This window comes from Enterobacter sp. K16B (assembly GCF_020216105.1).
Classification (GTDB): domain Bacteria; phylum Pseudomonadota; class Gammaproteobacteria; order Enterobacterales; family Enterobacteriaceae; genus Enterobacter; species Enterobacter sichuanensis.
Map to the genome: position 1 here is coordinate 1 of NZ_JAIWJZ010000083.1, position 43,652 is coordinate 43,652.

Genomic DNA, 43,652 nt, shown 5'->3' on the forward strand with positions numbered 1-43,652 from the left:
GTGTTTTGACCCCGCAATAAAAAAACCACGCCAGGGCGTGGTTTTTTTTCATTCAAGACGACTCAGACGTTGAACAGGAAGTTCATCACATCGCCATCTTTAACGATGTATTCTTTCCCTTCCGCACGCATCTTGCCGGCTTCTTTCGCGCCTTGCTCACCCTTGTAGGTGATGAAATCTTCAAACGCGATAGTCTGCGCACGAATAAAGCCTTTCTCGAAGTCGGTGTGGATTTTACCCGCAGCCTGAGGCGCAGTCGCACCCACAGGGATGGTCCAGGCACGCACTTCTTTCACGCCAGCGGTGAAGTAGGTCTGCAGGTTGAGCAGGGCATAACCAGCACGGATAACGCGATTCAGCCCAGGCTCTTCCAGGCCCAGTTCTGCCATAAACTCGTCACGCTCTTCGTCATCCAGTTCGGCGATATCGGCTTCTACCGCGGCACAAACCGGAACCACGACAGAACCTTCTTTCTCGGCGATAGCACGCACCTGATCGAGGTACGGGTTATTTTCAAAACCGTCTTCGTTCACATTGGCAATGTACATGGTTGGCTTCAGCGTCAGGAAGCTCAGGTAACGGATAAGCTCTTTCTCGTCTTTGCTCAGATCCAGAGAACGCAGCATGCCCGCGTTTTCCAGCTGTGGAAGACATTTTTCCAGCACCGCCAACTCGGCTTTGGCATCTTTATCGCCACCTTTGGCTTTCTTGGAGATACGGTGGATCGCACGCTCGCAGGTATCAAGATCCGACAGCGCCAGCTCGGTGTTGATGACATCAATATCTTCAGCCGGGTTTACTTTACCCGCAACGTGAATGATGTTGTCGTTCTCGAAGCAGCGCACAACGTGGCCGATCGCTTCGGTTTCACGGATGTTGGTCAGGAACTGGTTGCCCAGACCTTCACCTTTGGATGCGCCTTTTACCAGGCCCGCGATGTCCACGAACTCCATGGTGGTCGGCAGAATACGCTGCGGCTTCACGATTTCCGCGAGCTGGTCCAGGCGCGGGTCAGGCATTGGCACCACGCCAGTGTTAGGTTCGATGGTACAGAACGGGAAGTTCGCCGCTTCGATACCCGCTTTGGTAAGCGCGTTAAACAGGGTGGATTTGCCCACGTTTGGCAGACCGACGATACCGCATTTGAATCCCATTTCTAAATCACCTTAATATCTTGATAATCAATCCGTTAACGATAACCGATTGATGAAAAGTAAATAACTACGCCTATTATACACGTAACCCGCATCACGCGCGGTAAAAAAGCCGTACTGGATGGATTATTGCGCTTTAAAAGCGTGTAAGCGGTTTGTCGCTTTGGTTAAGCCATCTTTCAGCCAGATTTCGGTGCAGCGCGCCGCTTCGTCTACCGCCTCGTCTATCAGTTTCTGCTCTGAAACCGGGGGCTTACCTAGCACAAAACCGACAACTTTGTTTTTATCGCCCGGATGGCCGATTCCCACGCGTAAACGGTGGAAATTCGGGTTATTGCCCAGCTTGCTGATGATGTCTTTTAGACCGTTATGACCGCCGTGCCCGCCGCCCAGCTTGAATTTCGCTACGCCTGGCGGAAGGTCCAGCTCATCGTGGGCCACCAGAATCTCATCCGGATTAATACGATAAAACGTTGCCATCGCCGCCACCGCTTTACCGCTCAGGTTCATAAAGGTGGTGGGCACCAGTAAGCGAACATCCGCGCCTGCGAGGTTGATACGTGAGGTATACCCGAAGAATTTAGGTTCTTCACGCAGGGGAGCACGTAACCGCTCGGCCAGCATATCGACATACCATGCTCCGGCATTGTGGCGGGTGGCCGCATACTCTGCGCCGGGGTTGGCGAGGCCGACAATCAGTTTAATCGTCACGATTTAATTCCTAATGGGTTCCAGATCTGGCGCGTAGTTTACTGTCTGGCGCGCCGCTTGACAAAATTCTGCGATCGTCTCAGCGAAATACGAATAATTTCTTATTTGAACAATTAGAAATTCAAGCTGTTCAAAGCCTTATTTGTAAACTTTTGTTTGGGAGTTATCTGTAATTGTGATCATTCACGCAACTCATAAAAGGGGCGTTGTCTATACTTTACACACAAGGATTAGGGGCTTTTCCCCTGACAACCCAAAGTTCCGGAGGTGACATATGAAACGCAAAAATGCTTCGCTACTCGGTAACGTGCTGATGGGTTTGGGGCTGTTTGTGATGGTTGTCGGCGTAGGTTATTCAATATTAAACCAGCTGCCGCAGCTTGATCTCCCGCAATACTTCGCGCATGGCGCGGTTCTGAGCATCTTCCTCGGTGCGGTATTGTGGCTCGCCGGGGCACGCGTGAGCGGCCATGAGGAAGTGTGCGATAAATACTGGTGGGTGCGCCATTACGATAAACGCTGCCGTCGCGACCAGCATAAGCACAGCTAGCACCAGGACGAAAGAATATCGAAACGACTCCCCAGGGAGTCTTTTTTTTTGCATCAAGGGTTGACCCTCACGTAACGTAAGGCACCAGAGTGGCGGCACTGGCAAAGAAAAGGAGCAGTTATGTTGATTCAGGTGGGTGAGCTGGCGAAGCGGGCCGGCATCACCGTGCGAACATTGCATCACTATGAGCAAACAGGGGTGTTGCTGCCTTCTGCCAGAAGCGCGGCAGGTTACCGGCTTTATAACCTGGCGGATGTCCAGCGTCTGCACATGATTCAGGCGCTGGCAAAAGCGGGGCTGGAACTTGCTGAAATCAGGGATTTTCTGGAACAAAAGTCGCTGTCGTTAACGGAACTCCTCGATGCGCAAATCAGCCTGCTGGATAAGCAGTTGCGCAGCATACACACGCTGCGTGACAGGCTGGTGGATTTGCGTACCGGGCTTACCGCCGATGAGACGCCCGATCTGGAATCCTGGCTACAGACTCTGGAGTTAATGAATATGTACGATCGCTGGTTTACGAAAGAAGAGTTACAGCAGCTGCCGTTTGCGCTGCAGAAGGATGCGCTGGCGGCTATCTGGTCGGGGCTGGTTGCAGAGATCAATACCCTGCTGGAACAGCACGTACCCGTTACAGACCCGCGGGCGATGGATCTGGCCACGCGCTGGATGGAACGCCTGGAGCAGGACACGGCAGGGAAGCCGGAGTTTCTGACCCGGCTGAACGAAATGCACAGCGCGGAGCCGCAGATGCAGGCGCAAACCGGCATCACGCCGGAGATGACCGACTATATTACGCGGGCGTTTGCCGAGTCGAAGCTCATTATCTGGGAGAACTATCTCTCTGCCGAAGAGATGGCGTTTACCCGGGCACATTACTTTGACCGCATGATGGAGTGGCCGCCGCTGGTGGCGAAACTGCATCAGGCGCAGCAGGAAAACCTCGACCCCGCCTCTGACGATGCGCAAAAGCTTGCCGAAAACTGGCTGGCGCTGTTCCAGTCGTACGCGGGCACGAACCCGGAGACGCAGCAAAAGTTTCGCGTGGCCATGCAGCAGGAGCCGCATCTGATGAAGGGAACATGGATGACGCCTGCCGTGCTTGAATGGCTCCAGCAGGCGATTGGGGTGATGATGCAGAGACGCTTCTCTGCATCAGGGGGCTCACAGATCCGCTAACGCGGCATCACGATTAGGGTAGAAGGCAAGGCGGCCAGGGATCGGCTGTACCCCCGCCCGCGCCATGGTGCGCAGAGGCTGGAACTCAAGATTACTTACCCGCAGTTCACAGCCTTCCGGCAGACGTTTCACAAAACGCTGGAAGGCGTCCAGCCCGCCCGCATCCAGCACCGGCACGGCATCCCATTTCAGGACCACTATCCGCTTGCCCGCAATGCGGGACTCCAGATCGCTGAACAGACCTTCTGCCGCGGCGAAGAACAACGGCCCAATCACGCGCAGAACCAGCACATCATCTGGCACCTCCACGTTAACCGGGGAGAGGCGCGTCATCTGCGCAATACGGCGCATAAACAGCAGGGAAGCGAGCACGATCCCGACGCTGATGGCAATGACCATATCGAACAGCACGGTCAGCGACATGCAGATCAGCATGACGATGATGTCGTCTTTCGGGGCGCGGCGCAGCAGGTTTACCACCTTATGCGCCTCACTCATGTTCCAGGCCACCATCAGCAGCAGGGCGGCCATTGCGGAAAGCGGCAGCCAGGAGAGCAGCGGAGCGAGGATCAGCAGGGCTAAGATCACCAGCACAGAGTGGATTACCGCTGAAACCGGCGAGGTGGCCCCGGCGCGCACGTTGGCCGCAGAACGGGCGATGGCCGCCGTGGCCGTAATGCCGCCAAAGAACGGTGCGATGAGGTTGCCTAACCCCTGGCCGACCAGCTCGCTGTTGGCTTTGTGCTTGGTGCCGGTCATGCCGTCGAGCACAACGGCGCAGAGCAGAGATTCAATCGCCCCGAGCATTGCCATGGAGAAGGCCGCAGGAAGCAGCGCGCGCAGGGAATCCCAGCTTAAGGTAAAGCTGGAGCCGGGCATATCCCACGGCAGCACCAGCTGCGGTAACAGTTGCGGTATGCCGCTACCCTGTGAACCGTCCGCCAGAACATAGTGGAACTGCGAGCCAATGGTGGCGACATGGCCGCCGAACATATTCACGACAGCCATTACCGCGCAGCCCAGCAGCAGCGCGGGCAGATGGCCCGGCAGACGAATACCCAGACGAGGCCAGACGATCAGCGTCCCCAGCGTCACAATCCCGATGGCGGCGTCGCCCAGGTTGGCAGTTGGCAGCGCCATAAACAGCGCCCCCACTTTTTGCAGGTAGTGTTCAGGAACGTGAGCCATCTGCAGGCCCAGGAAATCCTTGATTTGCATCGTTCCGATGGTGATACCGATCCCGGAGGTGAACCCCAGCGTAACGGAAAGGGGAATGTACTCTATCAGGCGGCCAAAGCGGGCCAGGCCAAACAGAATTAAAAAGAGCCCGGACATCAGGGTGGCGACAAGCAGGCCTGCCAGACCAAACTGCTGTGAAACGGGGTAGAGGATCACCACAAAAGCGGCAGTCGGGCCGGAAACGCTGAAACGTGAACCGCCGGTCAGAGCAATGACGATCCCGGCAACGGCTGAGGTGTACAGACCGTACTGCGGCGCAACGCCGCTACCAATCGCCAGCGCCATCGCCAGCGGGATGGCGATAATGCCGACGGTGATCCCGGCAATCAGGTCACGCACAAAACGTGATGAGGTGTACTTCTCTTTCCAGCAGGCGTCGATGAGGGCGCGAAAGGGCAGAACATGTGAGGAAGTTACGTTTTTCACAATTATCTATCATCCGTATGCGCATCATCTGTCATGTTAATGGCAGGTGAAGGAGGCATTAATCATACAAATAAAACCCAGAGACAAAAAAACCCGCCGCAGCGGGTTTTTTGGCCGTGTCCGATTAGTGTTCGAACATTGCAGAGATGGATTCTTCGTTGCTGATACGACGAATCGCTTCGGCCAGCATCCCGGACAGGGTCAGGGTACGCACGTTTGGCAGTGCCTTGATCTCGTCGCTCAGTGGGATGGTATCGCATACCACCACTTCGTCAATAACGGAGTTGCGCAGGTTGTTCACCGCATTGCCGGAGAAGATCGGGTGGGTCGCGTAAGCGAACACGCGCTTGGCACCACGCTCTTTCAGCGCTTCAGCAGCTTTACACAGCGTACCGCCGGTATCGATCATGTCGTCAACCAGTACGCAGTCACGGCCAGCCACGTCACCGATGATGTGCATCACCTGAGAAACGTTAGCGCGCGGACGGCGTTTGTCGATGATCGCCATGTCGGTATCGTTCAGCAGCTTAGCGATAGCACGAGCGCGTACCACGCCGCCGATGTCCGGAGAAACCACGATTGGGTTGTCCAGGTTCAGCTGCAGCATGTCTTCCAGCAGAATTGGGCTGCCGAATACGTTATCAACCGGGACGTCGAAGAAGCCCTGGATCTGCTCTGCGTGCAGGTCAACGGTCAGTACGCGGTCAACGCCGACGCTGGACAGGAAGTCAGCGACAACTTTAGCGGTGATTGGCACACGCGCAGAACGAACGCGACGGTCCTGACGGGCATAGCCGAAGTAAGGGATTACAGCAGTGATACGGCCTGCTGAAGCACGACGCAGGGCGTCGACCATAACAACCAGTTCCATCAGGTTGTCGTTTGTTGGAGCACAGGTGGACTGGATGATGAAAATATCACCACCGCGTACATTTTCGTTGATTTGTACGCTGACTTCGCCGTCGCTAAAGCGACCTACGGCGGCGTCGCCGAGGGAAGTGTACAGGCGGTTGGCAATACGTTGTGCTAGTTCCGGGGTGGCGTTACCAGCAAAAAGCTTCATATCAGGCACGAGAAGAACCTCAGGCATGCGTCCAGTGGTGGATAGCGTTCGCCGTAAACTGTGCGGGCCAGGCAAAGGCTATCCAGGCGGTGTATTAAAGAGCGCGATGCAACGTCTGGAACAGGGTGACGTTGTCACCGAAACTCAGTCTGCGCCAGAATGGCGTGCTGTAGGGGGGAGGTGTTCATCCCGCGCGCTACAAAACCATGCAGCCAAACCGGCGCTTGCTCAAGCACCTGACGAGCGGCGGATTCGGTGTCAAATTCAGCAAAGACACAGGCCCCTGTACCAGTCAGGCGCGACGGCGCGTATTCTAACAGCCAGGAAAGCACCGCATCAACCTCGCGAAAACGTTTTCTTGCGATATCCTCGCAATCGTTGCTGAATTCACAATTTAATAACGTTTCTATTGACCGCACCGGGGTATTTCTTTTCAGGTCAGGATCTTTAAATATGACCGGGGTCGGAATGCTCACCCCAGGGTGGGCAACCAGGTACCATTTTTCCGGCGGTTCAACCGGAGAGAGGATCTCACCCACGCCCTCGGCAAACGCCGCATGCCCGCGCACAAACACCGGGACATCTGCGCCCAGCGTCAAACCTAAGGCCGCCAGTTCGTCCTGCGACAGCCCGCAACCCCAGAGATGGTTCAGCGCAACCAGCATGGTGGCAGCGTTAGAGGAGCCTCCGCCCAGCCCGCCGCCCATTGGCAGACGCTTCTCGATACGGATGTCCGCACCGCTACCCGCCGGCAGGCGACCGGATTGCGCCGCGGCGTTCATCAGCAGACGCGCAGCGCGCACAATCAGGTTGTCCTCATGTGCCACGCCGTCGACCGGCGTCAGGAGGCAAATTTGTCCGTCCTGGCGCAGTTCAATGGAGATCGTGTCGCCATAGTCAATGAACTGAAACAGCGTCTGCAGGGTGTGATACCCGTCAGCGCGCTGGCCGGTAATGTATAAAAACAGGTTCAGTTTTGCCGGAGAGGGCCAGTGGGTCATCATTTAACGATCCAGTTATCCATCTTCAGCTTGATGCGCTGGCTGCCCTGAGTCAGCTCCATGTTGGATGGCAGCGCCGGTTTACTCTTACTGTCATAGTCGTTGTACACCACTTTCCAGGTTTTGCCGTTCTGGGTGTAATTGACCTGGCTCAGACGGTATTGATCGTCAAGCGTGTAGTCGGTCGCCTCACCCGGCAGGCCAAGGATCCACTGGCGCAGGCTGTTGAGCGGAATAGGCATTCCCGTCAGCTTGCCAATCATCTCTTCGGCATCGGTCGCGGTGTAGTGCTGGCCTTTGTTATCGGTGATCTGCGCTTCGCCCGGTTTGGCGATAAGCTCCAGTTCGGTACTGCCCAGCGGGTTCAGCAGCAGAAGGCGATAGTTGTCCTGGCCGGTCTGCTGCCAGAAGAAGCGCGCATAAACTTTTTGTTCGTCAGAGAGATAAGCGAAGGCGCCGCGGGTCTGGTACTGGCTCAAATTACGGACATCCTGCTGGTGCTGACGCCACTGCGGTGAATCAGGGCTTTTGCCCGGGCCTTTTGGTTGGGTGACGGTACATGCGGTCAGAACCAGTGCCGCCAGCGGCAGCAGGCGAATCAGTCGGGTCATAATGAGGACAAATCCTTGAGATACGTTGCAGTTATAACTGTTAATGCTAGCGTTGATGGTCCCCACCGTCTACGTTCAAATTATCTCAAAGCGTTGTGTAACCTATTACTCCGAAAGGGGGCAGTCCCTTTTATTGATCTCGCGCATCCTGTATGATGCGTTCTGCTAACCTTATTAACGCTGGTACTACTCCCGCTCAACATGACCCTATTAGCACTCGGTATCAACCACAAAACAGCCCCGGTTTCGCTGCGAGAACGCGTTACGTTTTCGCCGGATACGCTTGACCTGGCGCTGGACAGCCTGCTTGCCCAGCCGATGGTGCAGGGTGGCGTGGTGCTCTCGACGTGCAACCGTACCGAGCTCTATTTAAGCGTGGAAGAGCAGGATAACCTGCACGAAGCGCTGATCCGCTGGTTATGCGACTACCACAACCTCAATGAAGACGAGCTGCGCAACAGCCTGTACTGGCATCAGGATAACGATGCCGTCAGCCATCTGATGCGCGTCGCCAGCGGGCTGGATTCGCTGGTGCTGGGCGAGCCGCAAATTCTGGGTCAGGTGAAAAAAGCCTTTGCGGATTCGCAAAAAGGGCATCTGAAGGCCAGCGAGCTGGAGCGCATGTTCCAGAAGTCATTCTCCGTGGCAAAGCGTGTGCGAACCGAAACCGACATTGGTGCCAGTGCGGTTTCTGTTGCTTTCGCGGCCTGCACCCTTGCACGCCAAATCTTTGAATCCCTGTCAACCGTCACCGTGATGCTGGTGGGCGCGGGCGAAACCATCGAACTTGTGGCGCGCCATCTGCGCGAGCATAAAGTGAAAAAGATGATTATCGCTAACCGCACCCGCGAACGCGCGCAGGTGCTGGCGGATGAAGTGGGGGCAGAGGTGGTTGCCCTGAGCGACATCGATGAACGCCTGAAAGAGGCGGATATTATTATCAGCTCGACCGCCAGCCCGCTGCCGATCATCGGTAAAGGGATGGTGGAGCGCGCGCTCAAATCCCGTCGTAATCAGCCGATGCTGCTGGTGGACATCGCCGTTCCGCGCGATGTAGAGCCAGAAGTTGGCAAGCTGGCTAACGCCTACCTTTACAGCGTGGATGACCTGCAAAGCATCATTTCGCATAACCTCGCTCAGCGTAAAGCGGCGGCGGTGCAGGCGGAAACCATTGTCGAGCAGGAAACCAGTGAGTTTATGGCCTGGCTGCGCGCGCAAAGCGTCAGCGAGACCATCCGCGAGTACCGCGGACAGGCGGAACAGGTGCGTGATGACCTGACTGCAAAAGCGTTAGCGGCCCTTGACCAGGGCGGCGACGCACACGCGATTATGCAGGATCTGGCATGGAAACTGACCAACCGCCTGATCCATGCACCAACCAAATCTCTTCAGCAGGCTGCCCGTGACGGGGATGATGAACGCCTGACTATTCTGCGCAACAGCCTCGGGCTGGAATAGCGCCCTATACCCATTTTCTAAGACAAGGTGCACTTACGCCTATGAAGCCTTCTATCGTCGCTAAACTGGAAGCTCTGCACGAGCGCCATGAAGAAGTCCAGGCGCTGCTCGGCGATGCCGGGACCATTGCGGACCAGGAACGTTTTCGCGCGCTCTCACGTGAATACGCGCAGTTAAGTGATGTTTCTAAATGCTATACCGACTGGCGACAGGTTCAGGAAGATATCGAAACCGCGCAGATGATGCTCGACGATCCTGAAATGCGCGAGATGGCGCAGGAAGAGTTGCAGGATGCGAAAGCGCGTTCTGAAGAGATGGAGCAGCAGCTTCAGGTGCTTCTGCTGCCGAAAGATCCGGACGATGAGCGTAACGCCTTTGTGGAAGTCCGCGCCGGTACCGGCGGTGACGAAGCGGCCCTGTTTGCCGGGGACCTGTTCCGCATGTACAGCCGCTACGCCGAGTCACGCCGCTGGCGCGTGGAGATCATGAGCGCCAACGAAGGCGAACACGGTGGCTACAAAGAGGTTATCGCCAAGATCAGCGGCGACGGCGTGTACGGTCGTCTCAAGTTTGAATCTGGCGGTCACCGCGTACAGCGCGTGCCGGCTACCGAATCTCAGGGTCGCATTCATACCTCCGCCTGTACGGTGGCGGTGATGCCGGAGCTGCCGGAAGCGGAACTGCCGGACATCAACCCGGCCGATCTGCGCATCGACACTTTCCGCTCCTCCGGGGCGGGCGGTCAGCACGTTAACACCACCGACTCCGCCATCCGTATTACCCACCTGCCAACCGGCATTGTGGTGGAGTGCCAGGACGAACGTTCCCAGCACAAAAACAAAGCCAAAGCGCTTTCCGTGCTGGGGGCGCGTATTCACGCGGCAGAAATGGCGAAACGCCAGCAGGCGGAAGCGTCAACCCGTCGTAATCTGCTGGGCAGCGGCGATCGCAGTGACCGCAACCGCACCTACAACTTCCCGCAGGGTCGCGTGACGGACCACCGCATCAACCTGACGCTCTACCGTCTGGACGAGGTGATGGAAGGGAAACTGGACATGCTGATTGAGCCTATCGTCCAGGAATACCAGGCCGACCAGCTGGCGGCACTGTCCGAGCAGGAATAATGGATTTTCAGCACTGGTTACGCCATGCCACCGGTGAGCTTTCCGGGAGTGAAAGCCCGAAGCGTGATGCCGAAATTTTGCTGGAGTACGTGACGGGCAAAGCTCGTACGTTTCTGCTGGCGTTCGGCGAAACCGAACTGACCGCTGAACAGGAAGCGCAGCTCGCCGCGCTGCTTGCCCGCCGTAAAACCGGTGAGCCGGTGGCGCATCTCGTCGGAGAGCGTGAGTTCTGGTCGTTACCCTTGTTCGTCTCTGCGGCGACGCTGATCCCGCGTCCTGACACCGAGTGTCTGGTGGAGCAGGCGCTGGCGCGTTTACCCGCAGAGGCCTGCCGCATTCTCGATCTCGGTACGGGGACCGGGGCCATCGCCCTGGCGCTCGCCAGCGAACGGCCCGATTGCGCGGTCACGGCGGTGGATGTGATGCCCGACGCGGTGGCACTGGCGCAGCGTAACGTGGAACGTCTTGGTCTGGTTAACGTGACCGTCCTGCAAAGCAGCTGGTTTAGCGCACTGGAGAAGCAGACGTTCGGGATGATTGTCAGTAACCCGCCCTATATCGACGAGCATGACCCGCACCTCTCGCAGGGGGATGTGCGCTTCGAACCGCTGTCGGCGCTGGTTGCCGCCAGGGAGGGATTAGCCGATCTCGATCACATTGTGACAACGTCACGACAGCATTTACTTCCCGGTGGCTGGCTGCTGGTGGAGCATGGCTGGACGCAGGGGGACGCCGTGCGGGCGCTGTTTACACAGGCAGGCTACACGGCGGTTGAAACCTGCCGCGACTACGGCGGTAACGAGCGTCTGACGCTGGGGCAATGGGCATGAAGCCTGGCTATCTGCCATTTACTGATAAAGGCGCAGGGCTGACTGAAAAGCCGTTTGGCGTTATCATTGACATCGTTTTGGGTTTTATCGCGTCTGGACGTCATTGTACGCGCAGTCGTTACTGGGGTAAGTCATGAGGTCCTTAGCCGATTTCGAATTTAATAAAGTGCCGCTCTGCGATGGCATGATCCTGATTTCGGAGATGATTCGCGACGATTTTACGTCGCAGTATGTCTACGATGAGCTGGAGAGTCTGGTCAGCCTGGCGCGCGAAGAGATCAATCAGGCGCGTCCGCAGGACTGGCAGCTGGAGAAGCTGCTTGAGCTTTTCTACGGCGAATGGGGTTTCTGCGACACGCGGGGCGTGTATCGCCTGTCTGACGCATTATGGCTGGACCAGGTGTTAAAAAATCGTCAGGGCAGCGCGGTCGCCCTGGGCTCTATTTTGCTGTGGATCGCGCACCGTCTGGATATTCCACTGGTGCCGGTCATTTTCCCGACGCAGATGATCCTGCGTGCCGAGTGGCTGGACGGTGAAATGTGGCTGATTAATCCGTTTAACGGCGACACGCTGGACGAACATACGCTGGACGTCTGGCTGAAAGGCAATATCAGCCCGGTGGCCGAGCTCTTTAATGAAGATCTCGACGAAGCCGACAACGCCGAAGTTATCCGTAAACTGCTGGATACGCTGAAATCGGCGCTGATGGAAGAGCGTCAGATGGAGCTGGCCCTGCGTGCCAGCGAAGTGTTGCTGCAGTTTAATCCGGAAGATCCGTACGAAATTCGCGACCGCGGGCTTATTTATGCCCAGCTCGACTGCGAGCACGTGGCGCTGAACGATTTAAGCTATTTCGTCGAACAATGTCCGGAAGATCCGATCAGCGAAATGATTCGGGCGCAGATCAACGCGATCTCGCACAAACAAATTACACTGCATTAATCTTAATTCCGATTCACACCTGAATAAGGCGATCCTATGAAACAAAAAGTGGTTAGCATTGGTGATATCAACGTGGCAAACGACCTGCCGTTCGTGCTGTTTGGCGGTATGAACGTGCTGGAATCCCGCGATCTCGCCATGCGTATCTGCGAGCACTACGTGACCGTGACCCAGAAGCTGGGCATCCCGTACGTGTTTAAGGCCTCTTTTGACAAAGCCAACCGCTCCTCAATTCGCTCTTACCGTGGCCCGGGCCTGGAAGAGGGGATGAAAATTTTCCAGGAGCTGAAACAGACGTTTGGCGTGAAAGTGATCACCGACGTGCATGAAGCTTCTCAGGCGCAGCCAGTGGCTGACGTGGTAGACGTGATCCAGCTCCCGGCGTTTCTGGCTCGCCAGACTGACCTGGTGGAAGCGATGGCGAAAACCGGTGCGGTCATTAACGTGAAAAAACCGCAGTTCGTGAGCCCGGGCCAGATGGGCAACATCGTCGATAAATTTATCGAAGGTGGCAACGACAAAGTTATCCTGTGCGACCGTGGCGCTAACTTCGGCTACGACAACCTGGTGGTGGACATGCTGGGCTTCAGCGTGATGAAGAACGTCTCTAACCAGTCGCCGGTGATCTTCGACGTAACCCACGCGCTGCAGTGCCGTGACCCGTTTGGCGCGGCGTCGGGTGGCCGTCGTGCGCAGGTGACCGAGCTGGCGCGTGCCGGGATGGCGACCGGCCTGGCGGGTCTGTTCATTGAAGCGCACCCGGATCCGGATAACGCGAAATGCGACGGTCCTTCCGCGCTGCCGCTGGATAAACTGGAGCCGTTCCTGAAGCAGATCAAAGCGATTGACGATCTGGTGAAAAGCTTCGACGAGCTGGATACCAGCAAATAATAAAAAAACCCGCTTCGGCGGGTTTTTTTATGTTTTCTCCCTCTCCCTGTGGGAGAGGGTTGGAGTGAGGGCATCAGGCCGCACCGGACCACTCTTACGCAAAAATCGTCATCAGATACGCAACAAACAAAGCCATATGCGCTGCCCCGTTCAGCACATTGGTGCGTCCGGTGGAGAACGAAATCTGGCACAGCAGCAATGATGCCACCATCACAATCATCTCCGGCGCGCCCAGCGCAAACTGCAGTTCGTTGCCGGTCATAAAGGCAATCAGCGTCACTACCGGTACGGTGAGTGAAATGGTTGCCAGTACCGAGCCGAAGAACAGGTTCATCGCGCGCTGCACCTGATTGTTCAGCACCGCTTTCAGCGCCCCCAGTCCTTCAGGGGACAGAATCAACAGCGCCACCAGGAAACCGGTAAACGCCACTGGCGCGTTCAGCTCAGTCAGCAGTGTCTCCAGCGGGTTGGCATTCATCTTGGTGACGGCAATCACCGCAATCAGATGTACGATCAGCCAAACCGTATGCCACGCGCTGCTGTGGGCCGACGGCTTGCCGTGGTGCGGGTCATCGTCGTCGCTGTCATCTTCATGCTCATACACAAACAGGCTCTGGTGCGTTTTGGTCTGAATCAGCAGAAACACGCCGTACATGGCTGCGGAAATGAGCGCGACCAACAACGCCTGACCGGTAGAAAAATTGGCGCCCGGCAGCGCCATCGGGAAGACCAGCACAATAATCGCCAGCGGGAAGAGCGCAATCAGATACTGTTTAATGCCGAACAGGTTCATATACTGGGTCGCGAATTTGCCTCCGCCCAGTAACAGAGAGAAGCCCACCAGACCACCCGTGACAATCATGATGATCGAATAGAGCGTGTCGCGCATCAGCGTCGGCGCGGCGTCACCGGTCGCCATGAGTGCGGAAATCAGACTGACTTCAAGAATAACAACGGAAAGGCTGAGAATTAACGATCCGTAAGGCTCACCCAGACGGTGGGCTAATACGTCCGCATGGCGAACGACGCTAAATGCGCTGGTTAAGATACCGACCAGGGCCAGAATATTGATACCAACCACCACTGGCAGTGACTGACTGCTTCCCCAGAAGAGCAGCACAGCCAGTGCCAGAACCGGGAAAATGAGTGACGTCTCCTTGTGGCGGGTCTTCACCGCCTCGTGTGCTGCTGTCATGTGCTTCTCCATCAATGCAGGTGCTTGTCATTATAGATAGATTTTTGAGGCCGTTACATTAACAGTTCTCTGTTAAATACCCTTTATTTTTTACTCAAATTTACCCTTTGTGATGATATTGCATCATGATGCGCATAATGCGTTATCTTTATTTTATATGCCTTAAATAACAGTAGATTATCATTATAATTTACGCATAAATTATTCCTGACTGGCACCATGGCGTATCGTCGTCCACACTTATCTCTTTAAGCAAAAGAGAGGTTAGTGATGCCCTATAAAACGAAACGCGAATTACCGGATAACGTACAAAACGTACTCCCCGATCACGCGCAGGAGATCTACAAAGAGGCGTTTAACAGCGCCTGGGATCAATACAAAGATAAGGACGATCGCCGGGATGATGCCAGCCGTGAAGAGACGGCGCACAAAGTCGCCTGGGCCGCAGTCAAACATGATTATGAGAAAGGAGACGATGATAAATGGCATAAAAAGAAATAGCCGTGAAATCATTCGCTGCCTTCATTTTGACTTTTCAGGCGGTTGAACTGCTGTTGTATTGCAACGGGTCCGCTAATTGCTTATCGTTATTTTACCGCTGGTAAAATGACCAGCACATAATGCCGGGAAGGCGAATTACAGATGTCGCAAGGAAGCATGCAGTGGCGGAGGTGTAAAGTGTTAACGCGTGATTTCTTAATGAAGGCAGATTGTAAGACGGCATTTGGTGCTATTGAGGAATCGCTTCTCTGGTCAGCTGAACAACGTGCGGCGTCGCTCGCTGCCACGCTTGCCTGCCGCCCGGATGATGGCCCGGTATGGATTTTTGGCTACGGTTCACTGATGTGGAACCCGGCTCTGGAATTTGTCGAATCGGCGACGGGTACGCTCCCCGGATGGCATCGCGCATTTTGCCTGCGATTAACCGCCGGACGTGGCAGCGCGTGTCAGCCGGGACGCATGCTTGCACTGAAAGAGGGCGGTCGCACCACGGGAGTGGCCTATCGCCTTCCTGATGCCACGCTGGAAGAGGAGCTGACGCTGCTCTGGAAGCGTGAGATGATCACCGGCTGTTATATGCCGAGCTGGTGCAAGCTGGACCTCGACGACGGACGCACCGTCAATGCGCTGGTCTTTATTATGGATCCGCGTCATCCGCTGTACGAAGCGGACACCCGCACGCAGGTGATTGCGCCGTTAATTGCCGCCGCCAGCGGGCCGCTGGGCACCAACGCGCAGTATCTTTTCTCCCTCGATCAGGAACTGACCCGCCTCGGCATGAAGGACGATTGTCTGAATGAGCTGGTGGTGAAGGTGAAGGCGCTGCTGGAAGGAAACGCGGTCAACAGCACGCTGCGACCGGGCTTTGCCTGATAATACGCCCGGCTTGCCGGGCGTGTGACGTTATGCTGCCACGTAGCTGACGGAATGCTCCAGTGACTGACTGTGGCTGTCGATCAGCACATCCCATGTGCCGGTATAGGGCACGGTAAGCCAGGCCTTGTCATCCTGCACGGTCAGAATATCCGCCTGGGACTGTTTCTGTGCCTTTGAACTCATCAGATGAATACGACAGCGCTCTGAGCAGCGCACCACGACCGTATCCCCGCCAAACAGTTTCAAACTTGTTTTTACCAGTGCCATTTTTTACCCCGTAGTCTTAAACAACGCTCTCCCTGCAGCCATATCCGAGCGTGATGTTGTTCACAATTCACTCATGGCATAACACCAAAGGGGAGGGGGTGGGATGCTGATTTTGATCAAAAAATGGCATAACGATTAAACAAAAATGACAATATTCCTCAAAATGTCAGCTGGCGCGCGTTTTAGCCGCTAAACGCGCGCCGGATTAACATTAAATGCGGAAATGGCCGGCGGTTTCAGCAAGGTCGCCCGCCTGGCTCTGCAGGGCACCAGCCGCGGCGGCAGATTGCACCACCAGTTCGGCGTTCTGCTGTACCATGCGGTCGAGATGGGTCACCGCGTGGTTAATCTCGTGAATGCCTTTCATCTGCTCGCTGGTGGCGATGGAGATTTCGCGCATGATGCCGGAGACGCTGCCGATGCTGGAGCGGATCTCATCCATGCTTTCCCCGGCCAGATGTACGTAGCGAGAACCGGTCGCCACGCTGTCGGTAGTGGAATCAATCAGTGATTTAATCTCCTTCGCCGCCTGGGCGCTACGGCTGGCCAGGTTGCGCACTTCGCCCGCCACCACGGCAAACCCGCGACCCTGCTCGCCGGCGCGGGCCGCTTCGACGGAAGCGTTCAGCGCCAGAATGTTGGTCTGGAAAGCAATACCGTCAATCACGCTGGTGATATCGCCAATTTTGGCCGACGCCACTTCGATGGACTGCATGGTGCTGATCGCCTGCGATACCACCTCGCCGCCGCGGGCCGCGGCCGCTGAGGCCTTGCTCGCCTGGTCGTTCGCTTCCGCCGCCGACTCATTTGACTGGGTCACGGAGGCGGTGATCTGCTCCACGGCGCTGGCCGTCTCGCGCAGACTGGATGCCGCCTGCTCGGTACGTCCGGAAAGATCCTGGTTACCGGCGGCAATCTCCTGCGCGGCATTTTTCACCGACTCGCTGGCATCACGGAGTTGCACCATCACCACCGCGAGCTTATCGCTGAAGGCGTTAAAGGCCTGGGCGATCTGCGCGACTTCGTCCTCGCCGGCGTCCGGCAGGCGCTGCGACAGATCGTTGGTGCCGTTGGCAATGTTGTGCATCGCGTCGCGAATGTCAGACAGACGTTTCAGCAGACGGGCAATCAGGAAATGGACAATGGCCGCGCTCAGCAGCGCCAGGATCACCAGCGAAATCGCCGATGCTTTAAGCAGGGAACGCATGCCGGAGGTGGCGTCACCGTTGTCGAGGGCGACCACTAACAGCCAGTTGGTGCCCGGCACGGCGGTCGCCACGAAGGTTTTCTCGACGTCATTCAGGGTTCCGTCGACCAGATTGCCACTTTTCAGTGCGGCAAAATCGATGCCTTTGATGGTCTCAGCAAACGGTTTGAGCGTCAGAGCCGGATCGTTAGCCGCAATCACGCTGCCATCGCTGTTAAGAAGTAACCCGCTGCTGGCCGGGGTAGGATGGATCCCGCGCACGTTCGCCACCACGCTGTCCATGGCCACATCACCCGCCACGACCGCTTTCAGGGCGCCATTTTCTTTCACCGGCACGGCGAAGGTCACCACCAGTTTCCCGGTTCCGGCGTCGACATACGGCGCAGTCACAACCGGACCGTCGGTGCTGACCACCTGCTGATACCACGGGCGAATGGTCGGATCATAATCCGCAGGTACACCGGCAGGCTCGGAGAATTTTGCCGTTTTGCTGGCGTAGCCCACATAGACGTTGGTGAACCCACCCGCCTGGGCAAGCTGTTTAAACACCGGAACCGGATCGTCACTCAGCGCCACGCTCCGGGCGGAGGCGATCACGGTCATCTTGCTTTTGACCCAGTCGGCAATCGCCATATTATGGCTGGCGCTGGTGCTGGTCAGGATATCGCGCTGGGACTGCTGGTTATCCTGGCGCGTGACCTGGAAGTTGATAACCGTATTGAGGAGAAGGGCGACGACCAGGCAGCCTGTCGTCGCGGCAATAATGCGAGCACGAATCGATCTGAACATAAGTTAAATACCTGCTGTGTTGTTTCCATGCCTATCGGCAACCCAGCAGGTAAACTTGATGCTGAAACCGCGTCCATAAGAAAAAAATATTTTTACGGGTTTATTATTAAAAAGTTAATACTTTATCAGCGGTCAGAGTCCACTCTGCCAGTTCAACCAGGGTACCGATCTCCACGCCGTCAATCAGCGGCAGGCCGGTGATGCCCCGCCCGTCGGTGCAGGTTTTGCACAGTTTCACCGGCACATTTTGCGCGGTCAGGATCTCCAGCATCTGCTGAATGTTATACCCCTCTGCGGGTCTCTGCCCCTTCAGACCTGCAGTGACCGCATCCGACATTAAAAAGAGTCGCAACGCCAGGTCGCTCTCCTTTTCGCGCAGCGCAATGGCCAGACGCAGGCTGTTAAAAAGGGATTCGCTGCCGTAGGCCGCACCGTTGGCGACAATCACAATTTTTTGCATGTTGACTCCTGTTCTTATAAAGGCACGAATATTGCTTAGCTTTCACGGGTTTCGCTGTTCCGGAGAGTAAGCATGACATTAAAGGCTGGCATTTCACCAGGGGCTAACGAATGGCTCCAGCGCGCAAGGACGATGCGCCGGGAGCAGCTCAGCAAACTGGCACAGCTGGGCGTGCTTGTGCATGGCATCAGCCAGCTGGTGCACATGTTACAGTGCGAGCGCGGGGCTTCCAACGTCTGGCTCTGCTCACAGGGTCAGCTTTACGCCCCCGAATGCAAAGCCAGCCGGGCGCTGGTGGATGAAAACCTGGCTGCCCTGTATGGCATTCTCGACAAACAGTCCCCTGTTCCGGGAAGTGCCGTTTGTGAACGCATCGGCGGCGCGCTGCAAAGCCTGGATATGCTTCCCGCCCTGCGTGACGGCGTGCGCCAGCAAACCCTTACGGCGCCGCAGGCGATGGAGCACTACTCGCGCATGCTTCGCCATCTGCTCAGTATCGTGCCGCAGCTTAATGACAGCATTGACGATCCGCACATCGCCGGGCGTTTTGTCGCCCTGTATAGCCTGATGCAGGGGAAAGAGCTGGCGGGACAAGAGCGGGCCCTGGGGGCGATTGGCTTCACGCAGGGCTTTTTCGATGATGTCACCCGCCAGAGGCTGGTTGACCGCATTGACGGACAGCAGGCCTGTTTTGAGATCTTTCTCTCGCACAGCCACGCTGAGGTGCAGACCACCTTTACCCTGAACTGCCAGCCCGATCGTGAAACGGAGCAACTCCGGCGCGTGGCCTGTACCCGCCAGCCTGCCGCCGATAATGGCACTACCGCATTGACCTGGTTCGCCCTGCAAACCTCGCGCCTGGAACACCTGCGCGCGCTGGAGGAGACCATGATTGCCGATCTGATGCTCGCCGTGGACGCGCGTATTCACCGTGACGACGACTACGCACCGCCCGCCGATGAGCAGGACGATCCGCTGATCCACTACCCGGAAAAACCGTTGCTCACCCTGGTTCGCCAGCAGGCGCGCGAGATAGAGCAACTCTCCCGTCAGCTTGCGTCGCTGCGCGATACGCTTGAAGAGCGTAAAACCATTGATAAAGCGAAAAGCGTGCTGATGACCCACCAGAATATGAGTGAAGAACAGGCCTGGACGGCGCTGCGCAAAATGGCGATGGACAAGAACCAGAGAATGGTGGAGATCGCCCGTGCGCTGCTCATGGTGAAGCACCTCTGGGAAGTAACACCAAAGGAGTAGCTGCACAATCCGTGGGCATTTTGTGCCTGATTGAGGTGCGTAAACGTGAGGGTAAGGCGGTTGGCACCGCGAAAACTGCGCGTTAAAACCTGGCATTCACTTTGCATTATCAGATTAACCATTTTTGACGGTGCGCCAACGGCGGTGCATCAGTCTTCGGGATAAAGGCGTCCAGCGGTGCTTCGGCACTGTCGGGCGCTTTTTTTTTGGTTTTTTTTCAGGAGTGGTCATGGCGGATTTGTCGAGACGGCGGTTTTTGCAGGCCAGCATGCTGGCGAGTGGGGCAATGCTGCTACCGGGGGTCATGCAGGCCGCATGGGCGGCAGGCTCGGATAAACCGGAGCAGGAAATAGTGCGCATCGGGTTTATCCCGCTGACCGACTGCGCGCCGGTGATTATCGCAGCGCTGAAAGGGTTTGATAAAAAGTACGGCATCACCATCGTGCCCACTAAAGAGGCGAGCTGGGCGGCGGTGCGCGACAAGCTGGTAGCGGGCGAACTGGATGCCGCGCACATTCTCTACGGCCTGCTGTACGGGCTGGAGCTGGGGATCGCCGGAAAGCCGCAGCAGATGGCCAACCTGATGACCCTCAACCAGAACGGGCAGGCGATTACGCTCTCCGCCGATCTGGCCGAAAAGGGTGTTCGCGATCTCGACGGGCTGAAAAAGCTGACCGGGCAGCAGGCGCCGGGGGCATACACCTTTGCGCATACCTTCCCGACCGGCACGCACGCCATGTGGCTCTACTACTGGCTGGCCAGCGCGGGCATTCATCCGTTTAACGATGTTCGCACCGTGGTGGTACCGCCTCCGCAAATGGTGATGAACATGCGCATTGGCAACATGGTCGGTTTTTGCGTCGGCGAGCCGTGGAACGCGCGGGCCATCAACGATCGTATCGGTTTTACCGCTGCGACGTCTCAGTCCATCTGGGCCGATCATCCGGAAAAAATCCTCGGCACGCGTCGCGAGTGGGTGGAGAAAAACCCCCACACCGCGCGGGCGCTGGTCAGCGCCGTGCTGGAGGCGGCGCGCTGGATTGACGCGTCCCCGGAAAACAAACGCGAGACCGCGCAGATCCTCTCCCGCCGCGCGTGGCTGAACACCAAAGAGCAGTACCTTACCGGGCGGATGCTGGGCGAGTACGACAACGGCGTGGGTTCGCACTGGCAGGACGCCCATCCGATTCGCTTCTTCAACGACGGTGCCGTCAGCTACCCGTATCTTTCCGACGGCATGTGGTTCTTAACCCAGTTCCGCCGCTGGGGGTTGCTCAAATCCGCCCCGGACTATGCGGGCATTGCGCAGCGCATTAACCAGACCGCGGTCTGGCAGGATGCCGCCACGGCAGTAGGGGGCATTACCGCCCCGGCGTCACCGCTGCGTAGCAGCACATTGATGGACGGCACCGTCTGGAACGGTACCGACCCGGAAGGATACGCCAACCGTTTCGCTATTCACCGTAGAGGGGCCTGATTATGCAGCATCTGCAAAAGACGACATCACACGAGACGCCGGAGAGTGGGGAGGTGATTATTCTGCCTCCGGTGCAGGTTCGCCGCCGTACCCCGACGTTTGCCCGCCGGATTAACGCGATTTTTCAGCGCCTCATTCCGGCGTTTCTGGGGCTGGGGCTGCTGGTCGTGCTCTGGCTACTGGCCGCGATCAACAGCAAAGGATTCCCGACGCCGCTCAGCACCCTCGACTCGGCGTTAACGCTGTTCGCCGATCCCTTTTACCGTGACGGCCCCAACGACATGGGCATCGGCTGGAACGTACTCGCCTCACTGCAGCGCGTGGCGGTGGGCTTTGGCCTGGCCGCGCTCGCCGGGATCCCGCTCGGCTTTCTGATTGGTCGCTTCACCTTTTTCTCGCGCATGTTCAGCCCGCTCATCGCGCTGTTGCGCCCGGTTAGCCCGCTGGCCTGGCTGCCTATCGGCCTGCTGTTGTTCCAGAAAGCGGAGCCGGCTTCCAGCTGGACCATTTTTATCTGCTCGATCTGGCCGATGGTGATCAACACCGCTGAAGGGGTGCGCCGTATTCCACAGGACTACCTCAACGTTGCCCGCGTGCTGCAGCTCTCCGAGTGGACCATCCTGCGCCGTATTCTCTTTCCGGCCGTGCTGCCGGCGGTGTTGACCGGGGTGCGCCTGTCCATCGGCATTGCCTGGCTGGTCATTGTCGCCGCCGAGATGCTGACCGGCGGTTTAGGGATCGGCTTCTGGATCTGGAATGAGTGGAACAACCTCAACGTCGAAAACATTCTCATCGCCATCGTCATCATTGGCGTGGTCGGGTTACTGCTGGAGCAGGGGCTGATGCTGATCGCCCGCCGCTTTAGCTGGCAGGAAAAATAAGGAGCGAAGATGAAACCGATAATTCAGGTCCAGGCTGTAAGCCAGCGTTTTTCCACCGCCAGCGGTGAGTTTCTGGCGCTGCAAAACGTCTCGTTTGATATTCACGAAGGTGAAACCGTGAGCCTGATCGGTCACTCCGGCTGCGGTAAATCGACGCTGCTGAACCTTATCGCCGGAATAACGCTGCCGACGGAAGGCGGGCTGATTTGCGATAACCGTGAAATCGCCGGGCCGGGTCCGGAGCGCGCGGTCGTGTTCCAGAACCATTCCCTGCTGCCGTGGCTTACCTGCTTCGACAACGTGGCCCTGGCGGTGGATCACGTGTTCCGCCACACCATGAGCAAGGCGGAGCGTCGGGAGTGGATTGAACACAACCTCGATCGCGTGCAGATGGGGCACGCCCTGCATAAGCGGCCGGGAGAGATCTCCGGCGGCATGAAGCAGCGCGTCGGCATTGCCCGCGCGCTGGCGATGAAGCCGAAGGTGTTGCTGATGGATGAGCCGTTTGGCGCGCTGGATGCGCTGACCCGCGCCCATCTGCAGGACTCGGTGATGCAGATCCAGCAGGCGCTGAACACCACCATTGTGCTTATCACCCACGACGTGGATGAGGCGGTACTGCTCTCCGATCGCGTGCTGATGATGACTAACGGCCCGGCGGCGACCGTCGGGGAGATCCTGCACGTTGACCTGCCGCGCCCGCGTAACCGGGTGCAGCTGGCGGACGACAGCCGTTATCACCATCTGCGTCAGCAGATCCTGCATTTCCTTTATGAAAAACAGCCCAAAGCGGCATAAAGGGGCAGCCATGACGCGACTGATCGTTATCGGCAATGGCATGGCAGCAACGCGGCTGATCGCCTCGCTGACCGCGCGTGCTCCCGGTCGCTTCGCGATTACCGTGCTGGGCGATGAGCCGGAACACGCCTACAACCGCATCCAGCTCTCGCCGGTGCTGGGTGGGGAAAAACAGGCGGAACAGATCCGCCTGCAGGATGACGCCTGGTATGAGTCCCGCGGTGTGACGGTGCGAAGGGGGGAACAGGTGCTCGCGGTAGATGTTGAGAAGCGGTTGGTCCGTACGGCACAAACCACGCTGGCCTGGGATGAGCTGGTGTTTGCCACCGGATCAACGCCCGTTGTGCCGCCTATCCCTGGCGGGGATGCCTCTCACGTCTTTACCTTCCGTCGGCTGACGGACATCGGCGCGATTCAGGCTATCCCGGGCCCGGCGGTGGTGCTGGGTGGTGGGGTGCTCGGCGTTGAGGCTGCCGCCGCGCTTGCCAGTACCTGTGACAACGTCACGCTGGTACATCGCGGGGCGTGGTTAATGGAACAACAGCTGGACCAGCAGGCTGGCGTCCTGCTGGAAGAGGCGCTGGCAGCGCGCGGAGTGCGCTGCGCGCTTTCGTCCGGGATTGCGTCCATCGCGGCGGAGTCGGTGACGCTGTCGGACGGCAAGCGTATTCACGCCACCCGTGTGGTGTTGACCACCGGCGTTCAGCCCAACATCTCGCTGGCAAAAGCCAGCGGCGTTCGCTGCGCCCGCGGCATTGTGGTGAATCCGCAGATGCAGACCTCCGCGGCGAACGTCAGCGCCATTGGCGAATGCTGTGAGATCGACGGCCAGACGTTTGGCCTGGTGGCGCCCTGTCTGGCGCAGGCGGATATCCTCGCCGCCCGGCTGGCCGGGGAAGCCGTAGCCTCTTTTGCCCCAACGGACAGCGGGATGCGCCTCAAGGTGACGGGCATCGAACTGTTCACCGCCGGTCGCGCCACGGTGCAACCGGAGGACGTGGTCTGGAGCGCATGGGATCCCCTCACGCGCCACTACCGACGCTTATTGATTCACCGCGGCGCGCTGGCTGGCGTGCTGCTGATGGGGGACTGCCGCAGCGCGGCAACCTTCACCGATTTACTGGCAACGGCTGCGCCCGCCCATGCGGACTGGCTGTTCGATCGTTTCACTACGCAACCGCAGGTTGCAGGACAGAACGCTATGACAAAACCTACTCTGGTGGTGGTTGGGCACGGTATGGTCGGCCACCATTTCCTCGAAGATTGCGTTAGCCGCAATCTGCATCAGCAGTATCAGATTGTTGTCTTTGGCGAGGAGCGCTATGCCGCCTATGACCGCGTGCATCTGTCGGAATATTTTGGCGGCCGCAGCGCGGCGTCGCTCTCGCTGGTGGACGGGGATTTCTTTGCCGACCACGGCATTGAGCTGCGCCTGTCGCAGCAGATTGTCGCACTCGATCGCGATGCACGCGTGGTGCGCACCGCCAGCGGGCATGAAACCCACTGGGACAAACTGGTGCTGGCGACCGGCTCATACCCGTTCGTTCCGCCCGTGCCGGGTAACGATTTACCGGGCTGTTTTGTCTATCGCACCCTTGACGATCTGGACGCGATTGCGGCGCATGCGGCGGGCTCTCGCCGCGGGGTGGTGATTGGCGGCGGGCTGCTGGGGCTGGAGGCGGCAAATGCGCTGAAGCAGCTCGGGCTTGAAACCCACGTGGTGGAGTTTGCGCCCAACCTGATGGCGGTCCAGCTCGACAACGACGGCGCGGCAATGCTGCGCAGAAAAATCGAGGCGCTGGGCGTCAGCGTTCACACCAGCAAAGCGACAACGGAAATCGCGCCCGCGGACGACGGGCTGGTGCTGCGCTTTGCAGATGGCGAACAGCTGGAAACGGACATGGTGGTCTTTTCTGCGGGCATACGTCCGCAGGACGCGCTGGCGCGCAGCAGCGGGCTGGCTATCGGCGAGCGTGGCGGGATCTGCATTGACGATCGCTGTCAGACCTCCGACCCGAACGTATTTGCCATCGGCGAATGCGCTCTGTGGGCGGGGAAAATCTTTGGTCTGGTCGCGCCCGGCTACCAGATGGCGCGGGTGGCCGCCGCCGCGCTGGCGGGAGAGGATAAAACATTCACTGGCGCGGATATGAGCACCAAACTCAAACTGCTGGGCGTGGACGTCGCCTCGTTCGGCGACGCTCACGGGCGCACGCCGGGTGCGCTGAGCTACCAGTGGACGCACGGCCCGCAGCAGATCTACAAGAAAATGGTGGTGAGCCACGACGGAAAAACGCTGCTCGGCGGCGTGCTGGTCGGCGATGCCAGCGAGTACGCCACGCTGGTGCAGATGATGCTCAACGGCATCACCCTGCCAAAAGAGCCGGAGGCGCTGATTTTACCCGCATCGTCAGGCAGTGCGCCAAAAGCGCCCGGCGTGGCGGCGCTGCCGGAAAGTGCGCAAATCTGCTCCTGCCATAACGTCAGCAAAGGCGATATCTGCCAGGCGGTGAGTGCCGGCGCGACGGACATCGGCGCCGTCAAGCAGTGTACCAAAGCGGCAACCGGCTGCGGCGGGTGCAGCGCGCTGGTGAAGCAGGTGATGGAGTGCCAGCTGGCCGAGCAGGGCGTGGAGGTGAAAAAGGATATCTGCGAACACTTCCCGTACTCGCGCCAGGAGATTTACCACCTGGTGCGCGTCAACCATATTCGCACCTTCGACCAGCTGATTAGCCGCTACGGGCAGGGGCACGGGTGTGAGATCTGCAAGCCGCTGGTGGGCTCGGTGCTGGCCTCCTGCTGGAATGAATACCTGCTAAAACCGTCACACCTGCCGCTGCAGGACACCAACGACCGCTACTTTGCCAATATCCAGAAGGACGGCACTTACTCCATCGTCCCGAGGATGCCCGCAGGGGAAGTGACGGCAGACGGGCTGATTGCTATCGGTCAGATTGCCAAACGCTACAACCTGTACAGCAAAATCACCGGCGGCCAGCGTATCGACCTTTTCGGTGCCACCCTTGATCAACTGCCGGCGATCTGGCAGGCGCTGGTGGAGGCCGGGTTTGAAACCGGGCACGCCTACGGCAAATCCCTGCGCACGGTGAAATCCTGCGTCGGATCGACGTGGTGTCGCTACGGCGTGCAGGACTCCACCAGCCTTGCGGTCAGGCTGGAGCACCGCTACAAAGGCCTGCGCGCGCCGCACAAAATCAAAATGGCCGTCTCAGGCTGTACCCGCGAATGCGCCGAGGCGCAGAGTAAAGACGTCGGAGTCATCGCCACGGACAAAGGCTGGAACCTCTATCTGTGCGGCAACGGCGGCATGAAGCCGCGCCACGCGGATCTCTTTGCCAGCGATCTTGATGATGAAACGCTGATCCGCACCGTCGATCGCTTCCTGATGTTTTACATCCGCACGGCGGATCGCCTGCAGCGCACCAGCACCTGGATGGACAACCTGGAAGGCGGTCTCGACTACCTGCGGGAGGTGATCCTCAACGACAGCCTTGGCATTGCCCACGAGCTGGAGCAGGAGATGGCCCGGGTGGTGGAAACCTACCAGTGTGAATGGCAGACCACCCTTAACGATCCCAACCGCCTGGCGCTGTTCCGCACCGCCGTGAACGACACCGCCGCGGAGAACAACAAGCGCTGGCAGGAAATTTGCGGCATCGCCGACATCCCGGAGCAGGCGGGCATTGGCGCGCGGCTTGGGCGTAAGCCGATTGCGCTGTTCCGCTTTGGTGAGTTCGTCTATGCCCTCGACGATCGGGAGCCGGGCAGCAGTGCGAACGTGCTCTCCCGCGGCATTCTTGGCGATGCGGCGGGCGAGCCGGTGGTGATCTCACCGCTCTACAAACAGCGTATTCGCCTGCGAGACGGCTGTCAGGTGGATAACGGTGAACCTGCGGTTCGTGCCTGGCCGGTGAAAATTGAAGACGGCAAAGTGTGGGTTGGCAACGATGCCCTGGTGTTGCGCGCGGAGGCCTCATGATGGAAACCCGGACAACGTGCCCCTACTGTGGGGTCGGCTGCGGCGTGGTCGCCCGCGTGGAAGGTGAAACGGTAAGCGTTCGCGGGGATGAAAGCCATCCTGCGAATTTTGGCCGCCTGTGCGTGAAAGGATCGGCTCTGGGAGAAACGACGGGTCTGCAGGGGCGATTACTGCACCCCGTGGTTGACGGTGTTGAGGTGGACTGGACGCAGGCGCTGGGCGGGGCTGGCGAGCGGTTACAGGCGATCATCGACACCTGGGGGCCGCAGGCGGTGGCCTTTTACGCCTCCGGGCAATTGCTCACGGAGGATTACTACGCCGCCAATAAGCTGATGAAAGGGTTTATCGGCGCGGCAAACATCGATACTAACTCCCGGCTCTGCATGTCGTCGGCGGTGGTGGGCTATAAACGCGCTTTCGGTGAAGACGTCGTGCCGTGCAATTACGAGGATGTGGAAAACAGCGACCTGGTGGTGCTGGTTGGCTCAAACGCGGCCTGGACGCATCCGGTGCTGTACCAGCGGCTGGTGCAGGCGCGACAGGCCAGTCCCGAGATGAAAGTGGTGGTCATTGACCCGCGCAGAACCGCCACCTGTGATATTGCCGACCTGCATCTTGCGCTCGCGCCCGGGAGCGACGCCGGGCTGTTTGTCGGTCTGCTGGATGTGATTCAGGGGACGGACGCGTGGCCGGTATCCCGCGTGGCGGCGTTTTGCGGCCTCACGCCGCAGGAGATTGCTACCTTTTACGACTGGTTTATGACGGCACCCCGGGCCATCACGCTCTACACCATGGGGATCAACCAGTCTTCCAGCGGCAGCGACAAATGCAGCGCCATCATTAACGTTCACCTTGCCAGCGGGAAATTTAACCGTCCGGGCTGCGGCCCATTCTCGCTGACCGGCCAGCCAAACGCGATGGGCGGAAGGGAAGTGGGCGGGCTGGCGAATCAGCTGGCGGCGCACATGAACTTCGAGCCGGACGATCTTTCGCGGGTGGCGCGTTTCTGGGGAACGGAGCGGCTGGCGCAAACTCCGGGCCTGATGGCGGTAGAGCTGTTTGACGCCATCGCCCGCGGCGAGGTGAAGGCGGTGTGGATCATGGGCACCAACCCTGCCGTCTCGCTGCCGGACAGCCACGCGGTGTGCCAGGCGCTGGCGAACTGTCCGCTGGTGATTATCTCTGAGGTGATGAGAGATACCGACACCAGCCGCTTCGCCCATATTCGCTTTCCGGCGCTGGGCTGGGGAGAAAAAGAGGGAACGGTGACGAACTCGGAGCGGCGTATTTCCCGCCAGCGCGCGTTTCTGCCAGCGCCGGGCGAAGCGAAGCCGGACTGGTGGATTGTCGCGCAGGTGGCGAAACAACTGGGGCACGGTGACGCCTTTGCCTGGCAGCATCCCCACGAGATTTTTTGCGAGCATGCGGCGCTGACGGCCTTTGAAAATGACGGCGCGCGGGCGTTAAACCTTCACGATCTGGCTACGCTGACCCGTGATGCGTGGGATCAGCTTGAGCCTTATCAGTGGCCGACGGGGGATTTTCCGCGCCGGAACATCGTTCCGGTTACCCCTCAGCCGCACGGTGCGACGGTCAGCGCATTCTACCCGCTGATCCTTAACACCGGGCGCATTCGCGACCAGTGGCACACCATGACCCGCACGGGATATGTGGCCAGACTGATGCAGCATATCGCCGAACCGTATGTTGAGGTTTGCCCTGCAGACGCCGCTCGGTTCTCCCTGTGCGACGGCCAGCTGGCGCGCATCAGCTCGCCGCGCGGCGTGATGGTGGCCCGAGTGTGCGTCCGAGACGGTCAGCGCGAGGGTGAGGCGTTTGCCCCGATGCACTGGAACGCCCAGTTTGCCCGTCAGGGAAAGGTGAATGCGCTGGTGGAAGGGCGCTGCGATCCGGTTTCGGGCCAGCCGGAGAGTAAACAAACCGCCGTCAGGATCATGCCCTGGCAGCCCGCCTGGCAGGGAGAACTGTATGCCCGTGCGCTACCGCAGCTGCCGCCATCGGCGCACGGGTGGCGTAAAGCCTCACGCCTGACGGTGGCGGGGGATACGCCGCTGTTTTCCTGGATAACGGATTACGCCCGCGCCCGCGGCTGGCAGTTGCAGACTGCGCAAACGGATGCACGCAGCAGCGTACTGGCCTGGCATGAAGGCCAGCTGATGCTCGGGTTCTGGGAAGGCACCGCGTTACCGGCGCTGGCGCATACGGTCATCGACGCCGCTTTTCAGTCGCCACCCCTGACGCCTGCTGCGCGCCATGCGCTGCTGAACGGGCAGGGCGTGGGAAAGCACCGCGATCCGGGGCGCATTATCTGCACCTGTTTCAGCGTTGGGGAAAACACGATACGGGAGGCGATTGCCGGTGGCTGTGATTCCGTCAGCGCACTGGGGGCGAAGCTACGCTGTGGTACTAACTGCGGTTCGTGCGTGCCGGAGCTGAAAGGGCTGTGTGGATAAGGGTGTAAGGGCGACAATCTGTTTCAGGATAATCCTGAAATGTCCGCCAGGACTGCATTTCAGGGCTTATCGCGTTAACATAATAAGAGTTTATTCATAAACACAGGTTCTTATTGACGACGTTGATGGCTGTACCGTCCCGCATTCGTTTAATTTTTTTACTCTCCCTTCTTACGGCCGGAGCCGTTCACGGTGCGCCGAATTCCTTTATGCATCAGGCTCTGAATCCCTTTGATAATAACGGGGACAGTTTGCCCGACCTTGGTATGGCGACGCCCACAGGCGAGGGGGAAAAACACCTGGCCGAAATGGCGAAAGCCTTTGGCGAAGCCAGTATGACCGACAACGGCCTGACAACCGGCGAGCAGGCACGTCAGTTTGCCTTTGGTCAGGTGCGCGACGCGGTGAGCGGCGAAGTGAACCAGCAGATTGAGTCCTGGCTGTCGCCCTGGGGGAACGCCAGCGTGAACGTGCTGGTGGATAACGAGGGCAAATTCAACGGCAGCAGCGGGAGCTGGTTTATCCCCTGGAACGATAACAACCGCTACCTGAGCTGGAGCCAGCTTGGCCTGACGCAGCAGACGGATGGCCTGGTCAGTAACGCCGGCATCGGGCAGCGCTGGATCGCCGGGAAATGGCTGCTGGGCTATAACACCTTTTACGATAACCTGCTGGATGAAAACCTGCAGCGTGCCGGGCTGGGCGCGGAAGTGTGGGGGGAAAATCTGCACCTGTCGGCGAACTATTATCAGCCCTTTGCCAGCTGGCGTGAGCGCTCGGACATTCAGGAGCAGCGCATGGCGCGCGGATATGACGTGACGGCCAACGCCTGGCTGCCGTGGTTCCATCACCTGAATACCAGTCTCAGCGTTGAGCAATATTTTGGTGACAACGTCGACCTGTTCAATAGCGGCACCGGCTATCACAACCCGGTGGCAGTCAACCTGGGACTTAACTATACCCCCGTTCCGCTGGTGACGTTGACTGCCGCGCATAAGCAGGGCGAGAGTGGCGAGAGCCAGAATAACCTCGGGCTGAAGCTCAACTACCGCTTTGGCGTGCCGCTGGCCAAACAGCTTTCAGCCAGTGAGGTCGCCGCCACGCGCTCCCTGCGCGGAAGCCGCTATGATTCGCCGGAGCGCAACAGCCTGCCGGTGATAGAGTTCCGTCAGCGCAAAACGCTGTCCGTCTGGCTGGCCACGCCGCCGTGGGATCTGAAAGGGGGCGAAACCGTCATGCTGAAGCTGCAGGTTCGCAGCACGCACGGCATCCGCCAGATCCACTGGCAGGGGGATACGCAGGCGTTGAGTCTGACATCGCCGGCTAAAAGCAACAGCAGCGACGGCTGGAGCGTGATCATGCCCGCCTGGGATGACCGGGAAGGGGCGTCAAACCGCTGGCACCTGTCGGCGGTGGTGGAAGATGAGAAAGGCCAGCGCGTCTCGTCTAATGAAATCACGCTGACCGTGGTGCAACCGCTGGTCGCATTGCCTGACGACGACCCGCGCTGGAAGCTGCTGCCGGATGAATAACCCTTAAAAAATGCGTTCCTGGTGAACCCATACGGCGGCTTCCACGCGCGATTTTAGCTTCATTTTCTTCAGCATATGCTTCACATGCACTTTGACCGTGCTTTCGGTGATATCCAGGCGGCGGGCGATCATTTTGTTCGGCAGCCCCTGGGCAATGAGCTTGAGAATATCGCGCTCGCGCGGGGTTAACTGGCTGACGTCACGGTCCGAGGTGGCGCGGTTTGCCCGCAGGCTGGCGGCGAGGACCGGCGTTAAGGCTTCGCTGAGCACCATCTCGCCCGCCGCCGCCTGCTGCAGTGCCTTAAGCAGATCTTCCGGCTCCATATCTTTCAGCAGATAGCCATCCGCCCCGCGCTTGAGCGCCGTGACCACATCCTCTTCGTGGTTCGACACGCTAAAGACGACAATGCGCCCGGAGAGCGATTTTTCCCGCAGCTTGTCGAGGGTTTCCAGACCGTTCATGCCCGGCATATTCAGATCGAGCAGGATCAGATCGGGATCGAGGGATTCGGCAAGCTCAATGCCCTGTTCGCCGTTGCTGGCTTCGCCGACCACGGTGATATCGGGTGCCATGCTGACCAGCTGTTTCACGCCAGTACGCAGCATCGGATGGTCGTCGATCAGCAGGATGGATGCCGGTTCCTGATTAGTCATGGGTATCTCCTTGAGCAATTGTGAGCGGTTTCTCGGGAATAAAGGTGACGACAACTTCCGTGCCACCCGTCTCTCTCCGGCGAACCTGGCAATCACCGCGCAGGCTTTGGGCGCGGTCTCGCATAATAATTAAACCATAGTGGTTCGTGCGTTCGGCATTTTCCGGCACGCCGCGGCCGTTGTCGTGAACCGTCAGCTTCACCTGATTGTTGTGCTGGCTGACGGTGACCGTTACCGCCGTCGCGCCGGCATGCTTAAGCACGTTGCTCAGCGCTTCGCGGGCGATCTGCAGTAAATGGATGGCCTGATGGGAGGGGACAAACCGCGGCGGCAGCTGGTAATCCAGCTTCACCGGGAACCCCAGCCGGGCGCTAAATTCGTGACAGCTGGCTTCCAGCGCCGGGCGCAGGCCCGGCTCGGTCAGCTGCAGACGGAAGGTGGTCAGCAGTTCGCGAAGCTGGATCCAGGAGGTATTCAGCTCGTTGCGGATCTGGCTCAGCAGCTGCTTGTTGCTTTCCGGCATCTCAGCATCCTGCATCTGCAGACAGCTGACCTGCATCTTCATACAGGAGAGCGACTGGGCGATGGAGTCGTGCAGTTCGCGGGCGATGGTCGCGCGCTCTTCCATGACGATCAGCTGCTGCTGTTTTTCCTGATGCCTGTCGAGCGCCAGCGTGGCTGTTAACTGTTCAATCAGCGTATCCACCAGCTGCTGCTGGTCGTGGCTCAGGTGGCGTCCGGTTGGCAGGGTGGCCAGCAGAATGCCGTACTGGGTGTGGCTGTCCGTCAGACGCCACTTCAGGGTGGTGCCGCCGGAGGTCAGCGGCGGCAGGCCGCGAGGGCAAAGATGGCAGCCTTTGTCATCGCAGGACATATCGGACTGACAGGTAAATTCCTGATGGTTCTCTTCGTCTTCCACATCGTAGACCCGCAGCTCCAGGTCGCGCAGCAGGGTCAGATTTTGCAAACCGTTCAGCACCGGCGAGAGACGTTCGCATAACGGCACCTGCATGTGCAGGCGGCGGTTGGCCTGCCACAGGAAGGAGAGGATCTCGTTTTTCTGCTCAAGGCCCGCCGTTTTTTCCTGCACGCGCTGTTCCAGCACCGCGTAGCTCTCGGAAAGCTCTGCCGACATGGTGTTGAGCGCCTGGCCGAGCATCGCCATCTCGTTGCGTCCGCTGATGTGCGTGCGCTGGGTGAAATCGCGCGCGGTGACCGCGCGGGCCATCGCCAGCAGCTGTTTCCAGGGATTCAACAGCCGGGCGCGAAGCCAGACGATAGTGAAGATCAGCAGCAGCCCCATAAACAGCGCCATTGCCCGGTGCACCATTACCACCCGGTCGATGCGTAGTTCGGTGGTCTGGTCGAACGCGGAGACCAGCGCGTCAATGCGCGTAACGAACCCCGCCACGTCCTGGGCAACCGCCTCTGTACTGTGCGCCTGTTTCAGGCCCGGCTGCAGCTGGGTGTGCCAGTACCCCTGAAGGGCTTTAAGCTGGGATTGTTGACCGGCGCGAATGGCGGCATTTTCCAGCTCGGGGCTGAACGCGGTGCGCTCCATTTCATCAATTAAGGGCCGATCGGCCTGCGTCAGGGGAACCGATGCCAGCAGGCGATAACTCTGCATGCGTAGTGAGCCTGCCTCATTAATGGCATGCGCATTACCCTGTACCCCCTGTACCAGCCAGCCGGAGATCGCCATGCCGGTCACGCCAATGGCGGTGGACAGCAAAACAATCAGGGCGAGCTGATTCACGAGCGTCAGCGGAGATAAACATCTTTTTAACATAGAGTTGGCGTGCTCCTGACGTGGCCTGCTTGCAGGAATGGCGCTATTCTGGTGCATACCCTGGAGTATACCCATACCAATAAAGGATTACCCCTAAATTGCCAACGGAGTAGGGGGCAGAACGCGGGGGTGGCAGGAACGCGTCAGCGCCGTGAAAAACCACGTCTTTTTTGTCGAATTAGCCTACTCACTAAGGATAAGCCCTTTTTTTGTGCCGCAAATCCTCCCACTTTTCCTTTGATTTATATCAACTTACCGCCGCCCTAAAACCCTAATGTTTGCAGCATCATTCGAGAATCAGAGGTGTCTATGAGTCACTCATCCGCTCCCGAAAGGGAAAGTGGTGCCGTTATTACAGACTGGCGTCCAGAGGATCCGGCGTTCTGGCAACAGCGCGGCCATCGTGTTGCAAGCCGGAATCTGTGGATTTCCGTTCCGTGTTTGCTGTTAGCGTTTTGCGTATGGATGTTGTTTAGTGCGGTGGCGGTCAACCTGCCGAAAGTTGGGTTTACGTTTACGACCGATCAGCTGTTTATGTTGACGGCGTTACCGTCGCTGTCGGGTGCGCTGCTGCGCGTCCCTTACGCGTTTATGGTACCGGTCTTTGGCGGTCGTCGCTGGACGGCGTTCAGCACGGGCATCATGATCGTTCCTTGCGTCTGGCTCGGCTTCGCGGTGCAGGATACCTCCACGCCGTTCAGCGTGTTCATGATTATCTCTCTGCTGTGCGGTTTTGCCGGGGCGAACTTCGCCTCCAGTATGGCAAACATCAGCTTCTTCTTCCCGAAAGCGAAGCAGGGCGGTGCGCTGGGTATTAACGGCGGTCTGGGGAATATGGGCGTCAGCGTGATGCAGCTGATTGCGCCGCTGGCGATTTCGGTTTCCATTTTTGCGGCCTTTGGCGGCGGTGGCGTTGAGCAGGCGGATGGTTCTTCCCTGTACCTGCAAAATGCGGCCTGGATTTGGGTGCCGTTCCTGGTGGTGTTCACCCTTGCAGCCTGGTTCTTTATGAATGACCTGTCCGCGTCGAAGGCGTCGCTGAGCGAACAGCTGCCGGTGCTGAAGCGTGGGCACCTGTGGGTGATGGCGCTGCTGTATCTGGCCACCTTCGGTTCGTTTATCGGTTTCTCTGCGGGCTTCGCCATGCTGTCGAAAACGCAGTTCCCGGAAATTCAGATCCTGCACTTTGCCTTCTTCGGGCCGTTTATTGGTGCCCTGGCGCGTTCCGTTGGCGGCATGATCTCTGACCGTCTCGGCGGGACACGCGTGACCCTGGTTAACTTCGTCGTGATGGCGGTCTTCTGTGCGCTGCTGTTCCTGACGCTGCCGGCAGACGGACAGGGCGGTAACTTTATCGCCTTCTTCGGGGTGTTTATGGTGCTGTTCCTGACGGCCGGGCTGGGGAGTGCGTCCACCTTCCAGATGATCTCCGTGATCTTCCGCAAGCTGACCATGGATCGCGTGAAGGCGCAGGGGGGAAGCGAAGAGCAGGCTATGCGTGAAGCGGCGACCGATACGGCGGCGGCACTGGGCTTTATCTCTGCGATTGGCGCGATTGGCGGCTTCTTTATCCCGAAAGCGTTTGGTATTTCGCTGGAGCTGACCGGCTCTCCGGCGGGGGCAATGAAAGTTTTCCTTGTCTTCTATATCGCCTGCGTCGTGATCACGTGGCTGGTATATGGGCGTAATACTAAGAAAAAATAAGTAAGTGTGATTATCCGTTTACGCGGCCTTCGGGTCGCGTTTTTTTTGCTGATAATTAGTTACAACATACTGAAACGCGCGCAGAGGAAACCAGCGGGTAACACTGTGATCGCCATCGCTTTACAGGGGGGGTCTACCCCTTAATACCTGAGATGTTAATGAACGCCCTGTTTTTTGTACAATAAAAAATAAATAATCTTATATATCAATAGGATGGGATATTTCAGAAAATACCGCTTTGGTGGTATTCAGCGTAACCCCACTCTGGGAAGTCCCGCGTCGTCTTGATCGTTATCAATTCTCCCCCTCTTTCAGGGCGTTACCTTCGCTGCAAATCAGCAATGTCGATTTAGAGAGCCACAGGCTCCACACAGGAGATACCCGATGAGCAAATTTTTGGACCGGTTTCGCTACTTCAAACAGAAGGGCGAAACTTTTGCCGATGGGCACGGCCAGGTTCTGGATACCAACCGGGACTGGGAAGACGGTTACCGCCAGCGCTGGCAGCATGACAAAGTCATCCGTTCAACCCACGGCGTGAACTGTACTGGCTCATGTAGCTGGAAGATATTTGTTAAAAACGGTCTGGTGACCTGGGAGATGCAGCAGACCGACTATCCGCGCACCCGTCCGGATATGCCAAATCACGAACCGCGCGGCTGCCCGCGTGGCGCCAGCTACTCCTGGTATCTCTACAGCGCGAACCGCCTCAAATACCCGCTGATGCGCAAGCGCCTGATGAAAATGTGGCGCGAAGCGAAGGTGCAGCACAGCGATCCGGTTGATGCCTGGGCCTCCATTATTGAAGATGCGGACAAAGCGAAAAGCTTTAAGCAGGCCCGCGGCCGCGGTGGCTTTGTGCGTTCTTCCTGGAAAGAGGTCAACGAGCTGATTGCCGCCTCTAACGTCTACACCGTAAAAACCTACGGTCCTGACCGCGTGGCGGGCTTCTCGCCGATCCCGGCGATGTCGATGGTCTCTTATGCCTCCGGGGCGCGCTATCTCTCCTTAATCGGCGGCACCTGCCTGAGCTTCTACGACTGGTACTGCGACCTGCCGCCAGCCTCTCCGCAGACCTGGGGCGAGCAGACCGATGTGCCGGAATCCGCGGACTGGTACAACTCCAGCTACATCATCGCCTGGGGCTCTAACGTGCCGCAGACCCGTACGCCGGATGCGCACTTCTTTACCGAAGTGCGTTACAAAGGCACCAAAACCGTGGCGGTAACCCCGGACTACGCCGAAATCGCCAAGCTGTGCGACCTGTGGCTGGCACCGAAGCAGGGTACCGATGCCGCGATGGCGATGGCGATGGGCCACGTTATGCTGCGCGAGTTCCACCTGGATAAGCCCAGCCAGTACTTCACCGACTACGTCCGCCGCTACACCGACATGCCAATGCTGGTGATGCTGGAAGAACGTGACGGGTACTACGCCGCGGGCCGCACCCTGCGCGCCGCCGATCTGGTGGATGCGCTGGGCCAGGAAAATAACCCTGAGTGGAAAACCGTCGCGTACAACAGCAACGGCGAGCTGGTGGCGCCAAACGGCTCTATCGGCTTCCGCTGGGGCGAGAAGGGCAAGTGGAATCTCGAGCAGCGTAACGGCACGACGGGCGAAGAGACGGAACTGCGTCTGAGCATGCTGGGTAGCCAGGACGAGATCGCCGAGGTTGGCTTCCCGTACTTCGGCGGTGAAGGTTCCGAGCATTTCAACAAGGTTGAGCTGCAGAACGTCCTGATGCATAAGCTGCCGGTGAAACGCCTGCAGCTGGCCGACGGCTCTACCGCGCTGGTCACTACCGTTCATGACCTGACCATGGCGAACTACGGCCTGGAGCGTGGTCTGAACGATGAAAACTGTGCGACCAGCTATGACGACGTGAAAGCCTACACCCCGGCATGGGCGGAACAGATCACCGGCGTACCTCGCGCGCAGATCGTGCGTATCGCCCGTGAGTTCGCTGAAAACGCAGACAAGACCCACGGCCGTTCGATGATCATCGTCGGTGCGGGTCTGAACCACTGGTATCACCTGGATATGAACTACCGTGGTCTGATCAACATGCTGATTTTCTGCGGCTGTGTCGGTCAGAGCGGCGGCGGCTGGGCGCACTACGTAGGCCAGGAAAAACTGCGTCCGCAGACTGGCTGGCAGCCGCTGGCGTTTGCCCTCGACTGGCAGCGCCCGGCACGCCACATGAACAGCACCTCTTACTTCTATAACCACTCCAGCCAGTGGCGCTACGAAACGGTCACCGCCCAGGAGCTGCTGTCGCCGATGGCGGATAAATCCCGCTACAGCGGCCACCTGATTGACTTCAACGTGCGTGCTGAGCGCATGGGCTGGCTGCCGTCTGCGCCTCAGTTGGGCACCAACCCGCTGCGCATCGCGGAAGAGGCGAAGAAGGCGGGGATGTCGCCGGTGGATTACACCGTGAAATCACTGAAGGATGGATCAATCCGTTTCGCAGCAGAACAGCCGGAAAACGGGAAAAACCATCCGCGTAACCTGTTTATCTGGCGCTCCAACCTGCTGGGCTCGTCCGGTAAAGGTCACGAGTACATGCTGAAATACCTGCTGGGTACCGAAAACGGCATTCAGGGGAAAGATCTCGGCAAGCAGGGCGGCGTGAAGCCGGAAGAGGTGGAGTGGAAAGACAATGGTCTCGACGGCAAGCTGGATCTGGTGGTGACCCTCGACTTCCGTCTCTCCAGCACCTGCCTGTATTCCGACATCGTGCTGCCTACCGCCACCTGGTACGAAAAAGACGACATGAATACCTCGGATATGCATCCGTTTATTCATCCTCTGTCTGCGGCCGTTGACCCGGCGTGGGAATCGAAAAGCGACTGGGATATCTACAAGGACATCGCGAAGAAATTCTCTGAGGTCTGCGTAGGGCACCTCGGCAAAGAGACCGACGTGGTGACGCTGCCAATTCAGCACGACTCCGCCGCCGAACTGGCGCAGCCGCTGGACGTGAAGGACTGGAAAAAAGGCGAGTGCGACCTGATCCCAGGCGTGACCGCGCCGCACATTATTCCGGTTGAACGTGATTACCCGGCAACGTACGAACGCTTTACCTCTATCGGCCCGCTGATGGAGAAAATCGGTAACGGCGGGAAAGGGATTGCCTGGAACACCCAGAGCGAAATGGATCTGCTGCGTAAGCTTAACTACACCAAAGCGGACGGCCCGGCGAAAGGTCAGCCCTGCCTTAACACGGCGATTGATGCCGCAGAGATGATCCTGACCCTGGCACCGGAAACCAACGGCCACGTCGCGGTGAAAGCCTGGGCGGCGCTGAGTGAGTTTACCGGTCGCGACCATACGCACCTGGCGAAGAATAAAGAGGAAGAGAAAATACGCTTCCGCGATATTCAGGCGCAGCCGCGCAAGATTATCTCCAGCCCGACCTGGTCTGGCCTCGAAGATGAGCATGTCTCTTACAACGCTGGCTACACCAACGTTCATGAGCTGATCCCATGGCGCACCCTCTCCGGTCGTCAGTCGCTGTATCAGGATCACCAGTGGATGCGCGATTTCGGTGAAAGCCTGCTGGTTTACCGTCCGCCAATCGACACCCGCTCCGTGAAAACCGTAATGGGTGCGAAATCGAACGGTAACCCGGAGAAGGCGCTGAACTTCCTGACGCCGCACCAGAAGTGGGGGATCCACTCCACCTACAGCGACAACCTGCTGATGCTGACCCTGTCGCGCGGTGGTCCGATTGTCTGGATGAGCGAAACGGACGCCAAAGATCTGGGTATCGAAGATAACGACTGGATCGAAGTGTTCAACAGTAACGGTGCCCTGACGGCGCGTGCGGTGGTGAGCCAGCGCGTACCGGCCGGGATGACCATGATGTACCACGCGCAGGAGCGTATCGTGAACCTGCCGGGGTCAGAGATCACCGAGCAGCGCGGCGGGATCCACAACTCCGTGACCCGTATTACGCCGAAACCGACCCATATGATCGGTGGCTATGCCCAGCTGGCCTACGGCTTTAACTACTACGGCACCGTAGGTTCGAACCGCGATGAGTTCGTGGTGGTACGTAAGATGAAGAATATTAACTGGTTAGACGGCGAAGGTAATGACCAGGTACAGGAGAGCGTAAAATGAAAATTCGTTCACAAGTCGGCATGGTGCTGAATCTGGATAAATGCATCGGCTGTCATACCTGCTCGGTCACCTGTAAAAACGTTTGGACCAGCCGTGAAGGTATGGAGTATGCCTGGTTCAACAACGTGGAAAGTAAGCCGGGCACCGGCTTCCCGACCGACTGGGAAAACCAGGAGAAGTGGAAGGGCGGCTGGATCCGCAAAATCAACGGTAAGCTGCAGCCGCGCATGGGTAACCGCGCTTTGCTTCTGGGAAAAATCTTCGCTAACCCGCATCTGCCGGGCATTGAGGATTATTACGAGCCGTTTGACTACGACTATCAGAACCTGCACAACGCGCCGGAAAGCAAACACCAGCCGATCGCCCGTCCTCGCTCGCTGATCACCGGCCAGCGCATGGACAAAATTACCAGCGGTCCAAACTGGGAAGAGATCCTGGGCGGCGAGTTCGAAAAACGCGCCAAAGACCAGAATTTCGAGAACATGCAGAAGGCGATGTACGGCCAGTTCGAAAACACCTTCATGATGTATCTGCCGCGCCTGTGCGAGCACTGCCTCAACCCGGCGTGCGTGGCGACCTGCCCGAGCGGTGCCATCTACAAGCGTGAAGAAGACGGCATTGTCCTTATCGACCAGGACAAGTGCCGCGGCTGGCGGATGTGCATCACCGGCTGCCCGTACAAAAAAATCTACTTCAACTGGAAGAGCGGCAAGTCTGAGAAGTGCATCTTCTGCTACCCGCGTATTGAAGCCGGTATGCCGACCGTTTGCTCCGAGAGCTGCGTAGGCCGTATCCGCTACCTCGGCGTGCTGCTGTACGACGCGGACGCAATTGAAAACGCTGCCAGCACCGAGCACGAGAAAGATCTCTATCAGCGTCAGCTGGACGTGTTCCTCGACCCGAACGATCCGAAGGTGATTGAGCAGGCGCTGAAGGACGGCATTCCGCAGAGCGTGATTGACGCTGCGCAGCAGTCTCCGGTGTACAAAATGGCGATGGACTGGAAGCTGGCCCTGCCGCTGCACCCGGAATACCGCACGCTGCCGATGGTCTGGTACGTGCCGCCTCTGTCGCCGATTCAGTCAGCCGCGGATGCGGGCGAGCTGGGCAGTAACGGCATTCTGCCGGACGTGGAAAGCCTGCGTATCCCGGTTCAGTATCTGGCAAACCTGCTGACCGCAGGCGATACCCAGCCGGTACTGCTGGCGCTGAAACGTATGCTGGCAATGCGCCACTTCAAACGTGCCGAAACCGTGGACGGCGTGACCGATACCCGTGCGCTGGAAGAGGTCGGTCTGACCGAAGCGCAGGCGCAGGAGATGTACCGCTACCTGGCGATTGCCAACTACGAAGATCGTTTCGTGGTGCCGAGCAGCCACCGTGAACTGACCCGCGAAGCCTTCCCGGAGAAAAATGGCTGTGGCTTTACCTTTGGCGACGGCTGCCACGGGTCAGACAGCAAATTCAATCTGTTCAACAGCCGCCGCATCGACGCCATGGATGTGACCAGTAAAACGGAGCCGCACTCATGATTGAACTCGTCATTGTTTCGCGTCTGCTGGAGTACCCGGATGCTGCGCTGGTGCAGCATCAGCAGGAGCTGTTTGATGCACTCGCGTCATCCGAAAACCTGGATAAAGAGGATGCCCAGCGGCTTGGGGTTTTCCTCCGCGACCTGTTAGCGCGCGATCTTCTCGATGCGCAGGCGGACTACAGCCAGCTGTTTGACCGCGGTCGGGCAACCTCGCTGCTGCTGTTTGAACATGTTCACGGTGAGTCCCGCGACCGCGGTCAGGCGATGGTCGACCTGATGGCGCAGTACGAGCAGCATGGCCTGCAGCTCGACAGCCGCGAGCTGCCGGACCATCTGCCGCTCTATCTGGAGTATCTGGCGCAGCTGCCGAAAGAGGAGGCGCTGGGTGGTCTGCAGGACATCGCGCCGATCCTGGCGCTGCTCGGCGCGCGGCTTCAGCAGCGCGAGAGCCGCTACGCGGTGCTGTTCGACCTGCTGGTGAAGCTGGCCAACGCGTCGGTCGACAGTGAAAAAGTGGCGGAGAAAATCGCCGATGAAGCCCGGGACGATACCCCGCAGGCGCTGGATGCCGTCTGGGAGGAAGAACAGGTGAAATTCTTTGCTGACCAGAGCTGTGGCGAGTCTGAAATCTCTGCTCACCAGCGTCGTTTTGCCGGTGCCGTTGCCCCGCAATATTTGAATATCTCTAACGGAGGACAGCAATAATGCACTTCCTGAATATGTTCTTCTTTGATATCTACCCGTATATCGCGGGCACCGTGTTCCTGGTGGGAAGTTGGCTGCGTTATGACTACGGCCAGTATACCTGGCGCGCTGGCTCCAGCCAGATGCTGGATCGTAAAGGGATGCATGTGGCCTCTAACCTGTTCCACATCGGTATTCTGGGCATTTTTGCCGGCCACTTCCTCGGCATGCTGACGCCGCACTGGATGTACGAAGCGTGGCTGCCCATTGAGGTGAAGCAGAAGATGGCGATGATCGCCGGTGGGGCCTGCGGGGTGATGACCCTGGTGGGGGGCCTGCTGTTGTTGAAACGTCGTCTGTTCAGCCCCCGCGTGCGGGCAACCACCACCGGGGCGGACATCCTGATCCTCTCCCTTTTGATGGTACAGTGCGCGCTGGGTCTGCTGACCATTCCGTTCTCGGCGCAGCATATGGACGGCAGTGAAATGATGAAGCTGGTGGGCTGGGCGCAGTCTGTGGTGACTTTCCACGGTGGTGCATCTGAACATCTGGACGGCGTGGCGTTTATCTTCCGCGTTCATCTGGTGCTGGGGATGACGCTGTTTGTGTTATTCCCGTTCTCTCGCCTGGTGCACATCTGGAGCGCGCCGGTGGAATACCTGACGCGCAAATACCAGATTGTACGCGCCCGTCGCTAATTTGCCGTTTTGATACCAACCCCGCACTCGCGGGGTTTTTTTTCGCCCCAGCCCAGGTTATTGCCCGCTGCAGCAAACAGGATCAGCGCGCCGCCTGCCAGTTGCGTCAGGTTCAGCGAGTGTCCAAATACCAGATTATCAACAACGATCGCCACCACCGGATAGATAAACGACAGCGAGCCGGTAATGGGCGTCGGCAGCTTCTGAATCGCACTGTAGAGCAGTTGATACATAATGCCGGTATGGACAACGCCCAGCGTCAGCAAGATCGGCCAGGGGAAATCGGCGGACAATGACGGCATGCGGGCAAACGGCAGAAGCATGACGACGCCCGTCAGCACCTGGATGAAGGCAATGTGCTGCGGCGCAACCGATCGCAGCTTGCGGGCAATGATGGCCGTTACCGCATAGAAGAAGGCAGCGGCCATTGCCAGCCCAATCCCGGCGAGCCAGTCGGCGCCATGTGCGCTGGTCAATTCACTGGAGAGCAAAATGACCACGCCGCCAAAGGCGAGCACCAGCCAGCCCCATTTCACCAGGCTGACACGCTCGCCGAAAAGCATCCCCATCAATACCAGCATAAACGGCTGAGTGTTATACACCACGGTCGAAAGACCAATTGAGATCCGTTCATAGGCCGCGAAGAGCAGCAGCCAGTTCACCACTAATGCCGCTCCGCCGAGGATCGCCAGCAGCAGCGTCGTGCGGGTGAGGGGGCTAAACGGCTTTCGACTCATGCGAATAAAAATGAACAGTGCCACTGCCCCAATCAGGCAGCGCCAGAACACCACTTCCGTTACCGGCAGACCGGACAGTAAAACAAACGCGCCAATTGAGCCGGAAATTAACATCGCCAGGCTCATTTGCCAGACGCCTTTATGGAAATCACGCATCATCCACCTCCTGATTGATGACGTTATTGTCGAAAATGGCTGTCGTGTTTTACAGGGGTGATATAAGGTTTAAGAGCTAAATGACTTTTTAAAATTAGGTGAAAACGATGGAATGCCTTCTTGATGATATCGACCGACAAATCTTAGCCTGTCTGGTTGAGGATGCGCGTATGTCCCTGAAGGTGCTCAGCGGGCGTATCGGGCTGACGTCACCCAGCACGGCAGAGCGCCTGAAAAGGCTGGAAGAGCGCGGTGTGATTCAGGGGTATGGCGCGCGGGTGAACCTGGCGGCGTTAGGGTATACGCTGCAGGCGCTGGTGCGCGTACGGCCACTGCCGGGGCTGTTGCATAAAGTGGATAAGTACATTCAGGCAATGCCGGAGTGTATTGAGAGCGACAAAGTGACCGGGGAGGACTGCTTTGTTATCCGGCTGGTAGTGCGGTCAATCGAACAGCTTGATGCGCTGCTGGACGGGCTGGCGGAGCATGCTCAGTGCAATACGTCGATTGTGAAAAGCACGCCGGTGACGCGACGTTTGCCACCGATGTAGCCATCTGTCGCCGGGTGGCGGCTGCGCCTTACCCGGCCTACAAAGGCGGACTCGGTTTTTTTATGTTGGGGAAATGATGGTGGTGGGGGAAGGATTCGAACCTTCGAAGTCGATGACGGCAGA

35 protein-coding genes and 1 pseudogene are annotated in these 43,652 nt (G+C 58.3%); 23 read left to right on the forward strand and 13 right to left on the reverse strand.

What is annotated here, in order from left to right:
- Positions 1 to 62: 62 nt before the first annotated feature.
- Together ychF and pth are read right to left on the reverse strand one after the other, a co-directional pair.
- The gene (gene ychF, locus LDK53_RS15535; protein ID WP_020690896.1) at positions 63 to 1,154 is read right to left on the reverse strand and encodes a redox-regulated ATPase YchF; all 1,092 of its coding nucleotides are present in this window, start codon (positions 1,152 to 1,154) and stop codon (positions 63 to 65) included.
- 126 nt (positions 1,155 to 1,280) lie between these two features.
- Positions 1,281 to 1,865, reverse strand: a complete 585-nt coding sequence (pth, locus tag LDK53_RS15540; protein WP_225287531.1) for an aminoacyl-tRNA hydrolase — start codon at positions 1,863 to 1,865, stop codon at positions 1,281 to 1,283.
- Between the two features lie 274 nt (positions 1,866 to 2,139).
- On the opposite strand from pth, the gene ychH reads away from it, so the two are divergent.
- Both ychH and LDK53_RS15550 read left to right on the forward strand, forming a co-directional pair.
- Positions 2,140 to 2,415, forward strand: a complete 276-nt coding sequence (gene ychH / locus LDK53_RS15545) for a stress-induced protein YchH (RefSeq protein WP_008499505.1) — start codon at positions 2,140 to 2,142, stop codon at positions 2,413 to 2,415.
- 120 nt (positions 2,416 to 2,535) lie between these two features.
- On the forward strand, positions 2,536 to 3,594 hold the full coding sequence (locus LDK53_RS15550) for a MerR family transcriptional regulator (protein ID WP_225287532.1): 1,059 nt from the start codon (positions 2,536 to 2,538) through the stop codon (positions 3,592 to 3,594).
- Here LDK53_RS15550 and dauA read toward each other — a convergent pair.
- The 4 genes from dauA to lolB all read right to left on the reverse strand — a co-directional run bounded on the left by dauA (position 3,580) and on the right by lolB (position 7,934).
- Positions 3,580 to 5,259, reverse strand: coding sequence for a C4-dicarboxylic acid transporter DauA (gene dauA / locus LDK53_RS15555; RefSeq protein ID WP_045286259.1), 1,680 nt, complete (start codon positions 5,257 to 5,259; stop codon positions 3,580 to 3,582). The two genes, LDK53_RS15550 and dauA, sit on opposite strands and share 15 nt — an antisense overlap.
- A gap of 124 nt (positions 5,260 to 5,383) precedes the next feature.
- Positions 5,384 to 6,331: a ribose-phosphate diphosphokinase gene (gene prs / locus LDK53_RS15560; protein ID WP_003856663.1), complete on the reverse strand. Its 948-nt coding sequence runs from the start codon at positions 6,329 to 6,331 to the stop codon at positions 5,384 to 5,386.
- Between the two features lie 125 nt (positions 6,332 to 6,456).
- The gene (gene ispE / locus LDK53_RS15565) at positions 6,457 to 7,326 is read right to left on the reverse strand and encodes a 4-(cytidine 5'-diphospho)-2-C-methyl-D-erythritol kinase (protein ID WP_225287533.1); all 870 of its coding nucleotides are present in this window, start codon (positions 7,324 to 7,326) and stop codon (positions 6,457 to 6,459) included.
- On the reverse strand, positions 7,323 to 7,934 hold the full coding sequence (gene lolB / locus LDK53_RS15570; RefSeq protein WP_047958856.1) for a lipoprotein insertase outer membrane protein LolB: 612 nt from the start codon (positions 7,932 to 7,934) through the stop codon (positions 7,323 to 7,325). The genes ispE and lolB overlap by 4 nt, the downstream gene beginning before the upstream one ends.
- A gap of 201 nt (positions 7,935 to 8,135) precedes the next feature.
- On the opposite strand from lolB, the gene hemA reads away from it, so the two are divergent.
- From hemA to kdsA, 6 genes and pseudogenes are all read left to right on the forward strand, one after another.
- Positions 8,136 to 9,392, forward strand: coding sequence for a glutamyl-tRNA reductase (hemA, locus tag LDK53_RS15575; protein ID WP_025756524.1), 1,257 nt, complete (start codon positions 8,136 to 8,138; stop codon positions 9,390 to 9,392).
- Between the two features lie 41 nt (positions 9,393 to 9,433).
- Positions 9,434 to 10,516, forward strand: coding sequence for a peptide chain release factor 1 (prfA, locus tag LDK53_RS15580; protein WP_025756525.1), 1,083 nt, complete (start codon positions 9,434 to 9,436; stop codon positions 10,514 to 10,516).
- On the forward strand, positions 10,516 to 11,346 hold the full coding sequence (prmC, locus tag LDK53_RS15585; RefSeq protein WP_225287534.1) for a peptide chain release factor N(5)-glutamine methyltransferase: 831 nt from the start codon (positions 10,516 to 10,518) through the stop codon (positions 11,344 to 11,346). The genes prfA and prmC overlap by 1 nt, the downstream gene beginning before the upstream one ends.
- A gap of 8 nt (positions 11,347 to 11,354) precedes the next feature.
- A pseudogene (locus LDK53_RS15590) lies at positions 11,355 to 11,447 on the forward strand (siroheme synthase); the annotation flags it as partial.
- A 32-nt stretch (positions 11,448 to 11,479) separates the two neighbouring features.
- Entirely contained in the window at positions 11,480 to 12,289 is an 810-nt protein-coding gene (gene sirB1, locus LDK53_RS15595) for an invasion regulator SirB1 (RefSeq protein ID WP_013096236.1), read from the forward strand.
- A gap of 36 nt (positions 12,290 to 12,325) precedes the next feature.
- A complete protein-coding gene (kdsA, locus tag LDK53_RS15600; protein ID WP_025756528.1) occupies positions 12,326 to 13,180 on the forward strand; it encodes a 3-deoxy-8-phosphooctulonate synthase in 855 nt (284 codons plus the stop codon).
- A gap of 94 nt (positions 13,181 to 13,274) precedes the next feature.
- Here the strand turns inward: kdsA and chaA are convergent, their stop codons facing one another.
- On the reverse strand, positions 13,275 to 14,375 hold the full coding sequence (gene chaA, locus LDK53_RS15605) for a sodium-potassium/proton antiporter ChaA (protein WP_225287535.1): 1,101 nt from the start codon (positions 14,373 to 14,375) through the stop codon (positions 13,275 to 13,277).
- 270 nt (positions 14,376 to 14,645) lie between these two features.
- On the opposite strand from chaA, the gene chaB reads away from it, so the two are divergent.
- Both chaB and LDK53_RS15615 read left to right on the forward strand, forming a co-directional pair.
- A complete protein-coding gene (gene chaB, locus LDK53_RS15610) occupies positions 14,646 to 14,876 on the forward strand; it encodes a putative cation transport regulator ChaB (RefSeq protein WP_094916943.1) in 231 nt (76 codons plus the stop codon).
- Positions 14,877 to 15,053: 177 nt separating this feature from the next.
- Entirely contained in the window at positions 15,054 to 15,749 is a 696-nt protein-coding gene (locus LDK53_RS15615) for a gamma-glutamylcyclotransferase (RefSeq protein ID WP_045286265.1), read from the forward strand.
- A gap of 30 nt (positions 15,750 to 15,779) precedes the next feature.
- Here LDK53_RS15615 and LDK53_RS15620 read toward each other — a convergent pair whose 3' ends face one another.
- The 3 genes from LDK53_RS15620 to LDK53_RS15630 all read right to left on the reverse strand — a co-directional run bounded on the left by LDK53_RS15620 (position 15,780) and on the right by LDK53_RS15630 (position 18,475).
- A complete protein-coding gene (locus LDK53_RS15620; protein ID WP_010432930.1) occupies positions 15,780 to 16,019 on the reverse strand; it encodes a DUF1883 domain-containing protein in 240 nt (79 codons plus the stop codon).
- Positions 16,020 to 16,230: 211 nt separating this feature from the next.
- Positions 16,231 to 18,015, reverse strand: coding sequence for a methyl-accepting chemotaxis protein (locus LDK53_RS15625; protein WP_047958853.1), 1,785 nt, complete (start codon positions 18,013 to 18,015; stop codon positions 16,231 to 16,233).
- A 106-nt stretch (positions 18,016 to 18,121) separates the two neighbouring features.
- Entirely contained in the window at positions 18,122 to 18,475 is a 354-nt protein-coding gene (locus tag LDK53_RS15630) for a DsrE/DsrF/TusD sulfur relay family protein (RefSeq protein WP_047958852.1), read from the reverse strand.
- 72 nt (positions 18,476 to 18,547) lie between these two features.
- On the opposite strand from LDK53_RS15630, the gene nasR reads away from it, so the two are divergent.
- From nasR to LDK53_RS15665, 7 genes are all read left to right on the forward strand, one after another.
- Entirely contained in the window at positions 18,548 to 19,732 is a 1,185-nt protein-coding gene (gene nasR, locus LDK53_RS15635; RefSeq protein ID WP_225287536.1) for a nitrate regulatory protein NasR, read from the forward strand.
- 229 nt (positions 19,733 to 19,961) lie between these two features.
- A complete protein-coding gene (locus LDK53_RS15640; protein WP_225287537.1) occupies positions 19,962 to 21,209 on the forward strand; it encodes a CmpA/NrtA family ABC transporter substrate-binding protein in 1,248 nt (415 codons plus the stop codon).
- Positions 21,210 to 21,211: 2 nt separating this feature from the next.
- Positions 21,212 to 22,090 carry a nitrate ABC transporter permease gene (gene ntrB / locus LDK53_RS15645; protein WP_225287538.1) on the forward strand — a complete coding sequence of 293 codons (879 nt, stop codon included), beginning with the start codon at positions 21,212 to 21,214 and terminating at the stop codon, positions 22,088 to 22,090.
- A 9-nt stretch (positions 22,091 to 22,099) separates the two neighbouring features.
- Positions 22,100 to 22,888 (forward strand): ABC transporter ATP-binding protein, encoded by a 789-nt coding sequence (locus LDK53_RS15650; RefSeq protein WP_045286270.1) that lies wholly within the window; start codon positions 22,100 to 22,102, stop codon positions 22,886 to 22,888.
- A gap of 10 nt (positions 22,889 to 22,898) precedes the next feature.
- The gene (gene nirB / locus LDK53_RS15655; protein WP_225287539.1) at positions 22,899 to 26,888 is read left to right on the forward strand and encodes a nitrite reductase large subunit NirB; all 3,990 of its coding nucleotides are present in this window, start codon (positions 22,899 to 22,901) and stop codon (positions 26,886 to 26,888) included.
- Entirely contained in the window at positions 26,885 to 29,362 is a 2,478-nt protein-coding gene (locus tag LDK53_RS15660; protein ID WP_225287540.1) for a nitrate reductase, read from the forward strand. Before nirB ends, LDK53_RS15660 begins: the two co-directional genes overlap by 4 nt.
- A 125-nt stretch (positions 29,363 to 29,487) precedes the next feature.
- Positions 29,488 to 30,894: a YchO/YchP family invasin gene (locus LDK53_RS15665; protein WP_225287541.1), complete on the forward strand. Its 1,407-nt coding sequence runs from the start codon at positions 29,488 to 29,490 to the stop codon at positions 30,892 to 30,894.
- 3 nt (positions 30,895 to 30,897) lie between these two features.
- Here LDK53_RS15665 and narL read toward each other — a convergent pair whose 3' ends face one another.
- Positions 30,898 to 31,548 (reverse strand): two-component system response regulator NarL, encoded by a 651-nt coding sequence (gene narL, locus LDK53_RS15670; RefSeq protein ID WP_008499531.1) that lies wholly within the window; start codon positions 31,546 to 31,548, stop codon positions 30,898 to 30,900.
- Positions 31,541 to 33,337, reverse strand: coding sequence for a nitrate/nitrite two-component system sensor histidine kinase NarX (gene narX, locus LDK53_RS15675; RefSeq protein WP_225287542.1), 1,797 nt, complete (start codon positions 33,335 to 33,337; stop codon positions 31,541 to 31,543). Before narX ends, narL begins: the two co-directional genes overlap by 8 nt.
- 309 nt (positions 33,338 to 33,646) lie before the next feature.
- On the opposite strand from narX, the gene LDK53_RS15680 reads away from it, so the two are divergent.
- The 5 genes from LDK53_RS15680 to narI all read left to right on the forward strand — a co-directional run bounded on the left by LDK53_RS15680 (position 33,647) and on the right by narI (position 42,085).
- Positions 33,647 to 35,041 carry a NarK family nitrate/nitrite MFS transporter gene (locus LDK53_RS15680; RefSeq protein WP_225287543.1) on the forward strand — a complete coding sequence of 465 codons (1,395 nt, stop codon included), beginning with the start codon at positions 33,647 to 33,649 and terminating at the stop codon, positions 35,039 to 35,041.
- 384 nt (positions 35,042 to 35,425) lie between these two features.
- The gene (locus LDK53_RS15685; RefSeq protein WP_225287544.1) at positions 35,426 to 39,169 is read left to right on the forward strand and encodes a nitrate reductase subunit alpha; all 3,744 of its coding nucleotides are present in this window, start codon (positions 35,426 to 35,428) and stop codon (positions 39,167 to 39,169) included.
- Entirely contained in the window at positions 39,166 to 40,701 is a 1,536-nt protein-coding gene (gene narH, locus LDK53_RS15690; protein ID WP_225287545.1) for a nitrate reductase subunit beta, read from the forward strand. The genes LDK53_RS15685 and narH overlap by 4 nt, the downstream gene beginning before the upstream one ends.
- Positions 40,698 to 41,408, forward strand: a complete 711-nt coding sequence (narJ, locus tag LDK53_RS15695; protein WP_025756544.1) for a nitrate reductase molybdenum cofactor assembly chaperone — start codon at positions 40,698 to 40,700, stop codon at positions 41,406 to 41,408. The genes narH and narJ overlap by 4 nt, the downstream gene beginning before the upstream one ends.
- Positions 41,408 to 42,085 (forward strand): respiratory nitrate reductase subunit gamma, encoded by a 678-nt coding sequence (narI, locus tag LDK53_RS15700; RefSeq protein WP_045286274.1) that lies wholly within the window; start codon positions 41,408 to 41,410, stop codon positions 42,083 to 42,085. Before narJ ends, narI begins: the two co-directional genes overlap by 1 nt.
- Here the strand turns inward: narI and LDK53_RS15705 are convergent.
- The gene (locus LDK53_RS15705) at positions 42,082 to 42,978 is read right to left on the reverse strand and encodes a DMT family transporter (RefSeq protein WP_225287546.1); all 897 of its coding nucleotides are present in this window, start codon (positions 42,976 to 42,978) and stop codon (positions 42,082 to 42,084) included. The two genes, narI and LDK53_RS15705, sit on opposite strands and share 4 nt — an antisense overlap.
- Before the next feature lie 107 nt (positions 42,979 to 43,085).
- Between LDK53_RS15705 and LDK53_RS15710 the strand changes: the two genes are divergently transcribed.
- Positions 43,086 to 43,529, forward strand: a complete 444-nt coding sequence (locus tag LDK53_RS15710; protein ID WP_025756547.1) for an Lrp/AsnC family transcriptional regulator — start codon at positions 43,086 to 43,088, stop codon at positions 43,527 to 43,529.
- The last annotated feature ends 123 nt before the right edge of the window (positions 43,530 to 43,652 follow it).

Coding starts and splice junctions, on each gene's coding strand:
- ychF (WP_020690896.1), bottom strand. CDS start 1,154: ATGGGATTCAAATGCGGTATCGTCGGTCTGCCAAACGTGGGCAAATCC.
- ychH (WP_008499505.1), top strand. CDS start 2,140: ATGAAACGCAAAAATGCTTCGCTACTCGGTAACGTGCTGATGGGTTTG.
- LDK53_RS15550 (WP_225287532.1), top strand. CDS start 2,536: ATGTTGATTCAGGTGGGTGAGCTGGCGAAGCGGGCCGGCATCACCGTG.
- ispE (WP_225287533.1), bottom strand. CDS start 7,326: ATGATGACCCACTGGCCCTCTCCGGCAAAACTGAACCTGTTTTTATAC.
- lolB (WP_047958856.1), bottom strand. CDS start 7,934: ATGACCCGACTGATTCGCCTGCTGCCGCTGGCGGCACTGGTTCTGACC.
- hemA (WP_025756524.1), top strand. CDS start 8,136: ATGACCCTATTAGCACTCGGTATCAACCACAAAACAGCCCCGGTTTCG.
- prfA (WP_025756525.1), top strand. CDS start 9,434: ATGAAGCCTTCTATCGTCGCTAAACTGGAAGCTCTGCACGAGCGCCAT.
- prmC (WP_225287534.1), top strand. CDS start 10,516: ATGGATTTTCAGCACTGGTTACGCCATGCCACCGGTGAGCTTTCCGGG.
- sirB1 (WP_013096236.1), top strand. CDS start 11,480: ATGAGGTCCTTAGCCGATTTCGAATTTAATAAAGTGCCGCTCTGCGAT.
- kdsA (WP_025756528.1), top strand. CDS start 12,326: ATGAAACAAAAAGTGGTTAGCATTGGTGATATCAACGTGGCAAACGAC.
- chaA (WP_225287535.1), bottom strand. CDS start 14,375: ATGACAGCAGCACACGAGGCGGTGAAGACCCGCCACAAGGAGACGTCA.
- chaB (WP_094916943.1), top strand. CDS start 14,646: ATGCCCTATAAAACGAAACGCGAATTACCGGATAACGTACAAAACGTA.
- LDK53_RS15620 (WP_010432930.1), bottom strand. CDS start 16,019: ATGGCACTGGTAAAAACAAGTTTGAAACTGTTTGGCGGGGATACGGTC.
- LDK53_RS15625 (WP_047958853.1), bottom strand. CDS start 18,015: ATGTTCAGATCGATTCGTGCTCGCATTATTGCCGCGACGACAGGCTGC.
- LDK53_RS15630 (WP_047958852.1), bottom strand. CDS start 18,475: ATGCAAAAAATTGTGATTGTCGCCAACGGTGCGGCCTACGGCAGCGAA.
- nasR (WP_225287536.1), top strand. CDS start 18,548: ATGACATTAAAGGCTGGCATTTCACCAGGGGCTAACGAATGGCTCCAG.
- LDK53_RS15640 (WP_225287537.1), top strand. CDS start 19,962: ATGGCGGATTTGTCGAGACGGCGGTTTTTGCAGGCCAGCATGCTGGCG.
- ntrB (WP_225287538.1), top strand. CDS start 21,212: ATGCAGCATCTGCAAAAGACGACATCACACGAGACGCCGGAGAGTGGG.
- LDK53_RS15650 (WP_045286270.1), top strand. CDS start 22,100: ATGAAACCGATAATTCAGGTCCAGGCTGTAAGCCAGCGTTTTTCCACC.
- nirB (WP_225287539.1), top strand. CDS start 22,899: ATGACGCGACTGATCGTTATCGGCAATGGCATGGCAGCAACGCGGCTG.
- LDK53_RS15660 (WP_225287540.1), top strand. CDS start 26,885: ATGATGGAAACCCGGACAACGTGCCCCTACTGTGGGGTCGGCTGCGGC.
- LDK53_RS15665 (WP_225287541.1), top strand. CDS start 29,488: ATGGCTGTACCGTCCCGCATTCGTTTAATTTTTTTACTCTCCCTTCTT.
- narL (WP_008499531.1), bottom strand. CDS start 31,548: ATGACTAATCAGGAACCGGCATCCATCCTGCTGATCGACGACCATCCG.
- narX (WP_225287542.1), bottom strand. CDS start 33,337: ATGTTAAAAAGATGTTTATCTCCGCTGACGCTCGTGAATCAGCTCGCC.
- LDK53_RS15680 (WP_225287543.1), top strand. CDS start 33,647: ATGAGTCACTCATCCGCTCCCGAAAGGGAAAGTGGTGCCGTTATTACA.
- LDK53_RS15685 (WP_225287544.1), top strand. CDS start 35,426: ATGAGCAAATTTTTGGACCGGTTTCGCTACTTCAAACAGAAGGGCGAA.
- narH (WP_225287545.1), top strand. CDS start 39,166: ATGAAAATTCGTTCACAAGTCGGCATGGTGCTGAATCTGGATAAATGC.
- narJ (WP_025756544.1), top strand. CDS start 40,698: ATGATTGAACTCGTCATTGTTTCGCGTCTGCTGGAGTACCCGGATGCT.
- narI (WP_045286274.1), top strand. CDS start 41,408: ATGCACTTCCTGAATATGTTCTTCTTTGATATCTACCCGTATATCGCG.
- LDK53_RS15705 (WP_225287546.1), bottom strand. CDS start 42,978: ATGCGTGATTTCCATAAAGGCGTCTGGCAAATGAGCCTGGCGATGTTA.
- LDK53_RS15710 (WP_025756547.1), top strand. CDS start 43,086: ATGGAATGCCTTCTTGATGATATCGACCGACAAATCTTAGCCTGTCTG.